The sequence below is a fragment of the uncultured Methanobrevibacter sp. genome (genome assembly GCF_900314615.1).
Taxonomy (GTDB): domain Archaea; phylum Methanobacteriota; class Methanobacteria; order Methanobacteriales; family Methanobacteriaceae; genus Methanocatella.
In genome coordinates, this window is record NZ_OMWA01000025.1 from 1 (window position 1) to 54955 (window position 54955).

At 35.2% G+C, this 54955-nt stretch carries 46 protein-coding genes and 1 pseudogene; 37 read left to right on the forward strand and 10 right to left on the reverse strand.

Going from position 1 to position 54955, the window contains the following annotated elements:
- Both QZN33_RS08905 and QZN33_RS08910 read left to right on the forward strand, forming a co-directional pair.
- Positions 1–1590: pseudogene (locus tag QZN33_RS08905) on the forward strand (4Fe-4S binding protein); the annotation flags it as partial.
- A 383-nt stretch (positions 1591–1973) separates the two neighbouring features.
- Complete coding sequence (locus tag QZN33_RS08910) at positions 1974–3134, forward strand: MFS transporter (protein WP_296791244.1); 1161 nt, start codon at positions 1974–1976, stop codon at positions 3132–3134.
- A gap of 23 nt (positions 3135–3157) precedes the next feature.
- Here the strand turns inward: QZN33_RS08910 and QZN33_RS08915 are convergent, their stop codons facing one another.
- The 3 genes from QZN33_RS08915 to QZN33_RS08925 are packed head-to-tail and all read right to left on the reverse strand — an operon-like array spanning position 3158 to position 3978.
- A complete protein-coding gene (locus QZN33_RS08915; protein WP_296791247.1) occupies positions 3158–3544 on the reverse strand; it encodes a type II toxin-antitoxin system VapC family toxin in 387 nt (128 codons plus the stop codon).
- A gap of 13 nt (positions 3545–3557) precedes the next feature.
- Entirely contained in the window at positions 3558–3689 is a 132-nt protein-coding gene (locus QZN33_RS08920) for a hypothetical protein (protein WP_296791251.1), read from the reverse strand.
- A gap of 52 nt (positions 3690–3741) precedes the next feature.
- Complete coding sequence (locus tag QZN33_RS08925) at positions 3742–3978, reverse strand: hypothetical protein (protein WP_296791254.1); 237 nt, start codon at positions 3976–3978, stop codon at positions 3742–3744.
- Between the two features lie 155 nt (positions 3979–4133).
- Between QZN33_RS08925 and glyA the strand changes: the two genes are divergently transcribed.
- Together glyA and QZN33_RS08935 are read left to right on the forward strand one after the other, a co-directional pair.
- Positions 4134–5402, forward strand: a complete 1269-nt coding sequence (glyA, locus tag QZN33_RS08930; RefSeq protein ID WP_296791257.1) for a serine hydroxymethyltransferase — start codon at positions 4134–4136, stop codon at positions 5400–5402.
- A 6-nt stretch (positions 5403–5408) separates the two neighbouring features.
- The gene (locus tag QZN33_RS08935; RefSeq protein WP_296791261.1) at positions 5409–6101 is read left to right on the forward strand and encodes a dihydromethanopterin reductase (acceptor); all 693 of its coding nucleotides are present in this window, start codon (positions 5409–5411) and stop codon (positions 6099–6101) included.
- On the opposite strand, the gene QZN33_RS08940 is transcribed toward QZN33_RS08935, so the two are convergent.
- Both QZN33_RS08940 and QZN33_RS08945 read right to left on the reverse strand, forming a co-directional pair.
- The gene (locus QZN33_RS08940; protein WP_296791264.1) at positions 6087–6413 is read right to left on the reverse strand and encodes a DUF192 domain-containing protein; all 327 of its coding nucleotides are present in this window, start codon (positions 6411–6413) and stop codon (positions 6087–6089) included. The two genes, QZN33_RS08935 and QZN33_RS08940, sit on opposite strands and share 15 nt — an antisense overlap.
- 51 nt (positions 6414–6464) lie before the next feature.
- Complete coding sequence (locus tag QZN33_RS08945; RefSeq protein WP_296791266.1) at positions 6465–7145, reverse strand: DsbA family protein; 681 nt, start codon at positions 7143–7145, stop codon at positions 6465–6467.
- A 338-nt stretch (positions 7146–7483) separates the two neighbouring features.
- Here QZN33_RS08945 and ileS point away from each other — a divergent pair, with 338 nt between their 5' ends.
- The 4 genes from ileS to QZN33_RS08965 are packed head-to-tail and all read left to right on the forward strand — an operon-like array spanning position 7484 to position 15257.
- Positions 7484–10720: an isoleucine--tRNA ligase gene (gene ileS / locus QZN33_RS08950; protein ID WP_296791268.1), complete on the forward strand. Its 3237-nt coding sequence runs from the start codon at positions 7484–7486 to the stop codon at positions 10718–10720.
- Positions 10721–10729: 9 nt separating this feature from the next.
- Positions 10730–12871, forward strand: coding sequence for a phosphoribosylformylglycinamidine synthase subunit PurL (purL, locus tag QZN33_RS08955; protein WP_296791270.1), 2142 nt, complete (start codon positions 10730–10732; stop codon positions 12869–12871).
- Positions 12872–12892: 21 nt separating this feature from the next.
- Positions 12893–14110 (forward strand): gephyrin-like molybdotransferase Glp, encoded by a 1218-nt coding sequence (gene glp, locus QZN33_RS08960; RefSeq protein WP_296791273.1) that lies wholly within the window; start codon positions 12893–12895, stop codon positions 14108–14110.
- A 16-nt stretch (positions 14111–14126) separates the two neighbouring features.
- Positions 14127–15257, forward strand: coding sequence for a site-2 protease family protein (locus QZN33_RS08965; protein WP_296791276.1), 1131 nt, complete (start codon positions 14127–14129; stop codon positions 15255–15257).
- Between the two features lie 43 nt (positions 15258–15300).
- Here the strand turns inward: QZN33_RS08965 and QZN33_RS08970 are convergent, their stop codons facing one another.
- Positions 15301–15714, reverse strand: a complete 414-nt coding sequence (locus tag QZN33_RS08970) for a ferritin family protein (RefSeq protein WP_292743010.1) — start codon at positions 15712–15714, stop codon at positions 15301–15303.
- Positions 15715–15724: 10 nt separating this feature from the next.
- Entirely contained in the window at positions 15725–16951 is a 1227-nt protein-coding gene (locus QZN33_RS08975) for an FprA family A-type flavoprotein (RefSeq protein ID WP_296791280.1), read from the reverse strand.
- A gap of 290 nt (positions 16952–17241) precedes the next feature.
- On the opposite strand from QZN33_RS08975, the gene QZN33_RS08980 reads away from it, so the two are divergent.
- The 3 genes from QZN33_RS08980 (at position 17242) to QZN33_RS08990 (ending at position 20802) form a co-directional block, all read left to right on the forward strand.
- The gene (locus tag QZN33_RS08980) at positions 17242–18276 is read left to right on the forward strand and encodes a site-specific integrase (RefSeq protein ID WP_394347056.1); all 1035 of its coding nucleotides are present in this window, start codon (positions 17242–17244) and stop codon (positions 18274–18276) included.
- A gap of 225 nt (positions 18277–18501) precedes the next feature.
- Positions 18502–19758: a hypothetical protein gene (locus QZN33_RS08985; protein ID WP_296791285.1), complete on the forward strand. Its 1257-nt coding sequence runs from the start codon at positions 18502–18504 to the stop codon at positions 19756–19758.
- A gap of 63 nt (positions 19759–19821) precedes the next feature.
- Positions 19822–20802: a hypothetical protein gene (locus QZN33_RS08990; RefSeq protein ID WP_296791288.1), complete on the forward strand. Its 981-nt coding sequence runs from the start codon at positions 19822–19824 to the stop codon at positions 20800–20802.
- Positions 20803–21224: 422 nt separating this feature from the next.
- Here the strand turns inward: QZN33_RS08990 and QZN33_RS08995 are convergent, their stop codons facing one another.
- Both QZN33_RS08995 and QZN33_RS09000 read right to left on the reverse strand, forming a co-directional pair.
- Positions 21225–21704: a DUF4411 family protein gene (locus QZN33_RS08995; protein ID WP_296791291.1), complete on the reverse strand. Its 480-nt coding sequence runs from the start codon at positions 21702–21704 to the stop codon at positions 21225–21227.
- Positions 21705–21711: 7 nt separating this feature from the next.
- Positions 21712–22869 (reverse strand): ImmA/IrrE family metallo-endopeptidase, encoded by a 1158-nt coding sequence (locus tag QZN33_RS09000; protein ID WP_296791294.1) that lies wholly within the window; start codon positions 22867–22869, stop codon positions 21712–21714.
- Between the two features lie 304 nt (positions 22870–23173).
- On the opposite strand from QZN33_RS09000, the gene QZN33_RS09005 reads away from it, so the two are divergent.
- From QZN33_RS09005 to QZN33_RS09090, 18 genes are all read left to right on the forward strand, one after another.
- A complete protein-coding gene (locus tag QZN33_RS09005) occupies positions 23174–24364 on the forward strand; it encodes a hypothetical protein (protein ID WP_296791296.1) in 1191 nt (396 codons plus the stop codon).
- On the forward strand, positions 24365–25141 hold the full coding sequence (locus QZN33_RS09010) for a hypothetical protein (protein WP_296791299.1): 777 nt from the start codon (positions 24365–24367) through the stop codon (positions 25139–25141). It begins immediately after the preceding gene.
- Positions 25142–25208: 67 nt separating this feature from the next.
- On the forward strand, positions 25209–25400 hold the full coding sequence (locus QZN33_RS09015) for a hypothetical protein (RefSeq protein ID WP_296791304.1): 192 nt from the start codon (positions 25209–25211) through the stop codon (positions 25398–25400).
- 278 nt (positions 25401–25678) lie between these two features.
- Positions 25679–25936, forward strand: a complete 258-nt coding sequence (locus tag QZN33_RS09020) for a hypothetical protein (protein WP_296791307.1) — start codon at positions 25679–25681, stop codon at positions 25934–25936.
- Entirely contained in the window at positions 25933–26526 is a 594-nt protein-coding gene (locus QZN33_RS09025; protein ID WP_296791311.1) for a hypothetical protein, read from the forward strand. The genes QZN33_RS09020 and QZN33_RS09025 overlap by 4 nt, the downstream gene beginning before the upstream one ends.
- The gene (locus QZN33_RS09030) at positions 26523–27155 is read left to right on the forward strand and encodes a hypothetical protein (RefSeq protein ID WP_296791314.1); all 633 of its coding nucleotides are present in this window, start codon (positions 26523–26525) and stop codon (positions 27153–27155) included. The genes QZN33_RS09025 and QZN33_RS09030 overlap by 4 nt, the downstream gene beginning before the upstream one ends.
- 27 nt (positions 27156–27182) lie before the next feature.
- Positions 27183–28055, forward strand: coding sequence for a hypothetical protein (locus QZN33_RS09035; protein WP_296791317.1), 873 nt, complete (start codon positions 27183–27185; stop codon positions 28053–28055).
- 81 nt (positions 28056–28136) lie between these two features.
- Positions 28137–28478, forward strand: a complete 342-nt coding sequence (locus QZN33_RS09040; RefSeq protein ID WP_296791320.1) for a hypothetical protein — start codon at positions 28137–28139, stop codon at positions 28476–28478.
- Positions 28479–28483: 5 nt separating this feature from the next.
- Positions 28484–29344 carry a hypothetical protein gene (locus tag QZN33_RS09045; RefSeq protein ID WP_296791323.1) on the forward strand — a complete coding sequence of 287 codons (861 nt, stop codon included), beginning with the start codon at positions 28484–28486 and terminating at the stop codon, positions 29342–29344.
- Between the two features lie 12 nt (positions 29345–29356).
- The gene (locus QZN33_RS09050) at positions 29357–30439 is read left to right on the forward strand and encodes a hypothetical protein (protein ID WP_296791326.1); all 1083 of its coding nucleotides are present in this window, start codon (positions 29357–29359) and stop codon (positions 30437–30439) included.
- Between the two features lies 1 nt (position 30440).
- On the forward strand, positions 30441–31622 hold the full coding sequence (locus tag QZN33_RS09055; RefSeq protein WP_296791327.1) for a hypothetical protein: 1182 nt from the start codon (positions 30441–30443) through the stop codon (positions 31620–31622).
- Between the two features lie 35 nt (positions 31623–31657).
- Entirely contained in the window at positions 31658–31915 is a 258-nt protein-coding gene (locus tag QZN33_RS09060; protein WP_296791330.1) for a hypothetical protein, read from the forward strand.
- 12 nt (positions 31916–31927) lie between these two features.
- Positions 31928–32194, forward strand: a complete 267-nt coding sequence (locus QZN33_RS09065; RefSeq protein ID WP_296791333.1) for a transcriptional regulator — start codon at positions 31928–31930, stop codon at positions 32192–32194.
- Positions 32195–32231: 37 nt separating this feature from the next.
- The gene (locus QZN33_RS09070) at positions 32232–32654 is read left to right on the forward strand and encodes a very short patch repair endonuclease (RefSeq protein ID WP_296791336.1); all 423 of its coding nucleotides are present in this window, start codon (positions 32232–32234) and stop codon (positions 32652–32654) included.
- 328 nt (positions 32655–32982) lie between these two features.
- Entirely contained in the window at positions 32983–34590 is a 1608-nt protein-coding gene (locus tag QZN33_RS09075) for a DUF262 domain-containing protein (protein ID WP_296791339.1), read from the forward strand.
- A 217-nt stretch (positions 34591–34807) separates the two neighbouring features.
- Positions 34808–34981, forward strand: a complete 174-nt coding sequence (locus QZN33_RS09080) for a CopG family transcriptional regulator (protein ID WP_296791342.1) — start codon at positions 34808–34810, stop codon at positions 34979–34981.
- 3 nt (positions 34982–34984) lie between these two features.
- The gene (locus tag QZN33_RS09085; RefSeq protein ID WP_296791344.1) at positions 34985–36277 is read left to right on the forward strand and encodes a DNA cytosine methyltransferase; all 1293 of its coding nucleotides are present in this window, start codon (positions 34985–34987) and stop codon (positions 36275–36277) included.
- A gap of 79 nt (positions 36278–36356) precedes the next feature.
- Positions 36357–37433, forward strand: coding sequence for a hypothetical protein (locus QZN33_RS09090; protein ID WP_296791346.1), 1077 nt, complete (start codon positions 36357–36359; stop codon positions 37431–37433).
- An 11-nt stretch (positions 37434–37444) separates the two neighbouring features.
- On the opposite strand, the gene QZN33_RS09095 is transcribed toward QZN33_RS09090, so the two are convergent.
- Positions 37445–38203 carry a hypothetical protein gene (locus QZN33_RS09095; protein WP_296791348.1) on the reverse strand — a complete coding sequence of 253 codons (759 nt, stop codon included), beginning with the start codon at positions 38201–38203 and terminating at the stop codon, positions 37445–37447.
- 162 nt (positions 38204–38365) lie between these two features.
- Between QZN33_RS09095 and QZN33_RS09100 the strand changes: the two genes are divergently transcribed.
- The 8 genes from QZN33_RS09100 to QZN33_RS09135 all read left to right on the forward strand — a co-directional run.
- Positions 38366–38767, forward strand: coding sequence for a hypothetical protein (locus QZN33_RS09100; protein ID WP_296791352.1), 402 nt, complete (start codon positions 38366–38368; stop codon positions 38765–38767).
- Between the two features lie 282 nt (positions 38768–39049).
- Positions 39050–39529 carry a hypothetical protein gene (locus QZN33_RS09105; protein WP_296791357.1) on the forward strand — a complete coding sequence of 160 codons (480 nt, stop codon included), beginning with the start codon at positions 39050–39052 and terminating at the stop codon, positions 39527–39529.
- Positions 39530–39548: 19 nt separating this feature from the next.
- Complete coding sequence (locus QZN33_RS09110; RefSeq protein ID WP_296791360.1) at positions 39549–40487, forward strand: hypothetical protein; 939 nt, start codon at positions 39549–39551, stop codon at positions 40485–40487.
- Between the two features lie 277 nt (positions 40488–40764).
- Positions 40765–41430 carry a hypothetical protein gene (locus tag QZN33_RS09115; protein ID WP_296791364.1) on the forward strand — a complete coding sequence of 222 codons (666 nt, stop codon included), beginning with the start codon at positions 40765–40767 and terminating at the stop codon, positions 41428–41430.
- Between the two features lie 90 nt (positions 41431–41520).
- A complete protein-coding gene (locus QZN33_RS09120; protein WP_296791366.1) occupies positions 41521–41919 on the forward strand; it encodes a hypothetical protein in 399 nt (132 codons plus the stop codon).
- Between the two features lie 290 nt (positions 41920–42209).
- On the forward strand, positions 42210–48371 hold the full coding sequence (locus tag QZN33_RS09125; RefSeq protein WP_296791369.1) for an Ig-like domain-containing protein: 6162 nt from the start codon (positions 42210–42212) through the stop codon (positions 48369–48371).
- Positions 48371–53953, forward strand: a complete 5583-nt coding sequence (locus QZN33_RS09130) for a right-handed parallel beta-helix repeat-containing protein (protein ID WP_296791373.1) — start codon at positions 48371–48373, stop codon at positions 53951–53953. Before QZN33_RS09125 ends, QZN33_RS09130 begins: the two co-directional genes overlap by 1 nt.
- A 372-nt stretch (positions 53954–54325) precedes the next feature.
- Positions 54326–54955, forward strand: a 630-nt coding sequence (locus tag QZN33_RS09135) for a hypothetical protein (protein WP_296791376.1), incomplete at its 3' end; no start/stop codon positions are given.

The window sequence follows — 54955 nt, forward strand, 5'->3', positions numbered from 1 at the left end:
ACCTGAAGAAGCTACTGCAAAAGCTAAAGATTTAACACGTATGGCTGTTGCAAAAGCAAGATTACTCGAACCATTAGAAGCTACCAAAGTAGCAGTAGATAACAAAGCATTAGTTATCGGTGGTGGAGTTGCAGGTATTCAGACCGCATTAGATTTAGGTGACATGGGATTCAAAACCTACATGGTAGAAAGAAACCCAACCATTGGTGGAAGAATGGGACAATTAGATAAAACTTTCCCTACTCTTGACTGTTCAATGTGTATTTTAGCACCTAAAATGGTAGACTGTGCAAAACACGAAAACATCGAATTAATTTCCTACGCAGAAGTTAAAGAAGTTGACGGTTACATTGGAAACTTCACTGTAAAAGTTGAGAAAAAAGCTAGATACGTAGACGAAGCATTATGTACTGGATGTGGCCAATGTCAAGAAGTTTGTCCTATTGAAATACCTAACTACTACGACGAAGGTGTCGGTATGGTTAAAGCTGCTTACATTCCATTCCCTCAAGCTGTACCATTATGTGCAACTATCGATAAAGACTACTGTATCGAATGTAACTTATGTGTACAAGCATGTGGACCAGAAGCTATCGACCACAACCAACAACCTGAAATTATCGAATTAGAAGTTGGTACTATTGTCGCTGCTATCGGTTACGACCCATTCGACCCATCCGGAATTTACCAATACGGATACGGCCGTTTCTCAAACGTTATTACCGCTATGGAAATTGAAAGGATGATTAACGCATCCGGTCCTACCGGTGGACACGTAATCAAACCTTCTGACGGTATCGAACCTAAACGTGTAGCATTCATCCACTGTGTAGGTTCAAGAGATGAACAAATCGGTAAACCATACTGTTCCAGAGTATGTTGTATGTACTCCATGAAAAACGCTCAATTATGTATTGACCACGAACCTGATACGAAGAGTTCTACAAAACATCTCAAGAAAAATACGGTATTGAATTTATCAGAGGTAAACCAGCACAAATCTTCGAAAACGACGATTTAACCTTAACTATCAGAGCAGAAGATACTTTACTCGGTAAAGTAACTGAATACACTTACGATTTAGTTGTTTTAAGTGTAGGTCTCGAACACTCTGCTGGATCTGACGAACTCAGACAAACCTTAGGTCTCTCCAGATCTGCAGACGGATTCTACATGGAAGCTCACCCTAAACTCAGACCTGTTGACACCTTAACTGACGGTGTTTACATTGCTGGTGTAGCACAAGGTCCTAAAGATATTCCTGACTCCGTAGCACAAGGTTCAGCTGCAGCATCCAGAGCAGCAATCCCAATGGCTAAAGGAGAAGTAGAAATCGAACCTATTATTGCATCTAACGATGAAACCGTTTGTGGTGCTTGCCAAGTATGTGTAGAATTATGCCCATTCGACGCTATTTCTATCGCAACTGGTGTAGGTGGAAAAGAATTTGCACAAATTAACTCCGCATTATGTAAAGGATGTGGAACTTGTGTAGGTGCATGTCCATCTGGTGCTATGAACCAACAACACTTCAAAACCGAGCAAATTATGGCACAAATCAGTGCTGCTCTTGAAGACTTAGGTAAATAGATTTAGAGATTAATTTCTCTATTTCTTTTTTTTTTTCCAAAACCATTGACGTTAATGTAAAATCCGATTAATTATTTTACATGTTTTTAATTTTGATCTGTTTATTTTCACTGATAATTTGATTTAAATGCTGTTATTTTCATGGCAAAAAATTTCAAGTTTTAGAATTTTCTTTGGTTAGCTTTTTTGATACTTATCAAAAATTTTATATAATTTTAAATGTAAAATAAATTTGTACAAAAAGTACGTAATTATTTTATGAATTTAATAGGGGTTAGATTTATTCTAGCTGTCATATTAAGCTGTTTTTATCATTTGATTAATATTTGAATGATTTTGTATATTAAGTAAGTATAACTATTGTTATTAAAGAGGAATGAAACATGAGATCCAATCCAAAAATACTTTTATATATCCTGATGCTGTCAACACTGGCAATCAACACTCCTTTAAGTATTATTGGAATAATATCACAGATTTCTGAGTATTTTAACACATCAATTGCCCTGTCCGGTCTTTATGTAAGTTCATTTACATTTACAATTGCAATAACAGGTCTTTTTATACCAGTATTCTTTTCAAAACTGGGCAGAAAAACCACATTTGTTTCAATCCTGTCTCTATTTGCGGTTTCAAATCTTTTTATAATTTTTACCAAAAGCATTTACATTGCATCATTTTTTAGGATTCTCTCGGCAGTATTCTATCCGGCATTCATATCAGTCGCTCTGACATTCTGCGAAGAGATTGCTCCTGAAGGTGAAGGACAGGACTACATTACAAAAATACTTCTTGGAATTTCAGTCGGAAGCATAATTGGTCTTCCAATCACTACATGGTTTGGAGGTGTATTTGGCTATCAGGCAGCCATGACATGGATCTTTTTGATAAATCTGATTTCATTAGTGCTGATTGCAGTATTTTTCCCAAGCATCCCGGGTGAGTCTAAAAGCTATGGGATGTCATTGTCATCAGTTAAATCAAAAGAATTTATATTGGCCACAGTCGGAATTATAATGATGCCTATCGGAGCAAGCATAGTTTATAATTACATGCCATACTTCCTGCAGACCGTCAGCCACATATACACTCATCAGTTAAGCATATTTCTGTTTTCCTATGGTCTGATTTCAATAATTGGTACATGGTTAGGTGGAAAACTGATAGTCATCAAAGACAAGGCCACATTAATCATTTTCCAGCTGGTGTGCGCTTCAGTATTTTTGGGATTATTTGTCTTTGCAGATTATCTGATTCCTGTTTTAGTTTTATTTTTGATATTCGGAATACTGGACGGAATGGGATACAATCTCATACAATATATTGAAACATCAGTTCTTCCTGATATTCCCGAACTTGCAAACGGTATATTTTTAAGCGTTCTCAATGGTGGAATTGCAATAGGCATTGCTATCGGAGGATTTCTGGTAGATGGATTGGGAGTAATGTCAATATTCATTTTTGGAATAATGTTTTTACTCATTGCATTTGCTTTACTGGTTTATGTCATTTTAGTTTTAAAAATTGATTTAAAATATAGTTAATCAAATTTTTTATTAGTTGGTGATTAATGTATTCTATTTATTCCGTTAGCTCTGTCGAAATCACTATCAAAACTAATTATTTCTGTAATATTTTCTTTTTTCATTAAATATATGTACATAGAATCAAAGAATGAAATTTTTGAATCATATTTAACGAATATTTCCATAGCATCATCGAAAAATTCATAATCATCGATTACATTTACTATCTTTGGAAGTGTTCTATAGATTTCACGTATTTCTTTGGTGTTCAATTTATTTTTTAAAACAGTAATGGTTTCTGCAATGACAAGTTTTGAGATGATAAACTCATCTAGTTTTATTTTTTCGAATATTTCAACAGCTTTCTGATGCCATTGATCATTAGATACGAATAAGGCAACAATGAATGTTGTATCTAAAAAATACAAGATTAACTACCTCCTATTTCATTTTATGTTTTAGATTGACACAGTTAATTGGCATAGTAGCAGTATATCTTCCAATCATGTCTTTTAAACTAAGGTGAGTTTCAACATTTCCTAAATTGTTTTTGTTATTTTTATTGATATTCATAATATCACCTAACATTATGTTAGATACCTAACTATTTAAAGTTTTCCTAAATTTAAAATTTACCATTTTTGAAGTCATGTTTTAATTTAACTGAATCAATAGGTTCTTTTGATGTGTATCTTCCTATCATATCTTCTAAAGTTAATTCTTTAATGAAATCCAATTCTACTTTTCCATTTTCATTGATTTTCCATTCAATTTTATAAGTTTTATCTAAATCGAACTCTTTTCTAATTTCTGCAGGAATCACTGTTTGAAATTTGTCATAAATGCTTGTAATACTAACCATCCAATCACTTCCTAACTATACTTTGCTATTCTAACCTTAAATAAATATTGATTTTTTAATAGTAATTCAGTTCTTATTATTATTTCATAAATCTTATATTAGAAGATAAACAAAAATTAAATCATAAATATATAATTGGATATTAGGTGTAATAAATGGCTAATTATCATGACGAAATTTTAAACTTTGAAAAAATTGCAAAAGAACATACTGAATACATGAGAAATAGTATAAACCTTATTGCTTCTGAAAACGTTACCAGTGTAGAGGTAACTGAAGCTCTGGCTACTGATTTTGCTCACAGATACGCTGAAGGTCAGGCTTTTGAAAGATTCTACGAAGGATGCCAATACGTAGACTTGGTTGAAGATAAAACCAAAAAACTTTCATGTAAAGTCTATGACTGTGACTATGCCAATGTTCAGCCTGTTTCCGGTGTAACTGCAAACCTTGCAGCATTTTTCGGATTTGCAAAACCTGGTGAAAAAGTAATGGCTCTTGAAGTACCTTCAGGAGGTCACATCTCCCACGCTGATGTTAGTGCAGCAGGTATCAGAGGCCTTAAAACAGTATTCCACCCACTTGACAAAAACGTAATGAACATTGACATAGATGCGATGAACAAAAAGATTTTAGAGGAAAAACCAAAAATAGTACTCTTCGGTGGAAGTTTATTCTTATTCCCTCACCCAATTAAAGAAGCTCGTGAAGCAGCTGATGAAGTTGGCGCAACCATAATGTATGACGGGGCACATGTTTTAGGTTTAATTGCAGGAGGACAGTTCCAGCAACCTCTAAAAGAAGGAGCAGACCTCATGATGGGAAGTACCCACAAAACATTCCCAGGTCCTCAGGGAGGAATTATTCTCTCACACAAGGAAAACGAAGAAATCATTGACAACGCAGTGTTCCCTGGTGTTGTAAGTAATCACCACCTCCACCACTTGCTCGGTTTAGGTATTGCAACAGCTGAAATGCTGGAGTTCGGTGAAGCATACGCAAAACAGACCATCAAAAACGCTCAGGCATTAGGTCAGGCAATGTATGAATTAGGCTTTGACGTGTTATGTGAAGATTTAGGATTCACCCAGTCCCACCAGATTGCAGTTGACTTAAGCTCAATCAGGTCAGCATCAGACATTGCAAAAGAACTCGCTGACAATAACGTAATCCTGAACAAAAACCTGCTTCCTGGAGATAACAGAGACAACTCCGATGATCCGTCAGGTATCAGAATAGGTACTCAGGAAATTACAAGACGTGGATTAAAAGAAAAAGAAATGGAAGAAGTTGCTCAGTTCATCAAACGTGTTGCAGTTGACAAAGAAGACATTGCTGATGAAGTTGCTGAATTCATGAATCAGTACACAACCTTAGATTACGCATTCTCTGACAGAGATGCTTATCAATATCACAAATTATAGATTAAAATGAGAATCGCATTTGCATTTACCGGAGCAGGTCATTTACTTAGGCAGTCAGTCCATGTTGCCCGTGAACTTGCTAAAGATCATGAAGTAACTGTATTTCTGTCAGGTGCAGCAGAAGAAGTCCTTAAGATGTATGGGCTTTACGAAAGCGTTGAAAGGATTACTGGTGGAAAATACCGTGAACTGGCTACTGATTCAAACCAAAAGTTCTCATATCCAATTACAGGCCGTTTATCCCTAGGTAAATATGACTTGCTGATAGTATCACCTGCTACTGCAAACACAGTTTCCAAAATAGTCTATGGTATAGCCGATACCTTGGTAACCAATGCTGTTGCACAGGCCGGAAAAGGCGCTGTTCCGGTTTATATGGTGCCTGTTGATATTCATCCCGGACCAATAGATACTGTGCTTCCTTCAAAAATAGAACTTTCAAAATGTGAAGGTTGCGATGACTGTGTTGCTGCTCTTGCATGTGAACAGGGTGCAATCATTCCTCATTCCGAAATTGACCTTACAAAATGTATCGGATGCGGACTTTGCAGAAACACATGTCCTAATGATGCAATTTCAGAAGGAAAAATCATAACAATCTATATGCGGGAGATTGACATTGAAAATACCCGCAAACTCTCAGATATTGACAATATTCAGATATTTGAAAATCCGGAAGATATTTTAGACAAAATCTAATTTATCTCCAATTTCTATTTTTAACCTGTTTTTTTCACTTTCCAAAATAAATTCCGCTTTTTTTGAAGGTTTATAGAATCTCCATGGCTTTAACGTGGCCTTGTCGAAAACCCTTTTTTCATCATCCAGAAAATAAACATCAATGTCAAATCTCATAAAAAGAGTATGGATAGATGAGTCAGCAAGTCCTGTGAAAAGCATTGCAGATGCAATTTCACTTTTTCCCATCAATCCTTTAAAACGCTTAAAAAAAGTATCTGCAACTTCAATATTGATGTTAAAGTATTCACCAGTCGTTTTATTTATAATCATTAATTTAAATATCTGTTTTATGATATTTAAGTCTTTAACAAGGTTAAATCATTATTGAGGTATGCTTCCAAACCCATATGTTTTTGATTTGATGTTTCCTTCATCAAAATCCTTAAGAGCTGTTTCAAACTCCTCGGTTGAAAATACTCCAGGTATAATCAGCTTTTCCTCTTTTTTTGTTAATATAAAACATGGTGTTGCAGTAATGTGGTGGCTTAAAGCCTCTTCCTTGTCAAGTTCCGCTTCGATATTGTAGTAGTTGTTGTCAAGAATTCTTTTAATTTCACTTTCAGCTATTCCGCAGGAAAGTGCAAGCTCTTCGAGAAGTTTATTGTCTGCAATATTTTTGTTCTCGCAGAAGTTAGCATAAAAAATCTTTTCAACAAGATCAAGTGTAACTTCCGGATGAAATGCCTGTGCGAACTTGGAGAGTCTGTGAGCATCCTTTGAGCTTCTGAAAATCATATCCTTAAAATTGATTTTTAAGCCGTCTTCAAGAGCAATATCTTCAATCTCTTCAAGTCTTTCTAATGCTTCGCTTTCTGTGATGTCATACTTTTGGGCGTATCTTTCACGTGCACTAATGCTGGCCTTTCCGGTCAGTGATTCAAGTTCAAATGATCTGATTTCCCATTCTGTGTCCAAATCCAAATTTTCAACGGCTTTTTGGAGTCTTTTAAGTCCGATATATGAGTATGGACAGTTAAAGTCGATTAAATAAATAATATTCATTTTTTATCATCTTTTTTCTTTGATTTGTCCTTTTTGGATAATTTGTATAATTTTACGAAATTATCGATGGTTCTAATGATTGTGTTGTATTTTCTGTAAAATCCCATATGATTATTTTTGGATATTATTTTATATCAATTTTTTCTGTATTTTCAAGCAGCTTCGCTTGCCTCAATATTTCCCTTTGGTGAAAATAATCCTAGTTTTTAATTTAAAAACACTCAGATTTTTAAAAATTTTCTAAATTGCCATAACCTTTATTTATTATCTAAAACAAAAAGATACATATTATAAATTTTTATTTACCTATATTAATTTTAATTATTTGAGGAGTTACAATGCCAATAAAAGAGGCAGAAAAGTCATACAACCATGAAAAGATAGAAAAGAAAGTTCAAAAATTCTGGAAAGAAGAGGAAACTTTCAAAAAAGTAAATGAACTTAGAGAAAAAGGCCCTAGATATTCATTTTTAGACGGACCACCATACTGCAGCGGTAAAATCCACCTTGGAACCGCATGGAACAAGGTCATTAAGGATTCATACCTTAGATACAAATCCATGAACGGATTCAGCTTAAGAAGACAGGCAGGATGGGATATGCACGGTCTTCCAATCGAAAACAAGGTTGAACACCTTATGGGAATTCAGTCCAAACAGGAAATCGAAGAAGAAATCGGTATCGACAAATTCGTTGACAAATGTAAAGAATTTGCAATCGAAAATAAAATTGCAATGGAACATGAATTCGACCAGCTCGGTGTATGGATGGACTGGGACGACCCGTACATGACACTTGATCCGAAATATATGGAATCATCCTGGTGGACACTTAAAAGGGCACATGAACAGGATTTGCTTGTAAATGACCAGAGAGTAATCAGCTGGTGTCCTCACTGCGGAACCGCACTTGCAGCGGCTGAAATAGAATATGAAGAAAAAGTCGACCCTTCCATATTCATCAAATTCCCTGTTGCAGGTGAAGACAATACATATTTCCTTGTATGGACAACAACTCCGTGGACACTTCCTGCAAACCTTGCAATATGTGTAAATCCTGAATTTGACTACGTTTATGTCTCAAAAGACGGCGAAACCTACATCATAGCCGAAAACCTGATGGAAGACGTTTTAGGAAAACGCATAAAAATCCACAGAACCAAAATTCCTGCCGAATCCGAGGATGAAGAAGACAAAATCATCGAAGAGGAAGAAATCAGATACGAAATCATAAAAAGCGTAAAAGGCAGCGATTTAGTCGGCATGGCTTACGATTATATTTTAGCTGATGAAATTCCAAAACAGATGGAATTCGACTCAGAAATTGAAAAAGTACATACAATTTTACCTGGAGACCATGTAGAGCTCGGCGAAGGTACAGGACTTGTACACACAGCACCAGGTCACGGTCCTGACGACTTTGAAGTAGGTCAGGCAAACGGCCTTCCAATATTCTGTCCTGTCGGTGAAGACGGATGCTTTACAGATGATGCCGGCAAATACACAGGTAAATTTACAAAAGAGGAAAACCAGCAAATCATTGAAGATCTTCAGGCTAAAAACTTAATGTATCATGTTGATACCATTGAGCACAGATACGGAGTATGCTGGAGATGTAAAACTCCTATCATTTACCGTGCAACCAAACAGTGGTTTTTAAAAGTAACTGACATCAAACAGAAAATGCTTGATGAGATTGAAAAAGTTGAATGGATTCCTAAATGGGCTGGTGAAGGCAGATTCCATGACTGGGTAGACAATGCACGTGACTGGACCATTTCAAGACAAAGATACTGGGGAATTCCAATTCCTATATGGGAATGTCCTGACTGCGGAGAGCTTAAGGTAATAGGTTCCCTTGCAGAGCTTAAAGAAGAATCCTTGAATGAAATAAATGTTTCAGATTCAGAACTTATCCACAGGCCATATGTTGATGAAGTGGAAGTAAAATGTGACAAATGCGGAAGTTCAATCAAAAGAATTCCTGATGTTCTTGACGTATGGATTGACTCAGGTGTAGCAGGATGGGCTTCACTGTACTATCCGGAAGAAAAAGAAAAATTCGAAGACTGGTTCCCTTATGATTTCATCACAGAAGGTCACGACCAGACAAGAGGATGGTTCTACTCACAACTGGGTACAGGTGTTATTTCAATGGGCAGGAGCCCATATCAGAAAGTTCTCATGCACGGATTTGTTCTAGACGACAAAGGAAACAAAATGTCCAAATCATTAGGTAATGTAGTAGCTCCCGAAGAAGTAATTGAAAAATATGGTGCGGACGTTTTAAGATTCTACCTTTTATGGGCTTCAAAACCGTGGGATGATTTAAAATTCGTCTGGGATGAACTTCTAAACATCAACAAGATGATGAACATCCTCTGGAACGTATACGTATTTTCAACAACCTACATGTCCCTTGACAGTTTCGACCCTACTAAAATCACTGAAGATGACATGATTTTAAGATCTGAAGACAAATGGATTGTCTCAAGAGCAAACTCCTTAATCAAGGATGTGGCTGAAGACCTCGATAACCTCTTCTTCCACAAGGCAACAAGAAAAATCCACGACTTCATACTTGAAGACTTAAGCCGCTGGTATGTAAGACTTATTCGTGGAAGAACATGGGTTGAAAGCGATGATCCGGACAAATTAGGTGCATATTACAGCCTATACACAGCAATTGTTAAATTAATAACAGTATTATGTCCTATAGCTCCTCATGTATGTGAAGAAATCTATGAAAACCTTGTAAAAGGAATCAATCCGGAGGCACCGGAAAGTATTCACATGCTTGACTGGGAATATGACAGCGATAAGATTGATGAAAAGCTTGAAGCTAAAATGGACGTTGTTCGTCAAGTTATCGACGCATCAATAAGAGCACGTGACATGGCACAGTACAAGCTCAGATGGCCGGTTTCAGATATTACAGTTGTATCTGACGATGAAGAAGTACTTAAAGCTATTGATGAGCTGTCCGATATTATCAAAGACCAGTCAAATACCAAGGAAGTCTTATCAGCAAGTGAATTCGACAAGCTGTCATATAATGCAAAACCTAATCTCAAAATTTTAGGTCCAAAACTCAAAGGAGATATGGGTAAAGTTGTAAAAGGCCTTAAAACTGCTGATGGAAATGAAATTAAAGCAGAACTTGAAGCAAACGGTACTGTAACAATTGAAGGAATAGAACTGAACTCAGAAGAAGTACTATTTGATTCAGAACTTCCTGACGACTTCGTATCATCTGAGTTTGACGGCGGAAACGTATTCGTAAATACAAACATCACTCTCGAAATCAGACAGGAAGCAATGGCTCGTGAATTAATCAGAAGGGTTCAGGACATGAGAAAAGACTTGGATTTAGATGTGGAAGCTAACATTGACGTAAATGTAGAGACATCAGCACAGTTCAAGGATCTGATTGTTCCTCAGTCTGAATTCATTTCACATGAAATCAGAGCTAAGAACTTAATAATCTTTGACGGTGAAGAATGCAGTAAAGATTCTGAATATTATACTAAAGAATGGGATATTGAAGGAGAAAAAGTAATTATTTCAATTAAATAGGTGTTTAACATGACTTTAGCTGATTCTGAAATTGAATATATTGAAGGAATCCTCGGAAGGGAAATGAACGAACTTGAAGAAGGAATGCTTGACGTAATGTTTTCCGAGCACTGTTCCTACAAAAGCAGCAGACCTTTCTTAAGAGCTTTTCCTACTGAAGGTGAAAACATTATTTTAGGTCCTGGTGACGATGCAGGACTTGTATCCGTAACAGACAAATACGCTTTGGCGGTAGGTATGGAATCCCACAACCACCCATCAGCAATTGAGCCTTACGGAGGAGCAGGTACCGGTATCGGCGGAATTTTAAGAGACATCATTTCAATGGGTGCAATGCCTATTGCACTTCTCGATTCACTCAGGTTCGGACCTCTTGAAGAAGATGAAAAATCAAGATACTTATTTGAACATGTAGTTAAAGGAATTTCCGATTACGGAAACCGTGTAGGAGTTCCTACCGTTGCAGGTGAAATAGAATTTGACGAATCATTCAGAACTAATCCTCTTGTAAATGTAATGTGTGTCGGTCTTGTAGAAAAGGACAAAATCGTAAGGGCACAGGCACCAAACATAGGCGATGTATTCCTTTTAATGGGAGGTACAACCGGCCGTGACGGAATTCATGGAGTAACATTTGCATCAGAAGAGCTTACGTCAGATTCTGAAACTGAAGATAGGCCTGCTGTACAGGTAGCAGATCCTTTCACCAAAAAAAGAGTTCTTGAAGCATCTTTAGAAATTCTTGAAAAAATCAATGTCAGCGGTGTTAAGGACTTAGGTGGAGGGGGTCTTACATGCTGTATTTCAGAACTTGTAGATGCTTCTGAAAACGGAGCATTAGTGGATTTAAGAGCAATTCCTCTAAGAGAAACCGGAATGACTCCATATGAAATCATGCTTTCAGAATCACAGGAAAGAATGGTATTTGTCATAAACCCTGATGATGTTGAACTTGCTCAGAAAATCTGTGACAAACACGAAATCGTATCCTCCGTAATCGGTGAAGTAATCGAAGGAAACAGCATGATTATTTCAGATGAAGGTGAAGAACTTGCAAACCTTCCAACAATTCTTTTAGCAGACCCACCTTCAATTGACAGGCCAATTAAAGAAATTCCTGAAGATACTCAAAAAGTGGAATTGAAAGAACCTCCAATAAAGGACTCTGTGCCAAAATTATTGTCAAGCCCAAACATAGCTTCAAAAGAATGGGTTTACAAACAGTATGATCATGAAGTTCAGGTAAGAACAGTTGTAAAACCTGGTGACGATGCAGCGGTTTTAAGAATTGATGATGAAACAGCTATTGCACTTACAACAGATTCAAACACAATCCACACAAAATTATCACCGTTTGACGGTGCCGGTGGATGTGTTGCAGAAGCAATAAGAAACGTCATCTCAATGGGAGCAACCCCTTATGCTGTTGTAGACTGTTTAAACTTCGGAAATCCTGAAACTCCTGAAATATTATGGCAATTCAAGACAGCTATTGAAGGAATGTCATTAGTAGCAGAAAACTTCAACGCACCTGTAATCAGCGGTAATGTAAGTTTCTACAATGAAACTGAAGGAATCAAAATCAATCCTACACCTGCAGTCGGTGTAATCGGTGTGGAAAACATCAAAAACATCAGAACCATGGACTTCAAGAATGAAGGAGATAAAATCATTTTAATAGGTAAGACTTATGATGAGTTAACCGGTTCTGAATATCACAGAACTGTTCATGGTTTAGAAATTGGAACTGCGCCAAGAATAAGAATAGATGAGGAAGTTGCAAACGGACAAACTGTTTTAAGATTAATTGATGAGGATGCAGACAAAGACATCACTGCAGTTCACGACGTATCTGCAGGAGGTCTTGCAGTAGCATTATCTGAAATGGTTATCAAATCAGGTCTTGGATGTGAAGTAGAGTTAAAAGATGACGATTTGGATAAAATCCAATTGTTATTCTCAGAAAGTCATGCAAGATACTTATTAACAGTTAAAGCTGACGCAGCTGATGATATTTTATCAAAAATAGATGTTGAGGCAAAAGTCATTGGTGAGGTAAAAGGAACTTCATTAAACGTTAACGGTCACGAATTCAGTTATGAAGACTTGAATGACGCATATCATGGTGTCATTGAAAAATACATGGCTTAAATGCTTGGGGGAGTTTTAAACATGTTCTTGTCTAAATTGGATTCAGTAAAAAATGCTTCAAAGCTAATACATGACAATCAGAAATTAACAGACATAGAAGAGATATCAATTTACGATGCTCACAAAAGAGTTCTTGCAGAAGACATAATGGCATTTCATGACTCACCTCCTTTTGATAAATCTGCAATGGATGGATTTGCATTAATTGCGGAAGACACATTTGGAGCGGGCCAGTCAGCTCCTAAAGAATTTAAGATTATAGATGCAATCGGCGCAGGTGATTTTTCAACAAAAACAGTTAAAAACGGTGAAGCTATTGTAATAGCAACTGGAGCACCGATTCCAGAAGGAGCAAATGCTGTTTTGATGAAGGAATACACTACCGAAGACGGGGATGATTTAACAATTTACTCTCAGGTCACTCCAGGTGAAAATGTCTCTCCAAAATCAGAGGATATCAAAAAAGGCCAGAAAATCCTTGATAAAAATACTTTTATCAGATATCAGGAACTGGGTTTGATTGCTTCAGCAGGTTATGATAAAGTTAAAGTTTACAAAAAACCTAAAGTCAAACTCATTATCACAGGAAATGAGCTTGTAGAGCCTACAAAAGAGGAAATTGATGATGCAAAAATCATCAACTCAAATCAGTTTACAATTAAGGCAATGATTGAAGATTCCGGTGCAGTATGTGATATTACACATGCAGGAGATTCTTTTGATGAGGTAAAACAGGCAATTCTTGAAGCATCAGCCGAATATGACGTTCTCATGACAACCGGCGGTACAGCAATCAGTAAAGGGGATGTCGTATTGGATGTTATAGATGAGATTGGTGAAATACTCTTCCATGGTGTTGCAATGAGGCCGGGAAAACCTGCAGGTGCCGGTATTGTCAACGGCAAAATGGTATTCACATTTTCAGGCCAGCCTGTTGCGGCAATGTCACAGTTTGACGTTTTTGCAAGAAAGTATCTCTTTGAAATGCAGGGAAGATCATTTGAATTCAATGTTGTTTTAAGGGAATCTCAGCTTAAGATTCCTTCACAGCTGGGAAGAACTGATTTCATACGTGCCGCTTCAGATAATGAACATGCAAAACATGTGCTTAACAGAGGTTCTGGCATAATCAGGTCAATGGTTGAGGCGAACAGCTATATCATCATAGACGAAAATGATGAAGGATATCAGAAGGGCGATATGGTTGAAGTAGTCTTCTTTGATTCACTACTTTGGTAGAGGAAGTGTAAGTTTAATGAATGGTATTTATTATTATTTGATAGCTTTTGCTGTCATCTGGATATTGGCAGGAATATTTCATGAAAGATTATCCAATCACGGCTTTGAGATAAACTTCCCTGTGATAATGTGGAAGACTCAAAGGCTTAGGGGACTGATATCCAGAATTTCTAATTTTTCACCAAGATTCTGGAGATGGTTCATGAATCTTGGAATCGTTGTTGCATTCGGTGCTATGATATTTATTACATGGACGCTTGTAAGTTCACTGCCGTCAGTATTCGATACTCCTGCAGTTTCCATAGTCATTCCTGGTGTGGAAATGCCAGGCTCATCGATTTACATTCCATTTGTATATGGTCTTATAGGTCTGGCGACTGTACTGGTAGTTCATGAGTTTTCACATGGTGTACAGGCGGTCGGAGAAAAGATTTCAATCAAATCAATCGGTTTATTATTGTTTGCAATCATTCCTGGTGCATTTGTAGAGCCTGATGAGGATGAACTTAAAGAGGCAAAGAAAACTTCAAGGCTAAGGGTTTATGCGGCAGGTTCTGTTGCCAATATTTCTTCAGCGCTTATCGCATTGCTTTTGGTGTCACTTTTTTCAGCAGGAATTCCTGCATTTTTTGCAGAAGACGGAATAGCAATTGATAGAATAGTTACAGATTCACCTTCTGACGGTATTTTAAAGGAAGGAATGATTTTGGATTCTGTAGATAATCATAAAATAAACAGTTCTGAAGATTATGTTGATGTTGTAAGTTCATATAAGCCGGGAGATAACGTAACGGTTCACACTGATCAGGGCAGCTATACTTTAACACTGGATAAAAATCCTAACAATGAATCCAGAGGATTTTTTGGAATTCAGGCAATCAAGCATTTTGAGATGATAAATAACAGTTTAGGTCCTGTCCCTTGGATTTTATTTGAGCTGATAGAGCTATTCCAGTGGGTTGCAATGCTGAACCTTGGAATCGGGCTGTTTAATCTGCTTCCGTTAAAACCATTGGATGGAGGATACATGCTTGAGATACTGCTCAGCTATAAATTGTCTGAAGAGCAATATAAACCGTTGGTTAATTCTCTATCTGTTGTAATGGCAATGATAATTGTATTCAGTCTGGTTGCTGGTTTTTTATAGGTTAAAATTAAAAAAAAGAAGAAAGAATAATATATTCTTTCATTTAGAAATATCTTTCTAGGATTCCTTCTAAGATTTTGTAGTGACGACCTTCGTCTTTGGAACTTTCACGGAAAAAGTCAGCTGCAGTTTCGATTCCAGCTTCCTGAGCTTTTTCAGAAGCTTCTCTTTTTTCAGCGTTAGCCATTTTTTCTCCACCCATCATCCATTCGATGTTTTCTTTGAGGGTTGGTTTGATGATTCCGTTCATTTCACAGAATCTTGCAGCGTGTTCAGCTTCTTCCCAAGCTAATCTTTTGAATACTTCAGCTAATTCCCCATAGCCTTCACGGGAAGCCTGTCTGGACATAGCTAAGTAGATACCTACTTCGTTGGTTTCTCCTTCAAAGTTTCCTGCAACAAATTTTTCTACAGGGGTTCCTTTGGTAATTCCGATTTCATGTTCGTATTTAACCATAATATCACCTTTATAATTCTTTACATGCCTGAGCTAATTTTTTACCTAACTCGTAGCTTGCTTCATCTTCATCAGCGGTTGGTACAAAGTAGATTTCCTGAGTGTCAACAATGTCGAATCCGCAGTTACCTAATTCTTCAGCGAGTTTTGCAGGAGCTCCTCCTCTTCCACCCATGGAACCGAAGGTAACAGCTTTTCTTTCAATACCTGTTCTGTTGAAGAGTAATCCTTTAAGGTAGTACATGATGTCTCCGATACTTGGGTATGGTACATCGTTGATTGTTGGGTCTCCAACAGCAATTCCTTTACTGGTTAGGATACTTTTGACGATTTCGGATCTTTCGTCTTCGTGTAAGAAGAAGATTTCTACGTCGTAGCCTTCAGACATTGCACCTTCAGCAATTTCGTGAGCCATTTGCTGGGTAGAGTAGTGCATGGTGTCGTAGATGATTGTAATTTTGTCTTCACATACACCGGTAGCCCAGTTTTGGTAAGCTCCGATAATTTGCATTGGGTCGGTCCAGATTTGACCGTGGGATGGTGCAATCATTTTGATTTGATCAAGTAAACCTAATTCGACTACTTCATTTAGTTTTTTGAGAACTAATTTTGAAAGTGGGGTAATTAAGTTTGCGTAGAATTTCTGAGCTGCATCCATTAAAATGTTTTCAGGGATTTCATCTGAGAATCTTTTGGTGAAACATAAGTGCTGACCGAATGCGTCGTTAGGGAATAAGATACCGGTTTCATCAGCAAGTAAGGTAAACATGCTGTCAGGCCAGTGTAATAAGAATGCATCTAAGAATGCTAAGGTTCTTCCGCCAACATCTAATGAATCTCCGGTTCCTACAGTGATGAATTCTGCTCCTTCAAGTGCAGGGTAGTGTTTTAATAAACCTTTCACTGCGATTTCGGTACAGTAAATTGGTGCTTCTGGGAATCTTTTGTGTAAGTCCACTAAAACACCGGAGTGATCTTTTTCAACGTGGTTTTGAATAATGTAGTCAACTTTAACTTCTTTTCCTTCTTGAGCGAAAGCATCGTCGATACGTGCCATCATTTCTTTGGTTTTACCAGGATAAGCGTTATCAATAAGTGCTACTTTGTCTTCTCCAAATACTAAATATGCGTTGTAGGTTGTTCCGTCTAAGGTGTAACCGTGGTATGTTCTTAAATCCCAATCGAGTACACCGATCCAGTATACTCCATCAGCTATTTTTTGTGCATTAGCTTTCATTTTAATCTACCATTTAAAAGTTTTTATTCATTTGATTAAATCATATGAATTGTTAATATTTTCGTATTTATTATTATATATAATTTTGTTTTATACGAACAGTTTATATTGTTCGCATGCTTATTACTTCTCAACTGCTCTCTCTCAAGATATTATACATATGAAAAATAGAAGTGATTAGTATGATGAATGACGAGCTATTAAAAAATATGTCAATAACCTGTAACCATTCAAAGGGGACAGCGTTGAATTATGTACATGCTTTGAGAAAGTACTGTGACTATTTTGATATGGAACTTAAAGACTTTCTTGCTGAAGCAGAAGAAGATGAGAATAATGGAGTAAAATGGAAACATAGTCGCTTAAAATCAAGACTTGTTGAGTTTAGGCATCATTTAATGCAAGGTTATGCTTTTAGCAGTGTTAAAAAAGAAATGAATTGCATTAAATTCTTTTACAAATTCTATGACATTGAAATATTGGATTTACCTAAAGTGAATGAAAAAGCTATTAAAAAATCAGCTCCTATATACTTTAAAGATTTGCCAGATAAGGCAGTAATAAGAGAAGCTTTTAAAATTGCTTCTCCTATGATGAAAGCTGTTATACTATTTGGTTGTTCTAGTGGTTGTGCTAGAGCCGAAACATTGAGTTTGACAGTTGGTGATTACATTGATGCTTTGTCTGATTATTTACCAAGTCGAAATATGGATATCTTTAAAGTAATTGACTATCTCAATGATGTTGATGATGTTGTTCCAACCTTCAGTGTTTTGAGGAAAAAAACAAACAAATATTATCTCACATACTGTAGTCCTGAAGCTGTAAAAGCTATCAATGCATATCTATTGTTACGTGATAAACCTTTAACTAACGAATGTCCCTTATTTGATATTAGTCGTACACACCTGGTGCGATTATTTGAAGACATTAATGATACTTTAGGTCTAGGAAGGGTAGGTCCATATAGAAGATTCAGAACACATATGCTCCGTAAATTCCATGCAAGCGCATTATATAATGATGGTATGAGCATAGACAAAGTCAATGATTTACAGGGCAAAGCCAAAAACAAAACCGATGCCGCATATTTCTTGACAAATCCTGAAGATTTAAAATTTGAATATATTGAGCATCTACCGGCAGTAACAATCAACACTGATGTTGAAAAGTTATCTATCAAATCTCCGCAGTTCATTCAAATGGAAAAAGAAAACGAATCATTAAGATCCGATGTCGGAAACATGAGAAAAGAACTTGATGAGATGAAAGCATTGAAAAAAGAATTTTATGATATTCTTGATAAGGTTGGAGAAGGTTCATAACCTTATGAAAATTAATAATGGTAACATTCGGCATTTTTTAATATGTGTTGGATGCTATCAATATTAATTTTTTATCTATTTTTTTCTATATTTATCCCATTAATTTATTACTTATTTTATATAAAAAATATAATAAATAATATAATAAAAAATATGAAATGATTATTATGGGAATTGCTGATTATATTAAAACTAGATTATTAAACTAGATTATTGAATAACCGTGTGGAACAGTATAATACTAAGCGTAGCTATTGGGGAGAAAATGAAAGGCAACCAAGAACTGATGGAATCAATACTGGCCTTGACTTGCCAGATGCGCTGCCACCAGTGATTAATAAAACTATAGCTAATGCCCGTTATGCCGTTAAACTTGACGGCTACACTTCAGGTATTTTGAAAAACAGAATCGATAAGGCCAATGTCAATATTGTGCTTGTGGACAAGGATAACAAACTCTCACAGGAACAGAAATTGACTTTGATATTATGGGCTCGCAGAATTGACATCCGCCAGGTGGCTAAAGAGATCCTGCAGGGCGGAATGGTTGACGGTGAGGGGGTAATCAAACCGGTTCAGCGTTGGGATAAAAAAATCGGCAAATACATTAAACCGGTATTTCTTGAAATAGGTGCACACGGCTATGGCCTCAAAAAGGAATTCAACGATGACAATGAGGTGCAGCTATACCTTCATGAGATGCCTAAGGATGTTGTTAATGGATTTCCAGAAGATTTTAATAATTTCATAAGTGTGGAAGAGGGAACATTAACGGTTAAGTATGAAGCAGGCGAAGTCATTAACTTCATGTACAATGAGATTTACGGCGAAGCTCAAAGTATTATCCTGAATTGCCTTGATGACATTTACCACAAGTGCAATCTGGAACGCAATCAGGTTGAGAGAATCAACAAGGACAATATCATTGAAGTCAAGCCATCACTTGATGCAAACGGTAGGCCATATATCATGGAACTCTCATCAACTGCAAAAGAAAATTTATACGCTGATTACGGGACTACAGCTGACAGTAATGTAGCTATTGTGCCTCCAGGTATTGAGAGTAAAATTCTTGGTGGTAACAACTACCAGTCCGACTATACAAGACAGACTGAAATCTTCAGAAATAACATTTTAAGAACTTTTGTAACTCCTCAGTCACAGGCAGGTAATGAACGTTCCAATCAGAATGTTGCAGAATACATTAACGACTCAGCAATCACAGGGTTCATCGTTAATGTGGCCAATGACCAGAAATGGGTGCTGAAGTACTGCAATATGTTGTTGAACATGCAGCTGGAACTTATGGGAATTGACGAAACATTGAATGTCTATTTCAGCTATTCAAGGGATGACGTTTTAAGATACATTATGGAACTTACAGCTGAAGGTGATGAAATCTACAAGAATTATTTAACCAACTTTGAAGAGGAACAACCGGTCGGTGAAAGGATTGTCAGTGACAGCGGTGTTGAAATATAATAAAAGTTTATATAAAATAAGTAATAAATTATATAATAAATCTTATAATAAAATGTGATAATCATGAAACATGAACTTTTTGAAGTAGGACTATACGACTATTCTGATTTGGATGATCGCCTTACAAAACCTGTCAAATGGACAGAAGACGATCTAAAGCAGATTGCAGAAAACTACAGAGGCGGAATTCCTTTAACCTCAGAACATGACAAGGTTTACATAGGCATTGGAAATAACATTGTTTTTGAGGAGGATAAGGGAAAGCTGTTCATTGAAGTTCCTGACGAACTGGACATGAAAGGAAAAGGCCTGTCACCTAAAGTGGATGTTTTACTTAAAGATAACGGAGATACATTTGGAATTGATACTATGAGCTTAATAGATGTTGGCGTAACCAAAAGCCCAAGAAAAATAACTTTGCTGAACTCAGAAATAACCGGCGAGACTGGAGAAACCGGAGAGACCGGTGCAACCGGAAATCCCGAACCTGCACCACAGCCGCCTACTAGTGAAAATCAGGATGTTAATGTGGCAACCAATCTGCTCCTGGAAAAACTTCAGGGCAAGGATGCTGAAATCGGAAAACTGCAGGATGAGATTAATAGCTTAAAAGAGGAATCTGAAAAATACAATGAGATTAAAAAAGCTATTGAAGAGAACAAGGAATTCATTGAAAACAAGGAAGATATCCTAAAGGAATTATCTGAACTCAGAAAACATGAAAACGAAAGGAAAATTAAAGAGTACGAAGCCAAATACAACTTCAACTATAATGAAAACCAGCAGGACAAGGAGATAATCGATAAATTATTGTCCGGGGATGTTGATATGGAACTTATGGAGAAACTGGCCGAGAGAAGAATTAAAATCGAAGCCAGTAATGACGGTTCAACACCTGGAGGAAGAAATCCCCAAAACTCCGGTGATGTAATTGAAACCGGATCAACCGGCAGCACCGGAGATGATGATAAACCTTCATTTACAACTCGTGAAGAATACAATAAAATCCTAAAGGACATGGGTTTCAACAGAACAAGAATCTAGCTATGATGGTGTTTTTTGCTTTTTCCACCGGAGCTAGTATTTATTCATTGAATTGCTCGTTGTTTAGTTCAGGGGGAGTGTTGATGTGTTCGCTTCCCCTCATTTTCATAAACTTAACCCAACGGAACCGACCGGCAAGGGTCGGTTCCTCACTATAACCTATGCTCGCCAATTCTATACACCAGGCCTCCACACACGCCTCGTTTCACTCGGCGTGGTTCCGGCCTGGCGAATTGGCTCGCTTATAACATGAGTATAATGAAGTTAACATTATCAAGAAATCAATTTTCAGCAATTAAATAAAAAGTATTTTTATTACTTTAAATTAGTGAAAGATTGTTGATATCTTTCACAAATTAATTTGTTCATTAAGTAATGCTATAATTTTTAAATAACTTTTTAGTTGGTAAAATTAAAGACGATTACCATTCCCAACCTTGAAGAATCATAAATTCATCAAAATTAAAACATTCTACATCCATTTGTTCACATACAAAAGGAATTTTACGTTTTGGATGTTTGTCAGCTGTTTCGTTTGTGACAACTGTACTCCCATCAACAATTCCTACTGCAATCAGATACGGATCTGCCCAATATTTTTTATTTTCTCCGTGTTTTTGAAAAATATCAAATGATTCTAAATCTTCCATTGCAGACCAATATTCCAATGAATTATCTTTTTCAGATAAATCAACAAAAAAACCAAGATTATTATGTATTTCGTCCCATTTTTCTTTGACAGAATCATCAATACTTGATATTTCAAGCTGCACTTCTGGAACAGAATAAATGATGTTTTTATCAACCATGTTGTATAAATTATTCCATAATGACTTAAATACTGCGGGATTGAACTTTTTTAAATTGATAATAACATCAGTATCAAAAACATAAGTTTCCATTTAATAATCACCCAAATAATTGTTCAGATAACTCATTCACATGTTTTAATCTAAGACCTATCCCTTGTGAGAACTCCACACCTGACAAAATACCTGCTTCATAAGCAGATAGTAATAATGAAGAATATAATTTTCCATTATATTTAACTTGATTACGAACAGGGCTCCCCCCTCCACCTGATTTTTTGTCTTTTTCCTTTTTGAAGTCCTCATCCCATTCTCTTTTAAAAATATCATAGGATTCTTGATGAGCTTTATTTAAATTGATTAATCTAAGTAATATTGAATGTTTACTAACACCATATTCATTAGATAAATCCCATAACTCTTTATTTGTCCATTCTTTTGAAATATTATTTTTAACAATTGATTTATTTAATAAATCCTCTTTTGGAATTAAAAATTGTGCTGCTACGGAATTACATAACCATTCTTTAGAATTATTTTTATCAACATCACAAATTGCACTTTCACCTAATAATAAATGAGTTAATTCATGGAATAATGAGAATATTCTTGCATTTGGAGAATCAGCACTATTTAATAAAATAATAGGATATTCATCGTAATAAATACATAATGCTCTCATTTCATCTAAAGAAACTCTTGGCACTTCAAATATTAGAATTCCTAATTCTTCACTAAGTTTATCTTTCCATTGATTGAGGAAATTATAATGTTTAGTATTTTTTCTATTATTAACATATAACCATGATTTTTGCTCTTCTAAGTCTACATTTAATATATTTCTAATGTGATTTGCCAATGTATAAACATTATTAGAATTTAATTTAAATTTTGAGAATGAAGTTTTAGGATAATGCATATCATCCAATAATTCAATATACATATCTCTTTTAGCAATTGCATCATGTATACCTAAGGTTAAATTAGGTGACCTAATTTGACATTCTAAATTATCTAACTTCCGATATTCAATAAAATCTAATGTTAAATGTTCAGGTAAATTTTTTCTAAAAAAGAATGCAGAAGGTCGTCTAAAATATTTACTAATGTCACATAATTGTTTCCAAGTAGGCATAGTCTTACCAGATTCCCATTCTTCAAATTTTGGTTTAATCTTATTAGGTAAATTGGAATAATCATAACCAGCTTCTTCTCTAGCCCACTTTAAAGCTTCAGGATTAATCTTTACTCTACCCATAAACCATGCCTCCTTTTAATTCTATAATTTAATTTATCTTTAATTAATATAAAGTAATTTTCTATTTAATTTTTTCAACTACTTTTTTTGTTCGTTAAGTTTGAATAAATCATTCTTAACCATCAACTTTGTTAAATTCTGTCTTTGGCATTTTATATATTTTTTAAAGATGATGATATTCTATTTTTTTCATTTTTATTTTATCTTTTGGCCATATTTAAACGTTGTACTGATATAGTCCTGATTAATAATATTACTATTTTTATTATATTATTTATATAAAAAGGATAATAAAATATTAATCATGACATTGCAAGAAGAATTACAAATCAATATTGTAATTAATAATTACACTCTAAGAAGTGGTAGCTATTCATCCAACTATGATTATATATTGTTGGATTCACTATCCAATAGTTTTTATTCAAGTTTATTCAGAAATGACTTGAAAAATCTAAAGATTAAAACCTGGAACAACAGTGAATGTAAAGTTTTGTACCTTCCAAGCTATGGATCCCAACCTGCAGCAATACTTGTCAGAATTCCTGTCAGCAAAATCTCACAGACAACAAAACTATTATTGGAAGTTCATAACAGATCAACAACATTTTCAAGCACTTTAACAACAGGCGGCGAAGTGCTGATGTTTGATGCAAACCATGATACATACCAAGACTTTTTCATGAGTTACTCAGGCTTAAGCATCAGCAATGACTCAACGGATGGCGGGAAATTCCTGAGGGCAAGATACGTTCCAAGCATCGACGGAAGTTCACCGACAAGTCTATTTACCAAAGTCGCTTCTGGCGTGAGTTTATCAAATAACCGTGTCACTGTTGCAAGATTCAAAAGAATCAACGGCTGTGTCAACACCAATGATAATGCAACATATCATGGAACAACAACCGGAACAAACATGATGCAGATGGATGGAAATCTCACCATTTATCAGGAGGATTTAAAAGTCACATCCTTGAATTGGGATGGTCAGAAATCTTACCTGATGTTTAAGGGCTCTGAAACATTGGTGCAGGTCAATTCAAATGATGCCTATGCTTCAGGAAGTGATGATGAGGGCAATTATAAACAATATCATTTCCATGGAAGGGTATCAAACGGCTTCAGCAGTGACTCAGATTATCTGGAAGGCTTTGACAGGAACAACCCGACCAAAATCTATGACAACAATTACCATGAAGTGGAGATTGCTCCGGCATGGTTTTTAACAGATGAATTCGAAGAATACAATTACGTTGATTTAAAGTGGCTATTAATCTTTCCATCACCGATACTGGCAGCTAATGCAATTCCACAGATAACAGTAACGGAAAAGAAATCTAAAACTGGAATTCGGTTATACAAGGGAAGCCATGAATATCCAAAGGCATATAAAGGCTCAACGTTACTGTGGGATGCCAATGACGAGACAATGGATGATACCGGACTTCACATTCCGGATAAAATAATTAATCACAATTGGGACTGGGTGTTTTAAATGATTACAGATTATGATTTTGATTCAACAATCGGACACGGCCGTGGATATCCCACAGGATTGGAACATTCAGATAAAATGGATGTAATTGCTTGTCTTCTGGATGAGGGCAAAAGGACATATGTCAATGAGGAACATACTGCATGGATTTCCTCAAATCGCTGCGGAGTAGGCGAAATGGTAACGCTGGACGAGTCATCAACAATGGAACATACTGTTGTCAGAAAAGCCAAGGAGGGCGAACTTGCTTTCGGATATCTTTTAGGCAAGGTGCAGATTCGTTCTTCAGGCCATACTCTTGTTACTGTGGCCGTGCTTGGTGATGTCTTCAGACTGAAACTCAAACGGCCCGCACCTGCAGACATATTGCCGAATACAAGAATCTACATTGACAGTGATGGTGAATGTAATCCAGTTCATGGCCATGATTTAAGATTACTTTCAATTGTCAATTTAACTGAAAACGAAGACGTAGAATACATCAGGGTTTATCGCCAGATGTCTGAAATTGAAATGTATCCGGAATCCCAGAACTGCATTGATCTTGCAGACTGTAGCTTCGAACAGGATGAGATAACACACGTCGTCAATATGATTGTGCCTACAGAATCAAACATCATGGCTCAGGCCAATTACGTCAAGGATGCAGACGGCGTCACATACTGCGAGCTTCCGGATGTAGCTATTATCAATAACGTCCGATTCGTGTGGGAAGACAACAAGCTATACATGGAATGGGACGGTTGCGATGATGATGAAAAAGTATATTTTATATAAAATAAATAATAAAATATATAATAAATTATATAATAAAAAATATAATAAATAATAGTGAGGCAAAACCATGACCATAAGGAAGCTTGTAGGAACACTTGAAAACAAAGGACCATACATCGATCAGTCAACAGGGCACTGGTTCTACTGGAACGGAACCAAATACGTCGATTCAGGCTATCCTTATGCTGTCAAACCTGTAATTCAATTCAAAATTGAAGATGGTATTCTTTACTATTCAATTACTTGGGAGGCACAATAAGAATGATTTATGAATTTCTAGAGAAAAACAGAAAGGACATTGACATATTGACTTCATTTCTGGTCACAGCTATTCCAATCGTCATGTTATACTCAGAGGCACTAGGCATTACAGAAAATACAATTCCCTACTGTATCCTTATGATAGTGTTAGGTATAGCCAGTCATTATGCAAGCAGGATAAGGGGCGAAGGAGATGTTGAAGACGCAAAACAGAAAGCTAAAAGAGTTTTGGGTTTCCCTGAAGAAAGATAAAATTCTTTGGAGGATATTGTTATCATGAACGAATTAAAAAAGAAGATTGTTATCTGCAACTTTACCAAAACAATTTCAAGTGCCGTTTTAACAGCTGTAGCTATCAACATCATCATGACCAATGCAACAAAGTATGCTTTAATCGAAGGTCTGATACCATTTGCTTTAGCTATTGTTATTGTGGCCATGATTGATTTGTATGAGTATAGATGTCAAAAAGAGGATATGATTAATTTGGATGATTTGGAAAGCAGAGTCGAAAAACTGGAGAGTGAAAAATGAAGATACTGATTGCAGTTCCAACCTTTGAAAACATCAAACCGGAATGCTTCAAAAGCATTTACGGTTTAAAAAGACCGGAAGGATATGATCTCTATTTTGATTATGTTGCAGGCTATGACTGTGCCAAGGCCAGAAATCAGATAGCTAAAAATGCAATGGCTGGAAACTATGATTACGTACTTATGGTTGACTCAGACATTCAGCTTCCAAAAGATACATTAATCAGGTTACTGGAATGCAAATCAGATATTGCTCTTGGATGGTATTATCGAAAGAGGACAAAAACCAATCAGACAGTAATCTTCACTTTCGGAAAGGACTTCAACGATGAAAACTGCATCAAAGGCCGTACAATGATTCATGAGATTCCAAGGCCGATTGAAGTCAAAGGTGGAGGACTGGGAATTGCATTGATTAAAGTCAATATCTTTGAAAAGCTTCAATATCCATATTTTAAGTTTGTAACTTATCCTGATGATTCAGTACTCTCTGAAGATTTATATTTCTGCAATTTAGCTAGTGGAAACGGGTGTGATATTAAATGTAACCCAAGTGTAAAAGGAAATCATATATTTGAAGTGATAATGTGACAGATACAATTGTTTTATTGGAAGAGAGAAAAGAGATTACCACTTTCATACTGGATGACGGTACAAAAACATTAGTCGATAATGTAGTGACCCCGACAGGCAGTAATCTCGGCTATGAGTATTCCAATAAGTGTATGGTTGATGATATTCTTTGTATTTCAGACAAATCTGCAATAGGCCGTGAAAGTCTAAAGAAATACACAGGCGACGATACAGAAGTTCCTGTCGGCGTTCTTGTCAATGAACCTGTCGTAATGACTGGGGGAGATAGGAAAGGAAGCGTACTTCTATTGGGCGGACTTTATCGCTTGAAACTGGCTTCAGGAATCGTTAATGTTAAAGCAGGAGACAGAATCAAACTGTCACCGACTGGAGCCATTGTTGACAATGCGGGAGAATTTCTGGCATTTCATCCTGTAGCAGATTCAGATGAATACAACTATGTGAACTGCTTCCAGGTAGGTTTTGGAGGCAAAGGAGAGAAAGGAGACACCGGAGATACGGGTGCTGCTACTGTTATCCTCGGGTCTTATGATACTTTCGAAGAACTTATAGCAGCCCATCCAACTGCAAATGAGGGTGATGCCTTCCTCGTGGATGGAGAACTATTCGTTTGGCATAATGATTAAAAATAAATTAAAAGAGGTGTATTATACATGGCATGGACAAATGTTGGTACAATAAAAGGACCAAAAGGAGATACTGGTGATAAAGGTGACACCGGAGACACAGGTAAAGCGTTTGAATACTCAGACTTCACACCAGAACAGTTAGCTGGCCTGACCGGTGAAAAAGGAGATACCGGTGATAAAGGTGATACTGGAGATGTAGGTGCAACTGGTGCTACCGGCGCTACAGGTGAAAAAGGTGATACCGGAGCAACCGGTGCCACTGGTGATAAAGGTGATACTGGAGATACTGGAGCTACCGGAGACACTGGGGCAACAGGTGCAACAGGTGCGAAAGGAGATCCATTCTCAATCTATAAGACATATGGATCCGTTGAAGCCATGGAGGCCGATGCAGCCAATGTTCCTGAAGGAATGTTTGTAGCTATCCAGTCAACAGTGGAAGATCCTGACAATGCAAAATTATACCTTAAAGGGGCAAGTGAATTCACTTTCGTCACTGACATGTCCGGTGCAACAGGTCTTAAAGGGGACACCGGTGCCAAAGGTGATACCGGAGCAACAGGCGCTACCGGTGCCACTGGTGATAAAGGTGAAACAGGAGACCAAGGTCCACAAGGTGTAACAGGTGATAAGGGAGATACCGGAGCTACCGGTGAAACCGGAGCGAAAGGCGATACTGGAAGAACCGGAGACAAAGGGGACACAGGTGATACTGGAGCTACTGGCGCAACTGGAGCGACAGGTGAGAAAGGTGATACTGGTGATATGGGTCCGCAGGGATACAGCACCATCATCAAAGGAAGTTATCCTAGCTATGCTGACCTAATTGCAGCACATCCGACCGGAACAACAGGAGATGCATACCTTGTAAATGGTGAACTTTACGTTTATCAATAAACTAAATCCATTAAATCCCTAAATTAAGGAAGTGCCGTGCGTACTTCCTTTTTTTTTAAAAATTCATAAAGGTGATAAATAATGTCATGGGTAAATGTAGGAAACATAAAAGGAGATACAGGAGAGACAGGTGATGACGGATTCTCACCATACATCACTGTAGACAGAGCTCACGGATTTATCGTCTTTGGCGATGAGGATTCAGAGCAGACCGTATACTTCTCAGACCTGAAAGGACCTAAAGGCGATACCGGAGCAACCGGCCCTGCAGGTCCAGTTAATGTGACTTCAACTTTGGATACAGCTGACAATACCAATGTGGTTGTCAACAGTGCAATAGCTACAGCCATTCAAAACGTCAACAATCAGATAGGGACAATAACAGCTGCACAATCAGCCAACTTAACATTACTTGGGAGCTGATTGACATGGCCTTCACTCCTCCAGACCTTTCAGAAATCTTGACCAACGAACAGGAATTAAACAGCAGATTAATCTCATTAAGGACAATACTGCGAAACCAATGGACAGCAATAGGAGACAGCTATTCTACCAATGATTCAATAAATAAATTAGTCACTGACATGTCAAATCCCCTTCCTTTTGTTGTGAAAAGAAATTCTGAGTATAAGGAGGGCCAGCTCGGAACCAGAGTTGCAGTTACAGGATGTGACGTATATTCCTGGAACCAATACAATCCGGCAACATATAATGATAATGACTACTGGTATCTGCAATCCTTATCAAAGGCCAAAACCAGCAATACTGCCGTAGCATGGGGCCAATTCAATACCGGTTCTGTTTTACCAACAGATAAGTTTGATTTAGTCATGTATGGTAGAGATATGGAAAACTTCAACAACGGAGCTTTTTCAGGTGTAGGATTTACATACACTGTTCCAGCAGCAGAAACTGCATTTTCAGGATTGTTCATAGGAATCACATTGGATTCAGGAACCTATCATCCGGCATATGCAATATTCAACAACAGCACCACTCCAACATCAATTGTTAAAATGGATTATGGAACATATCCGTCAGCATCAACTGAATTCAGATTGCTGCTTCAAAACGATCCGGATGGTGATTGGCTGAAGCTCTCATGGTATAAGGGAGATGGGGGTGAATTTCTATGGAATGACTTCATAGACTATTCTGATTTGCCTTCCGGTTTTAGTCAGGTGGAAAATCTTGTATTCGGTAATGTATGTTATGGAACTGGGCTTGGAAGGATGTCTTATGTTCCAAGGTTATGTTTTGCATCCCCATGCAGGTTCAATATTTTATAGGAGGTAATGTTAATGTCAATTGCAGGAAATGTGGTGGATACAAATAACAAATTAGCTATTGTAAGGAATAACTTGAAAGCATTATTGGAAGAACACGGAATCGTATATTACAGCACTGATGACATATTCACATTGGCAAGAAGAGCGTGGTTTCTGGTATATCCTACAAACGGTGCACAGGGCGGAAGCTATTCCACAGATGCGGTTGTGGGACAGCCAATCAATTTCAATGTGACTATGAGAGGAGATGATGACAACGATTTGCCGGACGGTTCCGTTGCGGATTTTTTCGTAAGTGTCAACGGAGGTGGTGAGATTCATCTTATAGGCAAATCTCTAAACGGGGAGGCAAGCTGCCCGTTTGTTCCTCAAAATTCCGGAGATGTCCTGCATGTTAGAAGTATGGTCAATGACTGGGCAGGTGTTAATACGGACATTGATGTTTATGCATTCAGATATGAGGACGGATGGGAAGTGAACACTGATGATTACACATTAGTCAAATATCCGACTTCAGCTACCGTTAATGTCATTGAGGTTGATGAATTCAACAGTGATTATGACTATGCAAACGGCATTGAGGTTTCAAAGACATACGGAGCACCGCAGGCAGCATACATTATTCCAACAATATTGCTTGATGGAGTTGACTTGTCTGATACCGGAATTCATTTTTCGGCAGTTGTAAGTCCTATGTATTCATCTTCAAGCGGATGGGCTTGCGGAATATGTCTCTTGAATTCCAAAACCTTAACTCATTGCCGTGACAATAAGATTCTGGAATTGGGTGCATATCCAGGCAAAAAAGGATTGAAATATTCAGGAACAGACCATACAATAACGGAAATAAATACAACATCCGGACAGCTGACAATAAACGGAGCTTTCAGATTCGACTTGTGGTACGATGGTAGCTATGTTAAAGCTGTAATTGAGCATTACTGGAACGGTACTGTTTATTACAGTTATGAAAGTTCATCTTTACCTTCAGCAATAGCTGATATGGATACTGTCTTTCCTGCATTCATGATTTATGACTACGGCGGAAAAATAAGATTCAGGGACACATTAATTGAACCATGGAGCAGTGATTAAGATGGCAGATTCAACAGAATGGATAGAAATCGGAAGGGTGCAGGGTGATACCGGACCGAAAGGAGATACCGGAGATATCGGCATCGGAACAGTAATCAAAGGACATTACGAAACATATTCGGAATTTATAGCGATTCATCCTTCAGGCCAGTTGGGCGATGCATACATTGTTGCCGGAAGCTATTACTACTGGAACGGAACAGGATGGGAAAATGCAGGCTCAATTAAAGGAGATACCGGAGCGGCAGGACCAAAAGGTGATACAGGTGATAAGGGAGATACTGGTGCGAAAGGCGATACAGGCAGCACAGGTCAGACTGGAGCAACTGGGCAAAAAGGAGACACTGGAGTTAAGGGAGATACTGGAGACACAGGACCTGCTGGAGATACTGGACCGGCCGGGCCGACTGGCGACACCGGAGCTACTGGCGTGGGTCTTACTATTAAAGGTTCGTATGATTCTTACGAGGAACTGATTCATGATCATCCGACCGGCGAGGCTGGTGACGGCTATCTAGTAAACGGATCTCTTTATGTCTGGAACACTAATGCTTGGGAAAACGTAGGAAACATCAAAGGAGAAAAGGGAGACACGGGTGTTAAAGGTGATACTGGAGCTACCGGTTTTTCACCAACCGTTAATGTTAATCATGAAACTGGCGAAATAGTAATCAGCACTGAAGACGGTTCAGCAACTATTTCATTCGCTGAATTAAAAGGGGATACCGGCAATGTGGGTGCAACAGGAGCAACTGGAGAAAAAGGTGACACTGGTGAAACGGGTGCCAAAGGAGACACTGGAGATAGAGGTCCTAAAGGTGATACTGGCGTTGGCAGTGATGAGGAAGCAGGCTGGAAATTACCAGTCGATGAAATAAGAACAACCAACACATTACCAACAGGTATTAGTGCAGGTTATCGCGTAGCTATTGTCACAAGCTCTGTCATGGCCATCAAAAAATATAATGGCTCTTCATGGGAAACTGAATCACTTGATCCCTACAGTGTAATTCCATTGAAACATTCAGGAAGTATACAAATGTATTTGGCAAGATCTTCAGGGCCAGTATACATGGGTGTGGATTATGGAGTCTTTGGAAAATTCCGATTCATGACTCAAGCAGCATATGATGCGTTAAGTAGCTATGATAATGATACAATTTATTTTGTAAGAAGTTCATAAATTACTAACAAGTGAATGTATAAGGAATTGAAATTATGGATGAAAACATAGTGGATGATATTATAAATTTCTTTGAGAGATTTGGTGCGTCTAATGAATTGAGTAAAAGGAATTTTGATACTGGAGATTTCTTTTCAGAAGAGTATTGTAATTTTATTTTAGATCTTGGAAAAAAATATGGATTATATGATGAAGTTGAAGAAGCAAAAGATGTCAATTATATTCTAAATTTAGAAGATGATTTATCGGACTTTTTTAGAAAAAAACTTATCACAGCATTCAATGTTGAATAAATATGGGATAGTATGGAATTTTCAGATGAAATGTTAAAAGAAATGAGTTATGTAAAGATTTCTAAGTACAGAACTAAAGTAATGAAATCTTTAGTGGGTGAAGTTAAAATACCGACTGTCATTGCTAAAGATTCAGAAATTAGACCAAATCATATTTCAAAAGTTCTAGCGGAATTAAAAGCACATGAACTTGTTGAATGCATCAATCCGGAAGTTAGAAAAGGTAGATTGTATAGGTTGACTGATAAAGGCGACGAGTTAGTTAAAAACATTGATTAATTTCTTTTTTAATACCTCATTTATAGAAGGGATGTATATGGTAGACAAATTTAGCAAGGAGACTCGTAGTTATGTCATGTCACGGATTAAGGGCAAAGACACCAAACCTGAAATTCTTGTTCGTAGCTATCTGTTTTCGAAAGGTCTGAGATTCCGAAAAAATGACAAAAGATATCCTGGCAGTCCTGATGTTGTACTTCCAAAATACAGGACAATTGTATTTGTTCATGGATGTTTCTGGCATCTCCATGATGGATGCAAATATGCAAAAATGCCAAAATCCAATGTTGATTACTGGGAGAAGAAACTTTACAGAAACAGGGAACGTGATGAACACAATCAGAAAGAACTTGAAGAAATGGGTTGGAATGTCATCACTGTGTGGGAGTGCGAATTGAAAAAAGACAAACGTGATCAGACGCTTGAGGAATTATATGTCCAAATAACCTCTAAAAACTGAGATACTGAATTTCACTATCTTTAGTAATGTAGACATTTACATTTGAAATGATATCTTCTTTTCAAGCATATTTTAAATCTTTAACATTTATTAAATTCGGTGGAGACCATATAAACATGACAAATTTATCACATAATTTAAACGAGTTGTTACCATAATTCCAAAATTATTTATACCATAACTTATATTATTTTAAATAAGAAAGTTTTTTTATTTTCAATAATATTTTAAAGGATACTTTCATCTGGTTTTCATATTCTTTATAATATTCTGAAACTTTCAAGGCAAAACCATATGTCAAGTTTAAAGAAACTTAGGAGACATTAAAATGAATGCGAAAAGTACAAAAATTAATGAATTCTTCCAAGGAAGAAAACAACATATAATACCTATACATCAAAGAAAGTATAGTTGGACTAAGAACGAAGAATGTAAACAGCTTTTTGACGATATATTGACCAGTGGCCAAACACCATTAGAATACAACGAAAAAATGGGCGAATATGAAGAAATCCCACATTATCTTGGAGCTATTGTATACAAAGATATAAGTAAAAGTGGTGAATCTTTAATTAAAAGAGTTGTCGAAGATGGACAGCAAAGAATTACTACATTAACCTTATTAGTATTGGCTATGGTAGAAAATATTAAAAAGCATCCTAAAGCTTGTGCAATTAAAGATATTAATAATGTTGATCAATTACTTGAAGACTATGTTATTAATCCTTACTCAAAAGGAGAGGAATATTATAAATTAATTCTTAATGAGAGTGATAAAAACGATCTTAAAGAATTAATTGATATGATTGTTTCTGGCGAAAGTATTGATTCAAAAAAGATTAAAATGCATAATACAAGCAATATTTTTGCTAATTTTAATTTCTTTAGATCTAAAATTAATAAAAATAATATTAATGATTTATATCAGGGGTTACTTAGATTACAAATAATTGAAATTTATCTAGAAAGATATGATATTGACCAAGTAATTTATGAAACTTTAAATTCAACTGGAAAATCTTTAAGTATTGTGGATCGTGTTAGAAATTATTTGTTAATGGGGTTACCTCCTGAAGAGCAAACTGAATTATATGAACATTATTGGAGGAGTATGGAAATATTATTTGAAGAGTATAATCCAATATACTTTGATAGGTTCATAAGATATTATTGCATCATGAAACTTAAAAGGGGCGTAAAAACTGTTAATGTTTATAGGGATTTCAAAAAACTCACAAATAACTATAAAGATGCCACTTTGATTGTTAAGGAATTATATAAATATGCTAAATATTTTATTAATATTCATTTTGATGAAGAAGATGAAGAAGATTTAAAATATTTATTTAAAGATTTTAGTGAATCCAATCCGATGGAATTTTCACCATTCCTTTTGAAAATATATGCTGCATATGAAGATGGAAAAATTTCAAAAGAAGAATTTGTTAATGTTATTAAATTATTAGATTCTTACCTTATGAGAAGGGGCCTTTGTGGTTTAAGTGGAAATACAGGTTCTGATGGTACCGTTGTTAGGATAATGAGGGTTGTAGACATAGATGATCTTGTGAATTCTTTTTCCGAGTTCCTTTTAAGTATTAAAGGAAATTTAAGATTCCTATCAGATGAAACAGTCAGGGAAACACTTATGAATAAGGATTTCTGTTTATTTAAAAGAAATAGATTCGTATTAAATAAATTGGCTAATGATGGTAAAAATACTCATGTTGATTTTTCTGATTTGAAAATTGTTAGGCTTAAAGTTGATTCTGATATCGATGAGATGTATCTAACTAAAATTGGTAATTTAACTCTTGAAGAAATAGATTTGTGCATGGATGTTGATGCGGAATCTGATGAAGAGTTTATTGATAAAAGAAGCGAGTTGCTTATCGATAAAATTATTGATATATGGAGTTTTCCAACTTTATCTTAAATAAATTTATTATTGGTTAATATTTGATTATTTAATCATAATATTATCTTCTTTTTTTTGTTTGATACAATGACTTTTCTTTTGTCCACATATAGTATGTCTATTGGCAGGTAATGATTATTGGGGTTTGAATAATTATTTAACTTTATTTTTAACAAAACATTTATATACTTCAAAAACATAATATACTCTAATTAAACTCAAAAGTGGTGCAAATATGAGTAAAAGAATACAAGTTAATTTCACTGATGAACAGTATGACCTTCTTCAAAAGCTCAAGGGAGAGCTTGGAAGTAGCGATTCAGATGTTGTAAAAAATATAACTATATCTTGGCTTACAGAAAAGTCATTCATATCAACAACATTAAAAGAAAAATTATTTGGAGAATAAACCATGAAAAAGAAAATGATTAGTTTATTTACAGGTGCTGGGGGTCTTGATTGGGGATTTCACAACAGCAATAATTATGAACTTGTAATAGCTAATGAAATCTTAAAACCTCACCTGAAAACATATGCAGACAATCATAAGATAAAATTGATTGACATTAAAGAGTATAACAATGATGATGACGTAGCTGTTTGTGGAGATATACATGAATTAAGCGTTCCATTAAAAACAGACATCATCATGGGAGGTCCGCCATGCCAGGACTTTTCTGTTTTAAGGGGCAGTGACAACAGGGCAGGTTTCACTGTTAGACGTGGAAAATTATATGAGCAATATCTAAGAATTATAGAATCAACCAATCCAGATGTGTTTGTTTTTGAGAACGTCGTTGGAATGGTTTCAGCCAATAAAGGTGCAGCTTATGAAGCCATCCAAGATGACTTTAAAGATGCAGGATATGATTTAGTTTTTAATGATATTTTAAACATGTCAAATATAGGAGTTCCACAAGCTAGAAAAAGATTAATCATAATAGGCATTAATAAAAAGCTTAAAATCGATGAAAATAAAGCTAAAGATATAATTAATAAATATCTCTGCAATCCTATTCTTGAAAAATATCCATTAGTCCCATTAGAAGTATTCGAGGGTAAAATATTAACTGACCTTCAGGATTCTTATGTTAGTATAATGAAGAAGTATTCTGATTGCATGAATGGCATCGATAATGAATATTCAGAAAAATGGAAAAGCGAATATGAATCTTTAACTTTTGATATAAAAGAGGATTATTTGACTAATAACAATGTTCAAGATTATGATGATGCAGAATTTGATCATGCCATGAAAGAACATGAAAATATACTTAAGATATTGGGCTATTATGGCAGAAAAGTTGATGAACAAACATTTATTGATGATACCAACAATAGGGGACGTAAAAATAGGAAAGTTACAGAAAGGATGCACCACATCCCTCCGTATTATAATTTTAAGGCTGTTGACAATACTGAATGGAAAGTCAAAGGTTTAATGAGCAATATTTATAAAAGAATTCATCCATTAAAACCTTCCCCAACGGTGATTGCCTATGGTGGGGGAGGAACTGGAGGTTATCATTATGAATATGATAGGCAGGGGTTAACTAATCGTGAAAGAGCCAGATTGCAGACATTCCCTGATAATTATATATTTAATGGTAAAACTACGGAGATTAGGGCTCAAATTGGAGAAGCAGTTCCTCCATTGGCCAGTTATTGGATTGAAAAAGTTGTTCATGATATTTTGAATTTATAGCATACCATACAAATTTGAAGAAGTCTTAGTCGAAATAATTATATTAATCTTTTAATTATATCTATAATTAGTGTTTATTATGGGTGGAAATATTAAAAAGATTAAAGTCGACTTAACTGATGACTTTCTTAAAAAGGCAATATATTGGATTATTTGTAAGTATGATATGGATGAATTTAAAAGAGAACAGTCTTCCTCAAAAAGAGCTTTATTGGGCGGTTTCATTGACCGTTGGATGAATAAAGCTCCAGAATTTTTAATTTTCGATGAACTGCTGAAAGATAAAAATTATTCAGCAGTCAATGATACTTTTTTTTACACTAAGGGGGAATCAAAAAACGCTCCGGACATTTTGGGATTGATAGATAGTAATGGAAAACAATATCCATTTGCACGGTTCAAAGACAACAAATGGGAAGTTGTTGAGGGAACACCATTCATTGAAATGAAAACATTTCGTAGCGACCAAAGTTTAGTCACTATCCCATATACTCAATTCGATGATGATCATTATTATGCAATTGTCGAATCTCATCTTGAAGAAGATTATTTGCTTTCACTTTTTGATGATGAATTATTTGAGAATGACGAATATTACAATTCCATAACCAGTTTGAAAGAAGATGAATTTATTATTTCAAATGACGAAGGCATTATTAAAAAGCCAGATAAATTAACTAAAAATGATGTGTTGGGTTATTATAATCTGTTTGGAATCTATAGAGGTATTGATTTGAGGAAATATTCTCAGATTGTTGAACAGGGTGACAATCCAATGTATTTTTCTGAAGAAACAGAACCTCCATCCAGATTTAATAGTAAAAAGATAGTCAATCCTCCAATCAGATTAACAACGGGAATTTATTATTTTAATGATGATGAAAATAATATTCCAGTCGATATTAAAGTATTTGAAGGTGGGGAATTATTAATCAAACATAAAATTAAAAGTGCATTGGATGTTGAAGTAAATGGACATGTTGAGGTTGACGGCATTAAGTTAAGTCAAGGCATGAGGCGTTTAGCATTTAAAAATTTCGAAAAAAATGGTAGCATCAAAGAAATCGCAATGACAAAAACAATCTTGGAATGTTACAATGAAGAGATTTCAGCTATTGATGAATTAATACTTGAATTTGAAAGCATTGTAGAATAGATATTATTAATTTAAATTTCTTCATTAATTTTTTCTAAATCGAGAATGTCATGCATATCTGCTATATGACAATAGTAATTCTGTGCATCCATTCTTGTTTTTCCATTAAGCAGATCTCCCCTATTGATGATGAATTTATTATTGATCAGATATTTTAAATCATCATGGGTCAAGTATCCTGGAATGTCAAATGCCCAGCTATTGCTTTTAAATTTATCCCATAATTTTGCTTTATCACAGATCTGTGAATAATATAGTCTGTTTCTTTTCATAGTTTGTTCGATTTCATCTTCTAAACGAACCATTATTGTAATGTCATAATGTTCGTTATTATTGGGAATGTATTTTGCATCTAAAGTCCAATCTTTAGTTTCTAGTAATAATAATTGTCCAAAGTACTTTGTGGATTTAATGGAAGTTATTAAATCATCAATTTTAAAATCGTACTTGTCCCATTTTCCTAATTCGTAAACTTCCAAATCAGGTTCGTTGATGTCATGAGTTTCATTTAATGTTTGATAAACAGCAAATTCACATAATTTTCCTTGAAATGTATTTGCAAATATTTCACCATTTTTTCTTCTGTGTCTACCTCCGCTTCTGTAGGCTCTGTGCTGTCCTTTACTGCCGAAAGTCATAGAATAAGCAAATTCAAATGATTTCTTAACATATTCATCTTTAATTTGTCCCATTTCATCAAAATACTTCTTTACAGAAATATATTTAATTTTTGGATTGTCTTTATCAACTTCCAATCTATTGAACTTCATTGCATATAATTTTATATTTTATAATTAAAATAGCTACTTTATTTCATGTACATTGCAATATTGATTTAATCGTGTAAAATTACAAGTTGAAAGCAATAATGCATTGGACTTATATCAAAAAGCTTTTATAGGTCTTTATTCAATTAATAATTAGTGATTATTATGAATAAAGAAAAAATAAGAACATATGATGAACTTGAAGATGATGAAAAAGAAGTTCTTGATAGTTTCAGGAAAATGAAGCTAATGTATGATCATGCCAGATTCAAATTGCATAGACTTCATGTTGAAGATCTAATTAATGATTATGGGCAGCTAAAGAAATTACGTGAAGAAATTCAAGTCAAATACTTTTCAATTTATGAAGAGTTGCTGGCTGAAGATTTAATCGAAGGTGAACTTGATGCAAGTGTTTGGGGAATTACTCGTGAGCATGAAAATGAGGTCTGGGATTCCGAAATCAGACTGATGAGCGACATCAAAACCGATTTTGACATTGCCATTGCCATGATTGAAAGTGGCGAAGCCGAGCAGGCAATCATTGACGATGAAAACAATTTATAGTATAATCAACATATATTGTAGTGGAGACGGAATCATTATTGGCTGTTTTTTATAGAAATGGGCCGATTTAATTTCAAAATTAAACCTCAACAATATTAGTTTGTTTTCCGAGCTCATTTCTGTTCTATCTCCATGTATTCTCTTTTTTCAAAATCCTAACCATCAATGTCACTCCTCACTTAACTTTAAAAAAAGTAGCTATAATATATAAATCTTTATATATTATAAGTAATAAATTATATAATAAAATATATAATAAATTAAGTGGAGGACATTAACAAAATGCCAGATTCAATTGTTTTATTAGAAGAGCGTAAAGAAGTAACAACTTTCCTTCTGGATGAGGGCACAATCACCGCAACCACCGTGACAACTCCGACCGGAGAGACTCCGGGATACGAGTATTCAGGAAACAAAATCAGGGTCGATGACGCCGTGACACTGTCAGCAAACTCAGACATCGGAAAGCCTACAGTCAAGAAATACACTGCAGCCGAGGGCGAAATCATACTGGGCGTTGCAGTAAACGACCCTGTCACCATGACCGGAGGAAGAAGAAAAACCTCAATACTTGTATTGGGCCATCTCTTTAGATTAAAACTTGCATCAGGACTTTCAAACATTAAGGTCAACGACAGGATAGCACTGTCAAGCACAGGAGCCATCAAATCCGACAACGGCGAGTTCATCGCAATGCATCCGGTGGAAAGCTCAGACGACTACAACTACATCGAAGTGTTCAGACCCTATGACATAACATAGAAGCGGAGGAAATTAGATAATGATTACAAAGGGAAACGATACCAAAGTACAGAATGAGGTAATAGCTCAGACCATTACCGACGAGTCAGCCAAAAGGCTGAGGCTGGCAAGACTCTTTCCAAAGCAGGAAATAAAGGAGAACTCAGACTACTATACCTACTTCAGGCAGAACATCAACCTTGACGAAGCCATTAAACGTGGTCTTTTAGGCGAGGCAAAGGATTTAGCCCCTGGGGCATCCTTACAGGAATTAAACATTAGAAAGCCGGTAACCGATACAATCTCAATAGACACTGTCGGTGGTGTCCTGAACGTGAACAAGGATGTCTTTGACAGCGACAGGATCTCCTTTGAGGACTTGCTGGCGGATGTTGCAACACTCATCGCCAACAAGATCGAATACAACATCTACGACACCATCGTAAGCTCACCGAAGGTTCCCAAATACAATACCACACAGACCGAGGACACCATGGAGGCATTCGGTCAGTTCGTCATTAAAGCGCAGGAAGCATTTAAAGGAAAATCCGGTGCAGGCGCCGATTTGACAATAATGGTCGAGTCATACAGGACATTGAGCTACATCAAGCAATTGGCCTATATCTCAAACAAGTCAGTCCAGCCGATAGAGGAGATTCAGGCATACTACGGTGTTGACAACATTGACTTTTTAGGGACAACCCATGCGGACGGTGGATCAATGCTCGGCGAGAAGGACTACATCGCATTCGACATAAGAAATGCCCCATTGACCGTTTTGTATTCCAAGTCTTCAGGAACAACCGTTGCGCCAATCACATCCGATCCGGAGATTGCCGACTTTTATCCGATCATTGAAATCATGAGAAAGGACATCTACGATGAGCTGCCCCAGTACACAAAGCTTTTCATACAAAGCAAAGTGGGCGTACTGTTGAACAAGCCGCATCTTGCACTGACAGGAACATGCAGGCCATAAACGGAGGAGTGATAAAATGTTAACCAAAGGAAATGACGCTAAAGTACAGGATGAGGTGATGGCCCAGATTGTAGCCGACACTTCAGCCAAATGGATGAAATTCACAAGACTTATCCCAAAGCAGGAAATCGAGGAAAACTCCCAATACTACACTTACATGTCCCAGAGAGTCAACATCGATGAGATAATTGACAAGGGACAATTGGGCGAGGCAAAAGACATCGCTCCCGGTGCTACCTTACAGGAGCTGAACGTGAGAAAGCCTGTAAGCGACACCGTGTCCATCGACACCATCGGGGGAGTGCTGAATGTATCTGCGCAGATGCTGGATTCTAATTTGATAAGTGTCCATGACATGCTTCAGGATGTCGGGATACTTATTGGTCGCAGCATCGAGCAGGCAGCCATAAACATGATTTTAAACAATGACAAGGTGCCGACCTATAACTATACTGCCGGTGACGACTCAGGAGTCACAATCCTCAAGGCCCAGGAGAAGTTCAAGGAGTCAGCGGGAAGTTATTGTAATCTAAACAGCATGGCAGTCAACTACAAGTCCCTGACCACCCTGAAATCAGACATGTTCGCAAACAACAAAAAGGTCGAGCCTATCGAGGTCATAAGGTCATATTACGGTGTGGACAATATCGATTTGTTGGGAACTGCTGTCTGTGACGGAGGATCTGAAATCGATGACAAGACCTATATCGGAATGGACTACCAGAATCCCGGAATGAAATTATTATACTCAAGGATTTCCGGAACAACCGTTGCGCCACTCGGACCTGACGGTGACGTGTATGATTTCTATCCGCTGATTGAATTCATGCGTAAAGATATTCGAGATGAACTGCCGATGTATACAAAGCTATTCATACTCACCTCAGTAGGTGTGCTGATGAATGCGCCTAACAGAATCATCAAAGGCAAGTTCAGGGCATAATCTCTTAGAGTTAGTGAAGTCTTCTCTTCACTAACACATTAACTCATAAATATGCAGAATGGCTATATTATATAAATAGGAGCTATAAAAATGAAACTGATTCTGGACAGTGAAAATTCACATCCGACAACAATAACGGTCAAGGGAAAGGAAATAACATTGCTTTTGATAGAATCCAGCATTCTAATCGATTCAACACAAATTGCAAAGATATTTGATAAAAAGGAAAAGACAGTAGCTACCAAAGTCCAGAAATCCGGGCTTGAGAAATACGAAACCGAAAACGTTAAGCTGCTTAAAAATTACGGACTGATGCATCCCGATGCCGTTAAGCCAAGGCCGTTTTATGACTTAAGACAGATTTTGGAAGGGCCTGCATATTATTATTTTGAACAAACGGATGAAACAGATCTGATTGATGTCATTGTACGTGTGGCTATAGGTAAGCACCGTGAATGGATTCATAACAGGGACATTGATGAATATTAACCTTAACATTGTATATTTTTTAAGAAAAAACTATTAAAATAAATTTAAAGCTTTAACTTCAGATATCTATCTATTTTAATCTATCTCTTCAGGTTCTATGTCTATTCAACAATTCTATTTCTTTATGGGATTTTTTAAAACTTTAAACTTTCAATAGCCATAATTTGACTATTTTAAATTCATTCATATTTGGAATAATAAAACTTGTTTTAAATGTTGTTCAGTGAATTTAAAATTTATATAACAAGTTTGATATAATATATATCAGTTAATGTTGTTGAGGTTAAACGTTGAAAAAAATATTCTTAATATTTTTAGTGGTTATTTTCATATTGTCCGTTAATGTGTCATTTGCGGATAATAATACATTTTATGTAAGTACCAATGGTAGCGATAGCCTTGGCGACGGATCTTTTGACAACCCTTACCAGACAATTAATTATACTGTAAGTAAGGCATCCAACAATTCAAATATCTATTTAACAAGTGGTGTTTATGAATCCAGTTGTGATATTGACAAATATATTTCCATAACTGGAGTTGGGGATGTTTCCATCGATGCATCTTCCAATCAAAAAATATTTAAAATAAATGAAAATTCATCTCTTACTATAAACAATCTTAATTTTGTAAACGGATTCGCCGATTTGGATGGTGAAGTATTATCTCCAATTGTAAATGAAGGAAAATTGACAATATTAAATTCCACATTCAATAATTTCACAACAATTACGGGCGCTATTAAAAATATGAATAGTTTAACAATCAGCAATGTTAAAGCAACCAATTTAAACATCAATAAAAGCCCTTATGGTGAATTTGTTACAAATATTGGCGAATGTGATATTCTAAACTCAAATGTCTTATCTTCAATATACAATAATGGAAATTTAATTATCAACGACTCATACATTGATACTTATCTAACAGGCATAGACTATGTCCCACAAAATGTCACCACAATCATCGACAAATCAAAAATAGCTCTTTTAAGACTTAAAAATTCAAATCTGGTCAACATTTCAAATTCAATAATCGACTGTAAAGATTACCACACGATTTCAGTTAACCGAATCAATTTATTCAATTCAACATTTAATCCTGATAAAGATTCAAAATATCCATTAAGTTTCGATGTTGCTAATCTGACTGCTGTTTCATGTGTCTTTAATTACATAGTAATGTTCAGCGCAAACTCCAACATCAACATAACCTATTCCACATTCAGGGATTATGTAAACACTGCATATTATTCCAATATTTACCTAAACCACAATTGGTGGTGTGACAACAAAGGCCCAAAAATCTATAAAAATGAATACTCGAATATTATCGCTGATGATTGGATTGTAATGACATTATTAAACGAAACCAGCGACATTATCAAAGTTGACTTTGCCCACTACACTGATGGAAGCAACATCAATGATTTGGAAAACCCACAATTATTCACTCCACGTTATGTTAGTGTAGAAACCGAAAGCGGACACTTCAACCAATCAACAGGATATCTTAAAAACTCCGTTTTCAAAGCACATTTAATAGATGCCAATACTAATACAATGATCTACGCAACAGCAGACAATCAAGTCTTAAGACTAGCTATTGGAGAAGGAAATACAAACTACGCATGGTATGTATCCGATACAATAGGCAATGATTATTTTTATGACGGATCACAGGAATATCCATATAAAACTCTCAAAAAAGCAATATCCTCAGCTCTTAGTGGAAATACAATTTACATCAACGAAGGAACATACACATTAAGCTGGAATGCAAATTTAATAATCTCCAAAAACCTGACATTCATAGGTCTAGATGGAGCAATACTTTCAAGACCAAACAACCGCAATATATTCATAGTCGATGAGAAAGGAGAATTAACTATTTACAATCTGACTTTCACAACATATACAAAAGATTACTACACCAATCCTTTAATCCACATAACTGGAGGTAATGTAAACATTAAAAATTCCATCTTTTATGACATTAGACAAACCACCGGCGTAATTTCAACAGAAAAGCAAGAAAGCAATATTTATCTCGATAATGTAACTTTCGACAATATTGTAGGCTCAGCAATTAATGGAAATGCAAGCAATATTCTAATTAACAATTCAAGATTCATCAACGGCTATGATGGAACTGCAGAAGACGGATCATACATCTCCGTAAAATCAAATTTAACCATATTAAACTCAAAATTTGAAAACAGCACACAATCAATGATATCAATCAACAGAAAAGGCTACTATCAGCCTGAAACATCCTACATAAATATTGCAAATACAACATTCATAAACAATAACTTGCAGAAAAAAGATTTCTTCGGCCTTGACATCGGCATTGGAAAATACTTTGCTGGAAGATACTCTGTAGTGGATAACTGCACATTTATTAACAACACCGGCCACTTAATATTTGCATGTGAAATATTAAACTCAGCATTTATTAATAACACCTGCATTCCGTTTGATACTGAATTCGGCAGTGGCACAATTGCTGCAAATTATCCGAAATCACTTATTGAAGCAAGCAGGTTAATTAACAATTCCTATTTTGAAGGCAATTCATATATTTCAAAATCATTTGAGGATAAAATAATATATGCTCCAAATGTTTATTATTCAACATTCGTTTCAAATACTGCAGCTTATGGTGGAGCATTGAACAATGCAAGTCAGGTACACTACTGTGTTTTCCTAAACAACACCGGAATTTACGGAGGAAATGACCTGTTCCTTTATTCAGGCAATTTGGATGCATCAAGCAATTGGTGGGGATCCAATCAAAAACCGGACACAAGCAGGATTCAGGTATTCATCGGAAATCTGACTATCGACAATTGGGTCATAATGGGTTTGGATGCAACACATGATAAGATAACCGCTACACTTGATACATTGCTTGACAACAATAGAAACTATCACAAGCTAAATCAGATTTTACCATCAAGGGAAGTTTCATTTTCAAGCACTGGAGCACTGATTAGTCCAGATAATTTAAAGTTATCTAATAATGCAGCACAAGCAATAATGCTGAAAAATACATCAAATGATTTTAATGTATATGCACAGATTGACAATCAGATAATGAGCCTGACAGTTTATAATAACTCCACACAAATAATAATCAAAAACCAGACATTTTACGGAAAGGACAATCTTTTCAATATTACACTAATCAACATTAACGGTCATAAAATTTCAAATCAGGACCTGAACATTCAAATAAAATCAGAAGGAAACGTTATTGACGCATACACTTTAAGCACTGACGTCAACGGTGAAACCCAAATCAACATCAACTATCCGATTGGATCATATGAAATAACTGTAACCTATCCTGGAAACGGATACTTTGAATCAACATCCAATAGGGCAATAATAAAAGTCTCAGACATCCAAACAAGATTAACATCATTGAATTATACATACTGGGGCAAGAACAATAAGTTCTATGCAATTCTAACCGATAAAAACGGAAAATATATTTTAAATGAAAAATTGACATTGAAAATCTATGACATGAAAAATAAGCTAATCAGCACAGCTGAAGTTAAAACAGGTCCTGGTGGACGTGCTGATATATTATTATCACTCGATTCTGGAAGTTATAAGTTAAGATGGGATTATTCAGGTAATGATTGGTATTCAAGCAGCTATTCCGAGTCTTACATTGAAATAAAACCGGTCAATACCTCCATAATACTTCCAAACTCAACAATATACGGAAAAGGAAACGATTATAAGATAACATTCAAAGATGCCTATGGAACATTAATATCTGATGAGACAATTTCACTCAAGATTTCAAACGCAACAGATTCCAGAACATTCAATTTAAAAACTGAAAAAGGAATCGCATCAATCAATATCAACCTGCTTCCAGGTGCTTACAAATTGGAGGCAACATACAAGGGCGATGATGTTTATGGTCCTTCCAATGCAAAAGCAACATTAACAATAAATCCAGTATTCATAACATTCGACTTCAACTCCCATCCGGAAATACCGATTAATGGAGTATTCACAGTAATCTTAAAAGACATGTACGGCAGGAAAGTATCTGGAGAGAATCTGACACTGGAGTTATATGATGATGGGCTTTTAAAAACATATACTGCAATTACCAATGCAGCAGGTGAAGCCGACTTCAAAATCGATGCAGCAGAAGGCAAATACTTCGGAATAATTAATTATGATGGAAATGTATGGTATGAACCGTCAACCGGAGCAGCCACAATAACAATAAGTCGAGATGTTATAATAAATAATGTCTACATCAACGCTAATGATTTTGTAGCATATTACGGTGAAAACAAATACTATGTTATTGAGTTCAACGACACAAACGCATACTCCCTGGAAGATAAAATCATCAATGTTTTAATTTCATCATCCGATTGGTCCAAGTCATTTGAAGTTCCATCCGATATTTTTGGAAAAGCAAGACTTCAGATAACACTTGACCCAGGAAGCTATAATATAACTTATAAATACTCAAATGATTATTATAATATTCATGCTGAAGGTTCTAACTCAATAGTTATTTATAAAATGCCAACAACCCTAACAGCGTCCAACATGATTGTAAATGTTGGCCAGGCACGCAACTTTGAAGTTAAACTTACAAATGACAAAGGAAACGGATTGGCCAATCTGCCAGTCAATATAACTATCGATGGAAAAAAATATAATCTAACTACAAATGCAAATGGAATTGCAAAAATACTTGTTAACCTTGATTTAGGCCTTCATAATGTCTCATGCTCATTCATTGATAAAAACTATGAAAAATCAACATGCAACTCAACAATCTTAGTAGTCGATTCAGCTAAAATCGCAACAAACATCGAAGCTAGTGACATTAATGGAGTCGAAAACGAAAGCATTGTTATCGAAGCATTACTAACAGACTTAATTGACAATCCAATAGCATCATCAGAAATTACACTGGCTATTGATGATTTGGATAACCTGACTGCATATACAGACAGCAATGGTGTTGCGAAATTCAACGTCAAACTTCAATACGGCAATTACAAAGCAAAATTGAACTATAACGGAAATGACATAAAATTGGAAAGCTCAAAAACAATCAACATATATGTTAAAGCAGGAGAAAATGTTACAGAAACAATACTCTTTGGAAATGACTGTGAAATAATAAATGGAATATCTCCAAATTACTTCGTTGTTTTAACAACACTTGATGGCGAATTTATCACAAACCAAACAATAGAATTCAAAATTAAAAATCAAAGCTATAAAGTTTTAACCAACGAATTTGGAAGAGCATATTTAAACATCCCATTAAAACAGGGATCATATGAAGTGGTTTCAACTTTCAACGGTTCAAACAACTTAACCAGAGCTTCAATTATTAATCATATTTCAGTTTATGGAAATGTTGTTAACCTATACTCACAGAACATTATAAAATCATATAATAACGCAACACATTACTACGTCGGATTAACCGATGCAAATAATAATCCATTAGCAAATAAGATAATCAAATTCCACATTAACGGCAAGTCTTATGAAGACATCACTGACAGTGAAGGTTTTGCCTGCTTTGAAGTATGGTTAAATCCCGGACATTACCAAATAACAGCCGAGTACAATGGCGAGTTTGAAGATGAACATACAATCGTTAAGAATAACATTACAGTTTTAACAACAGTTTTAACCAAGAATGTTGAAAAATACTGGAACGGAAAGACAATATTGTCAACAACATTCATGGACAGCAACAACAATCCTTTAGCAAATACCAAAGCCTACTTCATATATAACAATCAAATTTACACAATTAAAACAGACAAAAATGGTAAAGCTAGTCTAAATCTTAATATGGGAGTAGGAACCCATAAAATTATTGCTGTTAATCCTAATACTTACGAAAATAAAACATTTACAGTAAAGATATTGCATACCGTAATTTCTAAAAACATGGTAAAGTATTATGGCGATAAAACTAAATTCCGTGTGAAACTGCTTAATTCAAATGGGAAACTTCTAAAGAATACAAAAATTAAAATCACAATCAATAAAAAAACCCATACAATTAAAACCAATAAAAACGGCATTGCTAGTTTAAAAATCAATCTAAAACCTGGAACATACAAGATAATTACTTACAATACAAAAACAGGTGAAAAACGCACCAACACAATAACTATTAAATCAACAATAATCACAAAAAATAAAGTAGTAAAATCATCTAAAAAGACCAATTTCAAAATAAAGATTCTTAACTCAAAAGGAAAAATCATTAAGAATGCAAAAGTCAAAGTTAAAGTTACCAAAAAGACATATGCTCTTAAAACTAATAAAAAAGGCATTGCAACTTTAAACATTAAGCTTAAAAAAGGAACTTATAAGGTAATTTCTTCATATAAGAAGTTACAAGTTACAAACAAAATCAAGGTGGTGAAATAATGAGAAAAGCAGCTATCATTGCAATCGTTCTCGTGCTATTCGCATGTTTGTCAGTTAGCTATGCAGATGATAGTTTGGATAATGCAACATTAACAACCACCGATGAAGACGTTATTGCTTTGGAAAGCGATGATGTTTTAGAAGACACTTCAGAAATTTCAGTAACGGATGACAATTATGACCAATACTTTAACAAGTACACGGGTAAGCTGAATGATGATGTCGGAAGCGTTTCTACAGTTAAAATAGGTAATGTTACAGATAAGCTATTTACATTCGACAAACCAGTTGATGTAATGCCTTTAAGCGAAGATAGTCAAATCAAAAATGGCGTAATTCATTTGATTGAAGGCAGTGACGGATCAAGTGTATGTAATCTGATTATTAACAATACTAAAGGAGATGTGATGAAAGACGGAATGTCAGTATCTAAATTGCATGGTGTTTGGCTTTCAAACTCAAGCAATAACTTAATTTCCGGAAACACCATTATCATTGCAGAAGAAGAAGGATGCTATGCAATGCCTATGGGATATTCATCCAATAACAGAATTGTATACAATAATATAACATCCCATATTACTTCCTGTTTAGTAATGGGCTCATGCAATAACAATACAATTTCATACAATAGAATTAGAATGTTAAGTGTTAGGGATATGGTTACTTCGAATTTGATTTACTTTAATGGATATGGGCATGCTGATTATCAGGGTCCTGCCGACTGTGTTGGAAATATAATCTCCAATAATTATTTTGAAGGATTTTCAAACTCAATATGGTCCGTCATCGTTAAATGTGACGGAAAATCTGATGATACACAAATAATTAACAATACCATTATTAAAGGCCATGAAGGAATCCGTGTTCTAGATGATATACTAACAAATTATGGTATACAGGCTAAAAATGTTTTAATTAAAGATAACACGATTATTAATTCCACTTTATCAATTTTAACGGGGTCTAACAATGTGGAAATTTTAAATAATCATATTGTTGGTTTTGCACAAACTGAAGGAATATTTGCAGAGAACTTTAAAGATGGAAATGTTTCCATTCATGACAATACAATTGAATACACAGATTTGGGTACTGGGATTCATGTTGCATCAGACAATGCTGAAATTTATAACAACAAAATTAAAATTTCAAGATATGGTGATGGAATAATTATCGAAGCAGATAATGCAAAAGTACTTAAAAATGATATAAAAGTCACACAGGATACTGCAATAGGAATTCACGGTTCAAATACGGCTATAGAAAATAATGTCATATATTCATTTGGAAAGGGAATTGTTAGTGCAATTAATAGGGAAAGTGAAAAAGTTTATAATACAAAAATTATCAATAATAAAATTTTCACTGATGACTATGCGGTTTATATAGATGGATATGTCTTCAACACTACAATTAAAGATAATACTGTTGAGACAAATCAAAGCGAAGCATTCTACATTAATATTATTGATACTTTGGAAGATAAGCAACATGGAAGTATCGCTGATAATAATGTAAATGGTGTAATTGAAAATACAGAAACCTTAATAATCGATGACAGTAATTTTTATGATTATTTTGATGAAGATGGATATTTCACATACGAATTCAAGCCAAACTCAAAAAATATAATCTTTTTCACATTCTTGACAAATAAAGATGTTCATTTCACAGACCAGATTATCCTAACAAGCAACAAGATGGCTAATTTGCTTTATAACGTATCAATTACTTTTAGTGGCGACGCATGCGATTCGTCCATAAGTGATCTTAAATTCTATAATATAGACAAATCAAGCATAATTCTAGATGGTGTTGAAAATGTGGACATTAAAAATAACGAATTCACAACCATTGGAAGAAATATATACTCAATTTCAACAATTAAAGCGCAAAGAGGATGTGTAGGTTGTAATATAGTTGGAAATGACATATTTGTTACATCATCCTCAGATTATGCATTCGCAATTTCACTTACCGAACCTGAAAGCGTCATTGCAAAAAGATTCTCTAAAAACTTTGACATTTCAGACAACAACATTTTAGTTAAAACAACTGGTGTTGGCGAGGGAATTTACATCGACGCATTAATTGAAAGCGATATCAAAAACAATCACATTAATGTAATATCTGATGATTCAGCATATGGTATATCAATATGTAATGTTATGGGAACTCCTCATGATATCAACATAGATTCAAATGAAATAATACTCAATTCAAAAGAAATGAGTTATTTGGTAGAATTGTATATGGCGGATGATTGTAAAATTATAAATAACTACCTAAAAGCTAAAAGTAATGGAATCTATGCTGTTGCAGCTTATAGGTCAAATGGAATTACTATAGATGATAATGAAATAATTATCTCCTCAAAAGGATTGACTAGTTCTGGTGTTTCAGATGTGATTGGAAAAGGCGAGTCTGCAATTAATATTAATAGGGTTTCACAAATCACAAGCATTTCAAACAATAAATTTGATGTTGAAAAGGCAAGCGTTTTAACAAAAGATGGTTCAATCATTAAAAAATATGCAAATAACAGTTATGTTATTTCACCTTATAATTATGACTTGTACTTTAATAGTCAAAATAAACTAGTCAATGGCATTATTAAGGATGATGAAACTATATTATTTAAGAATTTCACAACTTCTAAAGTAATGGACATTAACATTCCAGTTACAATTAAAGGTTATGAACATTTAAATGAATTTAAGGCGGTTTTAATTCTATCCGGCATGGCAAATGATGCAAATATTTCTGGAATAATCTTTAATAATGCTGATGTTAAATTAGATGGTGTAAACAATGTAGCTATTGGCAATAATTCATTTATTTCAACATCAATCAAAGATATTGGTGGAACTAACAATACAATTGAGTCAAACCTATTTGATGGTTGTGATGTTCTTTTAGAAAATGCTTCAAATGATACATTCAGGTTAAATAATGTTTCAATCAGTCGTGATTTTATTAAAATTGTAAATTCAAGTAATTTTAATGTTTTATATAATTCAGTGAATGCATCTGGAAGCGTCATAATCTCTCAAAATTCTAAAAACAATTCAATCATTTCAAATACTATCACAATCAATGGTGATAAGGATATTTGTGCATATAAATCCATAAGCAGTGATGATTCAAATATTTTAAATAATATAATCAACTCTTGTGTTAGCTCAAATAAAGCCGTGATTTATGGTGATGATGAATCTAGAAACAATGACATTGAATTTAATAGGATTGTCTCCAGATCCGATGATGGGGCTGATTTTGCAGTTGTCTTTGATACAAAATCTGACTTGTCAAATGTTATTGCAAACAATTACTTAACTTCATCTAATGGCAGTTTATGTGGAAATGATGCCGTCATGGCAGTAAATGAACTGGTATGTAATAATACTCCATTTAATCTTTATGTTTCAGTTGATACTAATGGGAGCGAAGATGGAAGTATGGCTCATCCATACTCAAGTATTTCAAAAGCAATCGAAAATTCATTAAGTGGAAGCATCATATATGTACTGCAAGGTTATTATAATGAAAGCAATTTGGTAATAGATAAAAATATTACAATAACGGCTTTAAATAATGAAGGAAATGTTTATGTTGATGCTTTAAATGACCGTTTATTTAATATAACAAGTAGTGGTGCTTTGACTGTAAATGCATTGAGAATATTTAATGGATTTAGTGAACTTGGAGGATCACTATTCTATAACCAAGGAAAACTGATAATCAACAATTCAATGATATACAACTCATCATCATATTATGATAACTCAAATCCTACATTCACAGCTAACAAATACGCTTCAAATACATGGGACAGTCATGATTGCTCTAACTTAGGTTTAGGCGGAGCAATACTTAACTATGGTGAGCTATTGATATCATCATCTGATTTATTTAACAATTTTGCACATAAAGGCGGTGCTTTAGCTGATTTTGGAAAAACAATAATTAAAGACTCTGTAATTTCTGATAATGTTGGTGTACATGGAGGAGCCATATATACAAATTCAAATCAGACATTAGAAATTGTTAACAGTGAATTTATAAATAACTTGGCCATTACAACATTGGATTATTGCAGTATTAAAAAAACAGGCCAATTCCCACCATATTTGTATTTAACAAATTGTGAAGAGGAATGTGGTCATGGAGGAGCAATATATTCAAATACTTCCATGGATATTAAAGATTCATTATTTGAGAATAACACTGCAAAATCAGGTGGGGCCATTGCAATCCCAACAAAACTGGTTCAAGAAAGATTCAATGATTTAAGCTATAAGCAGAGTGATGATTTTGGCAGCATTGACTTAAATATTGAAAATTCTGAATTTAGATATAACGAAGCGAAAGATACGAGATGTGGAAACCAAACAATGCTTAAAAATCCAAATTCCTTGAGTGTTGATAAATATGCAAAAGGATTCAATGGTGGGGCAGTATTTGGTAGTTTGGATGAAATGCATATCTATAATTCATTATTTGAGCACAACACTGCACATGGAAATGGTGGAGCGTTATGTGTTCAAACAAGAGACTCAACAACAACTTCATCTAAATTCCTTAACAATACTGCAGGTGAAAGTGGAGGAGCATTAGATATATTTGGAAACTCACAGGTATTCAATACTGAAATTCTTGACAATAATGCTAAAAATGGTGGAGCTATACAATATACTTCCTATGAATATTATTCACATCTTCAAAATAATATGAATTTATTCAACGTTACTGTGGCCGGAAATAAAGCATTGGATAAAGGAGGTGCTTTTGCAAACTCTGGAAACTTTGCAATAACACATTCAAATATTTATGGAAATTCAGCTCCGAATGGTGCAACATTTACTGGTGGAGGAAATGTAGATGCACGTAGCAACTGGTGGGGATCAGTTGATGGGCCGGATGATTCAGTATGGAATTTAAACAATGTGAGATTTAGAACTTGGTTAAATGATAAGGTGAAATGGGATGCAGTGCCTGTTAATGATGGAGAATCTGGTAATGGAAATAATGGTAATGGAAATAATCCTGGCAGATATTATAATCCATCAAGTTCCACAGGTTCAGGCGTTAGCACCGGTTCAACATTATCTGGAAGAAACTCTAATACTAGAAGTTCTAGTGGTTTTTCACTTCCTGGAAGTTGGCCAAGTGGAAATGGAAAAAGTGGAAAACTTGATTTAAATGGTTATCTATCTAATGATGGGAAAAGTAATGGTAAAACAGATTCAAATGGATATTTATCTAATAATGGGGAAGGTAATGGTAAAACAGATGTGAGTGGAAATCATCTAAATCCAAATAGTTTAAGTAGAGTTAACAGCTCTAATGTTAATGATTTGTCTTCAGTTGGAATGAGTGCAAATGCGGCAGATTCATCTTCAAGTTCTGGAGGAGCAATGTCTTCAGGGGTTGATGATACAGTAAAAGCATATGAGATTACAAAAGAAGTTAATAAAAAACTCGATTTAGAAAATAATCTAATGAATATTATTTTTGTATTAATTGTATTAATGTTACTAATCATTGGGTATTATAGAAAATACCAAACTAAAGATTAATTTTAACTCATGTTAATTCAGTTTATCATTTAAACTACTGTTATTCATTATACTAATACAATTTTAATTCTTTCTATTTAAAATTAGGTAAACTCAATATGATTAGTGGGAAAAACGTTATTGTTGAGTTAATAGTTTACTTTATATTTTTTTATTTTATTGTAAAAATTTTATGCAATCTTTTTTTAAGCATATCTTTTCAATTTTTAATTATAATTTATTCAATTTAGTTTTAGAAATATTTAAGTATTTTTCCACATATAGTTTAATTATATATTAATTATTAATTAATATGTTGTAATTTTTTATAAAGAGGTAAAATCCATGAAGAATTATAGAATATTTATAATTTCTTTATTATTGTTAATTTTCATGATTGGCGCAGTAAGTGCTACAGAGGAAAATTCAACTGATAATTTAGAAATTTCGGGTGATATAAGTATTTCAGAAGAGACTTTGCCTTCTGTTGATAATATGGGGGAAGATCAAAGTTCTAGTTCTGATGATGTTTTAGGTGTAAGTACTGAAGATTCAACTAGTGATGATATTATTGCTGATGGGGGAGAATCTTCTCCGTACAAAGCTGTTGCTAATGTGACTAGCTATAATGTTGTGGTTGATGATGGTAGTAGTGTGAATCTTCAATTTTTATATAAAGAGGATGATTCTCCTGCTGCTGGTAAGAATTTCACTGTTTGTTTAGTTGGGCATGATGCTGAAGACAATGTTATTATTAATAACTATAATTTTATTTCAGATAGTAATGGTGTTGGTAGTTTCTTGATAGATGTTCCTGAAGGTTACTATGAGATTCAATCAATTTATGATATAAATAATTGCATTGTTCGATTACCTGATGGGGTTTATATTTCTGTAACTGTTACATCTACTATTCTTAAGAACACTATTGTTGCTGATAATGCTACTTTCACTGCTGGCGGTTCTATGGATTATGAGGTTAAATATTTGGATGAAGATGGTAATCCATTAGTTGGTGAAGAT

Bases quoted from the DNA above. Each gene is read 5' to 3' on its own strand.
- QZN33_RS09045 (WP_296791323.1), top strand. From the start codon at position 28,484: ATGGCCTTCACTCCTCCAGACCTTTCAGAAATCTTGACCAACGAACAG.
- QZN33_RS08935 (WP_296791261.1), top strand. From the start codon at position 5,409: ATGAGAATCGCATTTGCATTTACCGGAGCAGGTCATTTACTTAGGCAG.
- glyA (WP_296791257.1), top strand. From the start codon at position 4,134: ATGGCTAATTATCATGACGAAATTTTAAACTTTGAAAAAATTGCAAAA.
- QZN33_RS09110 (WP_296791360.1), top strand. From the start codon at position 39,549: ATGATTACAAAGGGAAACGATACCAAAGTACAGAATGAGGTAATAGCT.
- QZN33_RS09070 (WP_296791336.1), top strand. From the start codon at position 32,232: ATGGTAGACAAATTTAGCAAGGAGACTCGTAGTTATGTCATGTCACGG.
- QZN33_RS08910 (WP_296791244.1), top strand. From the start codon at position 1,974: ATGAGATCCAATCCAAAAATACTTTTATATATCCTGATGCTGTCAACA.
- QZN33_RS09080 (WP_296791342.1), top strand. From the start codon at position 34,808: ATGAGTAAAAGAATACAAGTTAATTTCACTGATGAACAGTATGACCTT.
- QZN33_RS08925 (WP_296791254.1), bottom strand. From the start codon at position 3,978: ATGGTTAGTATTACAAGCATTTATGACAAATTTCAAACAGTGATTCCT.
- QZN33_RS09025 (WP_296791311.1), top strand. From the start codon at position 25,933: ATGAAGATACTGATTGCAGTTCCAACCTTTGAAAACATCAAACCGGAA.
- QZN33_RS09065 (WP_296791333.1), top strand. From the start codon at position 31,928: ATGGAATTTTCAGATGAAATGTTAAAAGAAATGAGTTATGTAAAGATT.
- ileS (WP_296791268.1), top strand. From the start codon at position 7,484: ATGCCAATAAAAGAGGCAGAAAAGTCATACAACCATGAAAAGATAGAA.
- QZN33_RS09120 (WP_296791366.1), top strand. From the start codon at position 41,521: ATGAAACTGATTCTGGACAGTGAAAATTCACATCCGACAACAATAACG.
- QZN33_RS08995 (WP_296791291.1), bottom strand. From the start codon at position 21,704: ATGGAAACTTATGTTTTTGATACTGATGTTATTATCAATTTAAAAAAG.
- QZN33_RS09085 (WP_296791344.1), top strand. From the start codon at position 34,985: ATGAAAAAGAAAATGATTAGTTTATTTACAGGTGCTGGGGGTCTTGAT.
- QZN33_RS09100 (WP_296791352.1), top strand. From the start codon at position 38,366: ATGAATAAAGAAAAAATAAGAACATATGATGAACTTGAAGATGATGAA.
- QZN33_RS08970 (WP_292743010.1), bottom strand. From the start codon at position 15,714: ATGGTTAAATACGAACATGAAATCGGAATTACCAAAGGAACCCCTGTA.
- QZN33_RS09015 (WP_296791304.1), top strand. From the start codon at position 25,209: ATGACCATAAGGAAGCTTGTAGGAACACTTGAAAACAAAGGACCATAC.
- QZN33_RS08940 (WP_296791264.1), bottom strand. From the start codon at position 6,413: ATGATTATAAATAAAACGACTGGTGAATACTTTAACATCAATATTGAA.
- QZN33_RS09095 (WP_296791348.1), bottom strand. From the start codon at position 38,203: ATGAAGTTCAATAGATTGGAAGTTGATAAAGACAATCCAAAAATTAAA.
- QZN33_RS08990 (WP_296791288.1), top strand. From the start codon at position 19,822: ATGAAACATGAACTTTTTGAAGTAGGACTATACGACTATTCTGATTTG.
- QZN33_RS09075 (WP_296791339.1), top strand. From the start codon at position 32,983: ATGAATGCGAAAAGTACAAAAATTAATGAATTCTTCCAAGGAAGAAAA.
- glp (WP_296791273.1), top strand. From the start codon at position 12,893: ATGTTCTTGTCTAAATTGGATTCAGTAAAAAATGCTTCAAAGCTAATA.
- QZN33_RS09055 (WP_296791327.1), top strand. From the start codon at position 30,441: ATGGCAGATTCAACAGAATGGATAGAAATCGGAAGGGTGCAGGGTGAT.
- QZN33_RS08920 (WP_296791251.1), bottom strand. From the start codon at position 3,689: ATGAATATCAATAAAAATAACAAAAACAATTTAGGAAATGTTGAAACT.
- QZN33_RS09130 (WP_296791373.1), top strand. From the start codon at position 48,371: ATGAGAAAAGCAGCTATCATTGCAATCGTTCTCGTGCTATTCGCATGT.
- QZN33_RS09050 (WP_296791326.1), top strand. From the start codon at position 29,357: ATGTCAATTGCAGGAAATGTGGTGGATACAAATAACAAATTAGCTATT.
- QZN33_RS08975 (WP_296791280.1), bottom strand. From the start codon at position 16,951: ATGAAAGCTAATGCACAAAAAATAGCTGATGGAGTATACTGGATCGGT.
- QZN33_RS08965 (WP_296791276.1), top strand. From the start codon at position 14,127: ATGAATGGTATTTATTATTATTTGATAGCTTTTGCTGTCATCTGGATA.
- QZN33_RS09105 (WP_296791357.1), top strand. From the start codon at position 39,050: ATGCCAGATTCAATTGTTTTATTAGAAGAGCGTAAAGAAGTAACAACT.
- QZN33_RS09060 (WP_296791330.1), top strand. From the start codon at position 31,658: ATGGATGAAAACATAGTGGATGATATTATAAATTTCTTTGAGAGATTT.
- QZN33_RS09040 (WP_296791320.1), top strand. From the start codon at position 28,137: ATGTCATGGGTAAATGTAGGAAACATAAAAGGAGATACAGGAGAGACA.
- QZN33_RS09000 (WP_296791294.1), bottom strand. From the start codon at position 22,869: ATGGGTAGAGTAAAGATTAATCCTGAAGCTTTAAAGTGGGCTAGAGAA.
- QZN33_RS09010 (WP_296791299.1), top strand. From the start codon at position 24,365: ATGATTACAGATTATGATTTTGATTCAACAATCGGACACGGCCGTGGA.
- QZN33_RS08945 (WP_296791266.1), bottom strand. From the start codon at position 7,145: ATGAATATTATTTATTTAATCGACTTTAACTGTCCATACTCATATATC.
- QZN33_RS09005 (WP_296791296.1), top strand. From the start codon at position 23,174: ATGACATTGCAAGAAGAATTACAAATCAATATTGTAATTAATAATTAC.
- purL (WP_296791270.1), top strand. From the start codon at position 10,730: ATGACTTTAGCTGATTCTGAAATTGAATATATTGAAGGAATCCTCGGA.
- QZN33_RS09020 (WP_296791307.1), top strand. From the start codon at position 25,679: ATGAACGAATTAAAAAAGAAGATTGTTATCTGCAACTTTACCAAAACA.
- QZN33_RS09090 (WP_296791346.1), top strand. From the start codon at position 36,357: ATGGGTGGAAATATTAAAAAGATTAAAGTCGACTTAACTGATGACTTT.
- QZN33_RS08980 (WP_394347056.1), top strand. From the start codon at position 17,242: ATGGAACTTAAAGACTTTCTTGCTGAAGCAGAAGAAGATGAGAATAAT.
- QZN33_RS09035 (WP_296791317.1), top strand. From the start codon at position 27,183: ATGGCATGGACAAATGTTGGTACAATAAAAGGACCAAAAGGAGATACT.